The following is a 56,448-nucleotide window of genomic DNA, read 5'->3' as shown; positions in this document are numbered from 1 at the left end:
TCCAGGGCGACGACCCCTTCGCGAATGCTGTGGAGCATCGCCTCGCGCTCCGTCAGCAGCGCCGAGATGTCGGAGAACGCCAGGTCGTGGGTCTGCCGCTGGAGACGGCGGGAGATGAGATACGCGGCGAGCGCGCCGACCGCCAGCGCTCCGCCCGCATAGGCGAGCAGTCCGGGAATCGCCGCCAGCAGCCGGGCGCGGACACTGTCGTACGCGATGCCGACGGAGACCGCCCCCACGATCCGGTCCGAGGCGTCGTGGAGCGGCACCTTGCCCCGTGCGGAGCGGCCGAGCGTACCGCTGTCGATCTCCATGACGTCCCGGCCCGCGAGTGCCTCACTGGGGTCCGTGGAGACGACTCGGCCGATCTGCCTGCTGTCGGTGTGCGACCAGCGCACTCCGTGCCGGTCCATCACCACGACGTACTCCGCGCCGGTGGCCTTCCTGATCCGCTCGGCCGCGGTCTGCACGGGGCCGCCCGGCGTCGGCTCCGTGGTCAGCAGGGACGTCGTGATCCGCGGCTGGGCGGCGGTGCTCTGGGCTATGGCGAGGGCGCGCCGCATCGCCTGGTCGTCGAGCTGGGCGCTGAGAGGGGCCAGGAAGAGGCCGGTGACCAGCACCGTGACTCCGGTGATGATGGTCAGCTGGATCAGCAGGACCTGGGAGAAGACCCGTTTCGGCCAGCCGAGCCGGCGGGGTCCCCGGACGGTGTTCGGCGGGGCGTTCACCGTACGAAGGTAAAGGGCGGCCGGGTCCTTTCCGAAATCTCCCGACGGGGGACCGGCTACCCGGCGGGCCGCGGTGAGGGCAGGGGCTGTGGGGGACGGGGACCCTCGTACTGTCCGCTGGGCCGCATGCGCAGGGGGCGTTCCGCGTACTCCTCCAGGGCGTGGGCGATCCAGCCCGCCGTGCGGGACACCGCGAAGACCGCCTCTCCGGCCTCCGCGGGCATGCCGCACGCGACCGAGAGCACCGCGAGCGCCAGGTCGACGTTGGCGTGCAGCGGGGTGTGGCGGGCGGTGGTGGTGACCACGTCACGGGCCGCCGCCAGGACCGGGGCCGCCTGCGGTACGTCCGCGAGCAGGGCGAACAGCGCCGTCGCGCGGGGGTCCTCGCCCGTGTACAGGCGGTGGCCCAGGCCGGGTACCCGGCGGCCGGTTCGGAGGTGGTCGGCGACGACCGGGGACGCGCTGCCCCGTTCCACGACCTCGGCGAGCATGCGGTGGGCCAGGCCGCTCGCCGCGCCGTGCAGCGGTCCCTCCAGGACGCCGAGGCCCGCGGAGACCACGGCGTACGGATGGGCGTGGGCGGACGCGGCGACCCGGGCGGCCAGGGTGGACGCCGCCAGGTCGTGGTCGGCCAGCAGGGCGAGGGCGGTGTCCAGGACGGCGAGTGAGGCGGCGGAGGCCGGCTGTGCGGTGAGTTTCGGCCACAGCTGACGGGCGATTCCCATGGTGTCGCCCTCGGCGGGGAACTCCCGCCCGCCCGCCATCGGCAGGGCGCCGACCAGGGAGGGGATCAGGCCACGCGCACTGCTGAGGACGCCCCGCGGGCTGAGGTCGAAGCGCAGCGGATCGGTGGCGGCCGCCGCGACGAGGGCGACTCGCAGCCGGTCGGTCGAGCCGCTGTGCGCGGGCAGCGCGTCGACGGCCCGGCGCGCCGCCGCGAGTGATTCGGGCGGTGCGGTGAAGCGGATGCCGGGCTGGATCTCGCCGGTCCAGATCCACTCGGCGACCTCCTCGTAGCCGTGGTGGCGGGCCAGTTCCGTCGCGTCGACGCCCCGGAAGTAGTAGCGGTCGCTCTCGATGAGCGTGATGCCGGTACGGAAGACGAGGCCGCCGTCGGCGGGTCCGGGCTCCCTGCGTCCCGTTCGCCTGACCAGGGACTTCACCTCGGCGGCGTCGAACGTGCTGCCGCGTCCGCCGGGTGCGCGCCTGCTGCTCAGCTGGCCCCGGCTGACGTACGCGTACACGGTTTCGGGCTTCACGCCCAGCAGCTCCGCCGTCTCCCGTGTCGTGAGCCGTGGGCCCTCCACCGCGCCTCCCGCGTCTCCCGGGTCGGAGTGCTGCGCTGCTTGATCCGTCATGGTCCCACCGTATCCATCGCGCCCTGCATTGATTCAATCAATATTGACAGCATCCAAGTCAAGCATGGACAGTCGAATCAATACATGGAGACCCGATACATCACGGAACCCCGTGCATCACGGAAGAGAGTCCTGACATGACGACCATGGCCACTGACCCCGCACCGCTCGACGTACCCCGCGGCCTCGCCGGGGTTGTCGTCACCGATACCGCGCTCGGGGACGTCCGGGGGCGCGAGGGCTTCTACCACTACCGGCAGTACTCGGCGATCGAGCTGGCGCAGAGCCGCAGCTTCGAGGATGTCTGGTACCTGATGTTCCACGGCGAGCTGCCCGACCGGGCAGCCCGCGAAGGCTTCACGGCCCGGACCGCCGCGCTGCGCCACCTGCCCGCCGAGGTCACGGAAGCCCTGCCCGCCATCGCCCGGGCGGGCGCCGTGTCCGGCCCGCTCGCCGGGCTGCGGACGGCTCTCTCGCTGCTCGGAGCCTCCGCCGGATTCCGCCCGGTGTACGACATCGGCGCCGAGCGCCGCCGCGACGACGCCCTCGCGGCCTGCGCCGCCGTCCCGACCGTGCTCACCGCCCTGTACCGGCTCGGTCAGGGACTCGGACCCGTCGAACCGCGCGACGACCTGCCGTACGCCGCGAACTACCTGTACATGCTCACCGGCTCGGAGCCGGACGCCGCACGGGTCAGGGCCGTCGAGCAGTACCTCATCTCCACCATCGACCACGGCTTCAACGCCTCGACGTTCACCGGCCGGGTCGTCGCCTCCACCGGCGCCGACGTGGCCGCCTGTCTGGTCGCCTCGGTCGGCGCGCTCTCCGGGCCCCTGCACGGCGGCGCCCCCAGCCGCGCCCTGGACACACTGGACGCGATCGGTACGCCCGACCGCGTCGACGGCTGGATCCGGGAGCGGGTCCTCGCGGGCGAACGCATCATGGGCTTCGGGCACCCCGTCTACCGCACCGAGGACCCGCGTTCCCGGATGCTGCGCTCTCTCGCCCAGGGCTTCGGCGGCCCCCTCGTCGACTTCGCGGTCGAGGTCGAACGCCAGGTGGAGGCGATCCTCGCCGAACTCAAGCCGGGGCGCGAGCTGCACACGAACGTCGAGTTCTACGCGGGTGTCGTCATGGAGCTCTGCGGCCTGCCGCGCGAGATGTTCACCCCCACCTTCTGTGCGGCGCGTGTGATCGGCTGGAGCGCCAATATCCTGGAGCAGGCGGAGGACTCGAAGATCATCCGCCCGGCGGCCCGCTACATCGGCACGCCTCCGCCCCAGCCGGTCCCGGCACCCTGACCGTCCACGAGAAAGGCCCCCGTTGACTCCGCCCCGCACCCCGCAGATCCCGGTCATCGTCCTGGCGGGCTTCCTGGGCTCCGGAAAGACGACGCTGCTCAACCACCTTCTCCAGCACCGCGCGGGCAACCGGATCGGTGTGATCGTCAACGACTTCGGTTCCATCGAGATCGACGCCATGACCGTCGCGGGGCAGGTCGGCTCGACGGTCTCGCTGGGCAACGGCTGTCTGTGCTGTGCCGTCGACGCGAGCGAACTCGACACCTATCTGGACACCCTCACCAGGCCCGCTGCCCGCCTCGACGTGATCGTCATCGAGGCGAGCGGCCTGGCGGAGCCCCAGGAACTCGTACGCATGCTCCTGGCCAGTGACAACCCGCGCATCCGGTACGGGGGACTGGTCGAGGTCGTCGACGCCGCCGAATTCGAGAGCACCCGGGAGCGCCACCCGGAGATCGAGCGCCATCTCGCGGTGGCCGACCTCGTCGTACTGAACAAGACCGACCGGGTCGACGAACCCGAACACGCACGGCTGCGCGAGGCCGTCGCGGCGGCGGGCAGCCGTGCGGCCGTCGTATCCGCCGCGTACGGGCGGATCGACCCCGGACTGCTCTTCGACCCCGTCCTTCGGCCCGACGAGGACGAGCAGATCCGTCAGCTGACCTTCGAGGATCTCCTCCTGGAGGAGCGGGCGGCCCGGGCCGGTGAGGCGCACACGGGCCATCTCCACACCGCGTACGAGAGCGTGTCCTTCACCGCCGACGTCCCCCTGGACCCCCGCCGCTTCATGAGCTTCCTCGACACCAGGCCCGAAGGGCTCTACCGGATCAAGGGGTTCGCCGACTTCGGGGCGGGGGACCGGGACAACAGGTACGCCCTGCACGCGGTCGGCCGGTTCCTGCGCTTCGTCCCCCAGCCGTGGGGACGGGACGAGCCGCGGCTCACGCAGCTCGTGCTGATCGGTTCGGGCATCGACGCGGAGGCACTGCACAAGGAGCTCTCCGGCTGCCGCGAAAGCGCCGTGCCCGCACCGCGAAGCACGCAGGACGCCCCACACGATCCGGAGCGGAGCATGTGGGGCGTCCTGCGGTACGTACAACAGGCATCCGACGGCGACGCCCGCCCTTGGAGCCTGTCCGTGGACGCCCGCGTCTAGACGGGTCCGGCGATCACCGCGACCGGGCTCGTCAGCGGTGTGCCCGAACCGTCCCGGCGCGGATCGGGTTCCGGCAGCTGCGCCGGCGTCCCGTTCTTCTGCGCCGCCTGTGCGGGGACCGCGCCGGCCCAGGCGAAGACGAGGACGTCCTCGCCCTTGAGGAACCGCTGACAGCGCACACCGCCGGTGGCCCTGCCCTTGCGCGGGTACTGGTCGAACGGGGTGAGCTTCGACGTCAGCTCCGAATCGTCCAGCGTGCCGTGCGACCCCGCCACCGTGAACACCACCGCGTCCGCCGCCGGGTCCACCGCGGTGAACGAGAGCACCTCGGCTCCCGCCGCGAGTTTCACGCCCGCCATACCGCCCGCCGGGCGGCCCTGGGGCCGTACCTGGGCGGCCGGGTAGCGCAGCAGTTGGGCGTCGGACGTGATGAAGACCAGGTCCTCCTCACCCGTACGCAGCTCGGTCGCGCCGACGATCCGGTCACCGTCCTTGAGGGAGATGACCTCCAACTCGTCCTTGTTGGCCGGGTAGTCGGGCACCACGCGTTTCACCACGCCCTGCAGGGTGCCGATCGCCAGACCGGGTGACGCCTCGTCCAGCGTGGTGAGACAGATCAGCTCCTCGCCCGTCTCCAGCGAGAGGAACTCCGGGACCGGTGCCCCTCCCGACAGGTTGGGGGCGGCGTGCGTGTCCGGAAGCCGCGGCAGATCGATCACCGCGAGCCGCAGCAGCCGACCGGTCGAGGTGACCGCGCCGATGTCGCCGCGCGCCGTCGCGGGCACGGACGAGACGATCACGTCGTGCTTGGCGCGCTTGGCGTCCTCGCCGATGACGATCGGGTCCGCGTTGGCCGTGCGGGCGAGCAGGCCGGTGGAGGACAGGAGCACCCGGCACGGGTCGTCCGCCACCTCCAGCGGTACGGAGGCGACCTGCGAGCCCGCCGACTCCAGCAGCACCGTGCGGCGGTCCGTGCCGAACTTCTTGGCGACCGCGGCCAGTTCGGAGGAGACGAGCTTGCGCAGCTCCGCGTCCGAATCGAGGATGGCGGTCAGCTGGCCGATCTCGGCGTTGAGCCGGTCGCGCTCGCTCTCCAGCTCGATCCGGTCGAACCGGGTGAGCCTGCGCAGCGGAGTGTCCAGGATGTACTGCGTCTGGATCTCGCTCAGCGAGAAGCGCTCCATGAGCCGCTCCTTCGCCTGCGCCGAGTTGTCGCTGTCCCGGATGAGACGGATGACCTCGTCGATGTCGACCAGGGCGACGAGCAGCCCCTCGACCAGATGCAGCCGGTCGCGGCGCTTGGTGCGGCGGAACTCGCTGCGCCTGCGCACCACCTCGAAGCGGTGGTCGAGGTAGACCTCCAGGAGCTCCTTGAGCCCCAGGGTGAGCGGCTGGCCGTCGACCAGCGCCACGTTGTTGATGCCGAAGGACTCCTCCATCGGCGTGAGCTTGTAGAGCTGCTCCAGCACCGCCTCCGGTACGAAGCCGTTCTTGACCTCGATGACCAGACGCAGGCCGTGCGACCGGTCGGTGAGGTCCTTGACGTCCGCGATGCCCTGGAGCTTCTTCGCCGAGACGAGGTCCTTGATCTTGGCGATCACCTTCTCCGGGCCGACGGTGAAGGGCAGTTCGGTGACGACGAGGCCCTTGCGGCGGGCCGTGACGTCCTCCACGGCGACCGTGGCACGGATCTTGAACGTGCCGCGGCCTGCGGCGTACGCGTCCTTGATCCCGCCGAGGCCGACGATCCGGCCCCCGGTGGGCAGGTCCGGACCCGGGACGAACCGCATCAGGGTCTCCAGGTCCGCGCCCGGGTGCCTGATGAGGTGGCGGGCGGCGGCGATGACCTCGCCCAGGTTGTGCGGCGGCATGTTGGTCGCCATGCCGACCGCGATCCCGGTCGTGCCGTTGACCAGGAGGTTCGGGTAGGCCGCGGGGAGGACGACCGGCTCCCGCTCCTGGCCGTCGTAGTTCGACTGGTAGTCGACGGTGTCCTCGTCGATGGACTCCGTCATCAGCGACGTGGCGTCGGCCATACGGCACTCGGTGTACCGCATGGCGGCCGGCGGGTCGTCGTTGCCGAGCGAGCCGAAGTTGCCGTGTCCGTCGACGAGCGGGAGGCGCATCGAGAACGGCTGGGCCATGCGTACCAGCGCGTCGTAGATCGACGCGTCGCCGTGCGGGTGCAGCTTACCCATGACTTCGCCGACGACGCGGGCGCACTTCACGTAGCCGCGGTCGGGGCGGAGCCCCATCTCGTTCATCTGGGACACGATGCGGCGGTGCACCGGCTTCATGCCGTCGCGGGCGTCGGGCAGGGCCCTTGAGTAGATCACCGAGTAGGCGTACTCGAGGAAGGAGCCCTGCATTTCGTCGACGACGTCGATATCGAGGATTCTCTCCTCGAAGTCGTCCGGCGGCGGGGTCTTCGTGCTGCGGCGGGCCATCGCTGCTGCGACTCCTTCACGGATTCTGTTCGGGCAACCCAAGGTTCTGACGCGGACCATTGTGGACCGCCGCACTGACAACGCCGACCTCGACCCGTCCGAAGCGGTCCTGCGGGCCCCGCGGGAGGCACCGTTTACGGCAGCATCTACGACAACATCCACGGATCGGGAACTTCGCCAGGTGTCGGTGCGCTTGCTTAGAGTGGCAGGTCTGGCAGGAAAACCTGTATCGCGATCGAAGGGACGTACATGCCCATGGGTCACACGGCCACAGCTCAGGCCGGCTCCGGCGGCAGAACAGCGACCGAGCACCGCCTGGCCAACGGCCTGCGTGTGGTGCTCTCGGAGGACCATCTGACCCCGGTCGCCGCGGTCTGTCTCTGGTACGACGTCGGTTCACGCCACGAGGTCAAGGGGCGTACCGGCCTGGCTCACCTCTTCGAGCACCTGATGTTCCAGGGCTCGGGCCAGGTCAAGGGGAACGGGCACTTCGAGCTCGTACAGGGAGCCGGTGGTTCGCTGAACGGCACGACCAGCTTCGAGCGGACCAACTACTTCGAGGTCATGCCCACGCACCAGCTGGAGCTCGCGCTCTGGCTGGAGGCCGACCGCATGGGCTCGCTCCTCGCCGCGCTCGACGAGGAGTCCATGGAGAACCAGCGCGACGTCGTGAAGAACGAACGTCGCCAGCGCTACGACAACGTTCCGTACGGCACGGCCTTCGAGAAGCTGACGGCCCTCGCCTACCCGGAGGGCCACCCGTACCACCACACCCCGATCGGCTCGATGGCCGACCTGGACGCCGCGACCCTGGAGGACGCCCGTACGTTCTTCCGTACGTACTACGCGCCCAACAACGCGGTGCTCTCGGTGGTCGGTGACATCGACCCCGAGGAGACGCTCGCCTGGGTCCAGAAGTACTTCGGGTCCATCCCGGCGCACGACGGCAAGCAGCCGCCGCGTGACGGGACGCTGCCTGGCATCATCGGTGAGCAGCTGCGCGAAGTGGTTCACGCGGAGGTCCCGGCGCGCGCGCTGATGGCCGCCTACCGGCTGCCGCACGACGGCACCCGCGAGTGCGACGCCGCGGACCTGGCGCTGACCGTACTCGGCGGCGGCGAGTCCTCCCGGCTGCACAACCGGCTGGTCCGCCGCGACCGTACGGCGGTGGCCGCCGGGTTCGGGCTGCTGAGGCTGTCCGGGGCGCCCTCGCTCGGCTGGCTGGACGTCAAGACGTCCGGCGGCGTCGAGGTGCCGGAGATCGAGGCCGCGGTCGACGAGGAACTGGCCAGGTTCGCCGCCGAGGGCCCCACGCCCGAGGAAATGGAGCGGGCCCAGGCGCAGTTGGAGCGCGAGTGGCTGGACCGGCTCGGTACGGTCGAGGGCCGCGCTGACGAACTGTGCCGGTACGCCGTGCTGTTCGGCGACCCGCAGCTGGCCCTGACGGCCGTGGAGCGGGTTCTCGACGTCACCGCGGAGGAGGTCCAGGCGGCCGCCAAGGCATGCCTGCGCCCCGACAACCGCGCGGTCCTGGTCTACGAACCGATCGAAGCGCCGGCCGACGCCGAGGCCGACGACGCCACCGAAGCCGGTACCGGCACGCACGAAGGGGCGGAGCAGTGAGCGACGCCGCTGTGACTGGAGTAGCGATGGAGTACCACCCGCAGCCGACCGCGGGCGTGGCCAGGCCCTGGGCCTTCCCCGCGCCCGAGCGCGGCTCCCTGCCCAACGGCCTCACCGTGCTGCGCTGCCACCGCCCCGGGCAGCAGGTGGTCGCGGTGGAGATCTTCCTGGACGCGCCGCTGGACGCGGAGCCCGAGGGCCTCGACGGCGTGGCCACGATCATGGCGCGCGCCCTGTCCGAGGGCACGGACAAGCGCTCCGCCGAGGAGTTCGCCGCGGAGCTGGAACGCTGCGGTGCGACCCTCGACGCGCACGCCGACCACCCCGGTGTCCGGGTCTCCCTGGAGGTCCCGGTCTCCCGGCTGGCCAAGGCGCTCGGGCTGATCGCCGAAGCGCTGCGGGCGCCCGCCTTCTCAGAGAGCGAGATCGAGCGTCTCGTGGGCAACCGCCTCGACGAGATCCCGCACGAGCAGGCCAACCCCGGCCGCCGGGCGGCCAAGCAGCTCTCCAAGGAGCTGTTCCCCGCCACGGCGCGGATGTCGCGTCCGCGCCAGGGCACCGAGGAGACGGTGGGCCGGATCGACGCCACGGCCGTGCGTGCCTTCTACGACGCGCACATCCGTCCGTCCACCGCGACGCTGGTCATCGTCGGCGACCTCACCGGGGTCGACGTGGACGCGCTCCTCGCCGACACCGTCGGTGACTGGTCGGGCAACTCCGCCGAGCCCCGCCCGGTCCCGCCCATCACCGCCGACGACCGCGGCCGCGTGGTGATCGTGGACCGTCCCGGCGCTGTGCAGACGCAGCTGCTGATCGGCCGCATCGGCGCCGACCGGCACGACAGTGTCTGGCCGGCCCAGGTCCTCGGCACGTACTGCCTGGGTGGCACCCTCACCTCGCGGCTGGACCGCGTGCTGCGCGAGGAGAAGGGCTACACCTACGGCGTACGCGCCTTCGCGCAGGTAATGCGCTCCACGGCTCCCGGCTCCTCCTCCGGGCGCACCGGGGCGGCGATGCTCGCCATCAGCGGCTCGGTGGACACGGAGTCCACGGGACCGGCGCTGGACGATCTCTGGAAGGTGCTGCGGACCCTGGCGGCCGACGGGCTGACCGACGCCGAGCGCGAGACGGCCGTGCAGAACCTCGTGGGCGTCGCCCCGCTGAAGTTCGAGACGGCGGCCTCCGTGGCGGCCACCCTCGCCGACCAGGTCGAGCAGCACCTCCCGGACGACTTCCAGGCGCAGCTGTACGCGCGCCTGGCCGAGACGGGCACGGTCGAGGCGACGGCCGCCGTGGTCAACGCCTTCCCCGTGGACCGGCTGGTCACGGTGCTCGTCGGTGACGCCTCCCAGATCGCGGACCCCGTCCGCGCCCTGGGTATCGGCGAGGTGTCGGTCGTCAGCGGCTGACGGGCGGTCCGTTCTCCGACGGAGGCGCAAAGAGCACAAAAGGGACCCCGGTGGGCAACTCGCCACCGGGGTCCCTGCTTTTTGTCCGATTTTGATACAAGGGCTCCCCATCTGCCCTGTGGGATGTACGACAAATCAGGCTGTCCGTTTGGTGATTGAAAGTTGCCCCGTTTAGCGTCGGCTCCGCTGTCCGTCATGCGTATGCCGCGTCCGTGGCGCCGGGCAGCCATCGCCGAGTCCCCGTCAGGCGCGAGCCTGGGGAGCCGGGGACCCACGAAGTCCCTGGGGTGAATCGGACGTCTGCGCTCTCAGGGGCGGAGAAGTCCGTAGGAGACCTTCCTGCTCCGAACCCGTCAGCTAACCCGGTAGGCGAGAAGGAAGGAAAGGATCAGCCCCTCCATGGCGTTCACCCGTGCCACCGGGAAGCACCGTGCCCCGAGCCGTCTGACGCGCAAGAGCGCTCAGGTCGCCGGCATCGCGGCTCTGGCCACCACCGGCGTCATCGGCGGGATGGCCTCTCCGGCCCTCGCCGCGGACGAGGCCCGCACCGTCAGCGACACCGGCCTGACCCAGGTCGTCGCCATCGGCGGCACCCTCGCCGACCAGATCGCCGCCCAGGCGAAGGTCCAGGAGCAGCAGGCCGAGGCCGCCGCGAAGGCCAAGGCGAAGGCGGAAGCCAGGGCGAAGGCCAAGGCCGAGGCCGAGCGCGAGGCGAAGGCCCGTGCCGCGGAGGCCCGCGAGGCCGAGGCCCGCGCCGCCCGCGCGGCCGAGCGCGAGCGGCTGAACTCGTTCCACCTGCCGGTCGCCGGCTCCTACGTCACCACCGGCTACAAGTCCGGCGGCTCCCTCTGGTCCTCCGGCAGCCACTCGGGTGTCGACTTCCGCGCCGCTTCCGGCTCCTCCGTCGTCGCCGTCGGCGCCGGTACGGTCGTCGAGGCCGGCTGGGGCGGTGCCTACGGCAACAACATCGTGCTCCGGATGGCGGACGGCACGTACACCCAGTACGGCCACCTCTCCTCGATCGGCGTCTCCGTCGGCCAGGGCGTCACCTCCGGGCAGCAGATAGGCATCTCCGGCTCGACCGGCAACTCCACCGGGCCGCACCTCCACTTCGAGGCCCGGACCACCCCCGAGTACGGCTCCGACATGGACCCTGTCGCGTACCTGCGCGCGCACGGCGTGAACGTCTGACCCACGCGCCGCACCCCCGCACTTCCCGAAGGCCCCGGCTCCCGCCGGGGCCTTCGGCGTATCGCCCGGACGCTGTTCGCCGAAGCCTTCCGTGGCCAGAAGATATACCTGGATTCCACTCTGCCGTCGGAAATTCGGGCTCATTGCAATAGAGTCGCAGAACAGGCGTCGATCGGCCGCGTTTCGCGGGGATTAAGGCGGAGGTTCGGACATGCGCATTCCCGCGCATTCGGTATGCACGGCAATCCGTGACGACATCGTCTCCGGTGTCTTCGATCGCGGCAGCCGCCTCACCGAGGAGTTGCTCGCGCGTCGTTACGGGGTCTCGCGCGTCCCGGTGCGCGAGGCGCTGCGCACGCTGGAGTCCGAGGGCTTCGTCGTCACGCGCCGGCATGCCGGCGCGTGCGTGGCCGAGCCCACCGAGCAGGAGGCCGCCGACCTCCTGGAGGTCCGGATGCTCCTGGAGCCGCTCGGCGCGGCGCGCGCCGCTCAGCGGCGCACCGATGCGCACCTCAAGGTGCTGCGCGGCCTGGTCAGGCTGGGGCAGGAGCGGGTGCGGCGGGGCGAGGGCGAGGATCTGCGCGCACTGGGCGGCTGGTTCCACGAGACGCTCGCGCAGGCTTCGGGCAGCCCCGGGCTGATCGCGCTGCTCACCCAGCTACGGCACAAGATCGCCTGGATGTACGCGGTCGAGCAGCCCGCACGGCCCGCGGAGTCCTGGGCCGAGCACGGTGCGCTCGTGGACGCGGTCGCCCGTGGTGACGCGGACCGGGCCAGGGCGCTGGCCGTCCAGCACGCCGAGCGGGCGATCGCGGCCCATCGGCTGCGCCGCCCGGACCGGCCGGGGCGAAGCCCCCTGCCGCCCCGGGTGAGCACTTCGCAACATGTCGTAAACATCGCGGGCGTCCGACATTAACAATTGCGCCGTATACAAAGAAGGTAATTCAGCGGGGCTTTCTTTGTGCTGCTCGAATTCGAGCCCGCCGGTGCGTTTCCGGAAACGGAGAAGTCGCGGCATCCGCAGAGGGATGCCGCGACTTCGTCGCAGAATTGATTCCGGTCGGATTCGACTGGGATCAGACCGTCTCCGGAAGCTCCTCGAGCCCCTCGGCGACCAGCTTGGCCAGGCGGTCCAGAGCGGCTTCGGCGTTGTCCGCCTCGGACGCGAGCACGATCTCCTCGCCGCCGGTGGCGCCCAGGCCGAGAACCGCGAGCATCGACGCCGCGTTCACCGGGTTGCCGTCGGCCCTGGCGATCGTCACAGGGACGCCGGAGGCCGTGGCGGCACGGACGAAGATGGAAGCGGGGCGGGCGTGCAGGCCCTCGGCCCAACCGACGTTGACGCGGCGCTCAGCCATGGTTCTGCCCTTCACGAATCAATGGTTGTCTAGACCAGTCTCTCATGCAGTGCGCACTGCTGTGCCCGGTCCCGGGCCCAGTCGCTGCGGCCGGTCGAGCACCCTCAGACTGCCCCGGCCCCGATCCCTCCGCGACCGGTGCGTCAGCCGTAGGCTTTGCCCATGCAGCCCACGCCGGAGCAGAGTCCGCATCACGCGTACCCCGACCACTGGGAAGCGGACGTGGTGCTCCGCGACGGTGGCACCGCGCGCATCAGACCGATCACCACCGACGACGCCGAGCGGCTGGTCAGCTTCTACGAGCAGGTCTCCGACGAGTCGAAGTACTACCGCTTCTTCGCTCCCTATCCGCGTCTCTCCGCCAAGGACGTGCACCGCTTCACCCATCACGACTACGTCGACCGGGTCGGTCTCGCCGTCACGACCGGCGGCGAGTTCATCGCCACCGTGCGCTACGACCGCATCGACGAGCGGGGACGCCCCGCCACCGCCCCCGCCGACGAGGCCGAGGTCGCCTTCCTCGTCCAGGACGCCCACCAGGGCCGCGGGGTGGCCTCCGCGCTCCTCGAACACATCGCCGCGGTCGCCCGCGAGAGGGGCATCCGCCGCTTCGCCGCCGAGGTACTGCCCGCGAACAACAAGATGATCAAGGTGTTCCGGGATGCCGGCTACACCCAGCGGCGCAGCTTCGAGGACGGCTCCGTCCACCTCACGCTCGACCTCGAACCGACCGCCGAGTCCCTCGCGGTCCAGCGCGGCCGCGAGCAGCGCGCCGAGTCGCGGTCGGTGCAGCGGCTCCTCGCCCCCGGCTCCGTCGCCGTCGTCGGCACCGGCCGCACCCCCGGCGGGGTCGGCCGCACCGTGCTGCGCAACCTCCTCGGTTCCGGCTACACCGGACGTACGTACGCCGTGAACCGGGCCTTCGACGCAGGTACGACCGAGATCGACGGCGTTCCCACGCACCGGTCCGTCGGCGAGATCGACGAGCAGGTCGACCTCGCGGTCCTCGCCGTGCCCGCGGACCGGGTGCCCGAGGCCGTCGCCGACTGCGGTGAGCACGGCGTCCGGGGCCTCGTCGTCCTCTCCGCCGGGTACGCCGAACAGGGCGCCGAAGGGCGGGAGCGGCAGCGCGAACTCGTCCGCCAGGCACGCTCGTACGGCATGCGGATCATCGGCCCGAACGCCTTCGGCATCATCAACACCTCCGAAGCGGTCCGGCTGAACGCCTCCCTCGCCCCCGAGTCGCCCGCCCGCGGCCGCATCGGGCTCTTCACCCAGTCGGGCGCGATCGGCATCGCGCTGCTCGCCGGCCTCCACCGGCGCGGCGCCGGCCTGTCCACGTTCATCTCGGCGGGCAACCGGGCCGATGTCTCGGGGAACGACTTCCTCCAGTACTGGTACGAGGACCAGGACACCGATGTCGCCCTCCTCTACCTCGAATCGCTGGGCAACCCGCGCAAGTTCACCCGCCTCGCACGGCGGACCGCGGCCGTGAAGCCCGTCGTCGTGGTGAAGGGCGCCCGGCACAGCGGTACCAACCCGCCCGGCCACGCCGTGCCCGTGAGCCGCATTCCCGACGCCACGGTCTCCGCGCTGATGCGGCAGGCGGGCGTGATCCGCGTCGACACGGTGACGGAGATGGTCGACGCGGGTCTGCTCCTCGCCGGCCAGCCGCTCCCGGCCGGCCCCCGGGTCGCGATCCTCGGGAACTCGGAGTCGCTGGGCCTGCTCACGTACGACGCCTGCCTCGCTGAGGGACTGCGCCCGCGCCCTCCCCGGGACCTGACCACCGCGGCGAGCCCGCAGGACTTCCGGGACGCGCTGGCCGAGGCGCTCGGCGACCAGACCTGCGACGCCGTGATCGTGACCGCGATCCCCTGGGTGGGGGAGAACGGCGAGGCGGAGACGGGCGACGGCGAGGTCCTGGCCGCGGCTCTGCGCGAAGCGGCGGCCACCGGTCCCGCCAAGCCCGTCGCGGTGGTCCACGTGGAGATCGGCGGCCTCGCCGAGGCCCTGGCGGCGGCCGCCGGCACGGTCGCTCCCGCCCGCACAGGAGCCCGGACGGCGCCCCCCGTCCGGGATGCCGCGGTCACCCCGCCCCCCGGCGGGACCACGACGGAACCCGCCAAGGACGCCACCGGCGATACCGCGCCGGAACCCGCCACGAGCGCCCCCGTCCGCATCTGGCGCATCCCCGCCTACCCGGCCGCCGAACGGGCCGTCCGGGCGCTCGCCGAAGCCGTGAAGTACGCGCAGTGGCGCCGCCAGGCGGCCGTCCCGGGCAAGGTCCCCGACTTCGGCGACACCGTCGACGAGTCGCGGGCGGCCCGCCTGATCGGCACGCTGCTCGGCCCCGACCCCGACCCCCGGGGCCGTCCCCTCACGCATGACGAGGGCCGGGAGCTGCTCGGGTCCTACGGCATCACCGTCCGGCCCGCACTGCCGGCGCCGCACCCGGAGGCGGCGGTCGACGCCGCCGAGCGGCTCGGCTATCCCGTGGCGCTCAAGACGACCGCCCCCCACCTGCGCCACCGCGCCGACCTCGGAGGCGTCCGGCTCGACCTCGCCAACGAGAGCGAGCTGCGGCGGGCGTACGGGGAGCTGACCGAACTCCTCGGCAAGCCGGCCGAGCTCCAGCCGGTCGTGCAGGCCATGGCGCCGCGCGGTGTGGACACCGTCGTCCGCGCCTCGATCGACGCGGCAGCGGGAGCGGTGCTCTCGTTCGGCCTCGCGGGCGCCCCCTCCGAACTGCTCGGGGACACCGCCCACCGGCTGGTCCCGGCCACCGACCGGGACGCCGCCGAGCTGGTCAGGTCCATCAAGGCGGCCCCGGTGCTCTTCGGCTGGCGAGGTTCCGCGCCTGCCGACACCCCGGCGCTCGAAGAGCTGCTGCTGCGGGTGTCGCGGCTGGTCGACGACCACCCCGAGGTGGTCTCCGTCGCCCTCGAACCCGTGGTCGTCGCCACCCAGGGGCTGACCGTCCTCGGAGCGAGCGTCCGCCTCGCCCCGCCCCCCGCACGCGGCGACCTCGGCCCCCGCCGCCTCCCCAGCTACTGAGCGCCCCGGCCCGGGCCCGGCCGCTCACCCCGTGCGTCCCGCGCTCCGGTCACCGCACCTGCCGCACGGCGTGCCCGGCAGCCACCGGGCCCCCGTAGGATGGCCCCATGGCAAAGACCGGTACGACGACCCAGGGGCTGCGCGCGGCGATCGAGCGCAGCGGCTACTACCCGGCCCTCGTGGCCGAGGCGGTGGAGGCCGCCGTCGGCGGGGAGCCGGTCGCTTCGTACGTGGTGCACCAGGAGACCACCTTCGACTCCAACGAGGTGCGCCGCCACGTCACGGTGCTGGTCCTGACGGACAACCGCTTCATCGTCAGCCACACGGACGAGCAGACCGCCGACACGGATTCGCCGACGCCGTTCGCCACGACCTCCACCGAGTCGGTCAAGCTCGACCGGATCTCGTCCGTCGTGCTCAGCCGCGTCGTGGCCAACCCGGAGAAGTACGTGCCGGGGACCCTGCCCCGCGAGGTCGTCCTCACCATCGGCTGGGGCGCCGTCTCCCGTATCGACCTGGAGCCCGCCGCCTGCGGCGACCCCAACTGCGAGGCCGACCACGGCTACACCGGCAGCTCCACCGCCGACGACCTGAGTCTGCGGGTCAGCGAGGCCGGTGACGGCCCGGACACCGTGCGCGAGACGCTCGCGTTCGCGCAGGCTCTCTCCGAGGCGACGGCCGCGACCGCGGCGACCGGCCGCTGATGGTCCAGCCCGCCTGGGAGGACCCGGTTCTGCTTCCTCTCGACACCGCCCCCGTCCCTGAGTACGGGAGCGGTTCGCTCTCCGACCTGCTGCCGACGCTCGTCGCCGGCCAGGGCGTACCCGGATTCGAGGCCACGATCCCGGAGCTCGCCCCCGCCGACCGGAACTGCGTGTTCCTGATCGACGGGCTCGGCTGGGAGCAGATCAGGGCCCACCCCGACGAGGCTCCGTTCCTGTACTCCCTGCTGCCCTCCTCGCGCGGCGGCACGGGCCGCCCGCTCACGGCCGGCTTCCCGTCGACCACGGCGACCTCCCTCGCCTCGGTCGGGACGGGGCTGCCGCCCGGAGAACACGGCCTTCCCGGCTACACGGTCCGTAATCCGGAGACCGGCGAGCTGATGAACCAGCTCCGCTGGCGCCCCTGGACGGAGCCGAAGGTCTGGCAGCCGAACCCCACCGTCTTCAAACTCGCCGACGCCGCGGGCGTGCGCACCGCGCAGGTGTCCGCGCCCACCTTCGAGCACACCCCGCTCACCAAGGTCGCCCTCAGCGGCGGCTCCTTCCTCGGCCGGCTCTCCGGCGAGGACCGGATGGACATCGCCGCCGAACGGCTGGCCGCGGGTGACCGTTCCCTCGTCTACACGTACTACAGCGAGGTCGACGGCAAGGGGCACCGCTTCGGCGTCGACTCCGACGCCTGGCGCGGCCAGCTGATGTACGTCGACGGGCTCGCCCGACGCCTGGCGGAACAGCTCCCGCCCCGATCGGCGCTGTACATCACGGCCGACCACGGCATGATCGACATCCCCTTCGACGAGCAGTCCCGGATCGACTTCGACGAGGACTGGGAGCTGCGCGCGGGAGTCGCCCTGCTCGGCGGCGAGGGCAGGGCCCGTCACGTGTACGCGGTCCCCGGCGCCCAGGCCGATGTGCTGACCGTCTGGCAGGAAGTGCTCGGCGAGCAGTTCTGGGTGGCGAGCCGGGACGAGGCCATCGCGGCGGGCTGGTTCGGCCCCCGGATCGACGAGCGGGTCTACGGCAGGATCGGCGACGTGGTGGCGGCCGCCCACGACGACGTGGTGATCACCGCCTCCGTGCAGGAGCCGAACGAGTCGGCGATGGTCGGCATGCACGGCTCGATGACCCCCGTCGAACAGCTCGTCCCGCTCCTCGAAGTACGCTCGTAATCCCGTTCCTCCCCTCCGCCACGCCCGCCCGAAAGGTGCTCAACCCCTCATGCCCGAGCTTGTGTTCTTCTCCGGAACGATGGACTGCGGAAAGAGCACACTGGCGCTCCAGATCGCCCACAACCGCGATGCGCGGGGACTGCAGGGCGTGATCTTCACCCGCGACGACCGTGCGGGGGAGGGCAAGCTGTCCTCCCGGCTCGGGCTCGTGACGGAGGCGGTCGAGGCGCCGGAGGGCATGGACCTGTACGCGTACCTCGTCGCCCAGCTCTCCAAGGGGGGCAAGGCGGACTACGTGATCGTCGACGAGGCCCAGTTCCTCGCCCCCGAGCAGATCGACCAGCTCGCCCGGGTCGTCGACGACCTCGACATGGACGTGTTCGCGTTCGGGATCACCACGGACTTCCGTACCAAGCTCTTCCCGGGATCCCAGCGGCTGATCGAGCTGGCCGACCGGATAGAGGCCCTCCAGGTCGAGGCGCTGTGCTGGTGCGGGGCCCGAGCCACCCACAACGCCCGTACGGTGGGCGCGGAGATGGTCGTCGAAGGGGCCCAGGTGGTCGTCGGTGACGTCAACCGCCCGGCGGAGGAGATCGGTTACGAGGTCCTCTGCCGCCGCCACCACCGCCGTCGTATGACGAGCGGCTCTGTCCGCGCCGGCGCACTCTCGCCGGACGTCCTGCCGGTGACCTCCGACTGAGGGGTGTCGGCCGAACAGGCCGTGGTTTACCGTCCCGCGCGCTGGGGAGAGGCTACGAGCCGTCGGTGGCGCGGCTGTCAGGACGGACATGGCCCTCGCAACGCCCGGGAGACGGGCTTCGGGGAACCCACGCCGCCTCGGACGAAGTGAGCGAGTTGCGGTCCGGAACGCCTTAGCCTCGATCGTTCATGAGTCCTCGTCGGTTCGCTGAGGTTCGCTGAGGGGGTTCGTGCTTGTGAGGTGCGGTCCTTTCGGGGCGGGGCAGGCTGGCGGTCCGGCTGTCGCGTCGGGTGAGCGCCCGGTTCCACTTTCCCGGTGTGTCCAGGCACCAGGAGGCAGGCAGGGCCGGGCGGCCCGTTCGCGGATCGGTGAGCGATGAAGGCGCCCCTCCGCCGTCATCGCTCCTGTGGAGCCTGCATCTCCAGGGCCAGGAGGCCAGTCTCGCTCGGCTTGGTTGCCGGTGTGGATACATCGCCGACGGCGCGTTTGAAGTCGGGGCATTCAACGATCGGTTCGTAGTCGCAGACGGCCGCGTGGCGGAGGCTGTCGCGGAGCCGCGTGAGTCTGCTGACCTGCTCATCGAGATCACGTGCTCTGGTGGCCATCCGTACACGCAGGTCCGCGTCGGAGGGGCGCGCAGCCACGAACCGCCCGATCTCGGCGATCGAGAATCCCGCGCTCCGCGCACACGTGATCAGCGCCAGGCGCTCCAGTACCTCCGGCATGTAAGTGCGGCGTAGCCCATTGCGGCCTGCGGCGGCGATCAGCCCATTTTTCTCGTAGAAGCGGAGTGCCGAAGGCGCCAATCCGGACGCCTTGGCAACCTCAGCGATGTCCAGCAGCGATGTGTCCACTCAATCTCCTTGACTTGAAGCGCAGTTCAAGTAGCAGTCTAGTCAGCATGAGGATTCACCACTTGAACTGCGGATCGGTTCTGACGATCGAAGCCACCTACGACGGTCCGAGGCCCGCACCTGCCGTCAACCACTGTCTGCTGATAGAGACCGACACCGCCGGTCTCGTGCTGGTCGAAACCGGCCTCGGCCTGGGCGACGTCCGGGATCCGCGCGGCACCCTCGGTGCGGACTGGGTAGCGATGGCGCAGCCGGCGCTCGACGAGGAGGAGACAGCCGTCCGGCAGATAGCCCGGCTGGGCCACAAGCCGTCCGACGTGCGGCACGTCATCGTGACCCACCTGGATGTCGACCACAGCGGTGGTCTGCCCGACTTTCCGGGCGCCGATGTCCACGTCCTCGCGTCCGAACTCGATGCGGCCCGCTCTCAGGCCCCCAGCTTCCGCTATCGGCCTGCCCACTGGACACACGAGCCCCGCTGGATCACCTACGGCTCCGAGCCCGACTCCGGCGAACAGTGGTTCGGCTTCACTGCCCTGCAGCCGAAGGGGCTGCCACAAGAGATCAAACTCATTCCCCTGGGGGGCCACACCGCCGGCCACACCGGCATCGCTGTCCAGGACGGGGACCGATGGCTCCTGCATTGCGGCGATGCGTACTACTACCACCGCGAGATCGAGAATCCGAGGGAGGTCCACCCGCTACTCGACATCGTTCAGACCAGTTCGCAGGTCTCTCGTGACCTGCGGCTCGGGACGCAAGCACGCCTACGCGAACTGATCCACGACCACGGCGATCAGGTCGAGGTCTTTTCCGCCCACGACCCTTGGGAATTCGCCCGCTACGTGGTTGACGTCACCCAGGCTGGTCGGCTGGGGTGAGGTGGAAGCCAGGCCGCTTGCTACGCGCCTCTCGGTAGACTGTTCACCTTTCTCTGGGCCGAACTCACAACATGTCCAGGCCGGCTAACCTCGATCCTTCATGTGGGCCGCCGACGGAGTCGGTGGCCCATTTCGTCGCCGATGGCCCGGGGTTAGGGAGGGCCTCGAGTCGTGTCAGGGCGTCGGTGATCACGTCGATCCAGGGCCAGTGGCGTGCGAATCTCAGGTGCCGGCGGCGGGCCGTCGTGGCGATCTGGGCGACTGCGGAGAACAGGCGGAGTCGGAGACGGCGGGGCTCCCACCTGCGGGTTTCGCTGGTCAGAGCGAGCATGGGCATCCGGGCCAGCAGGTCGAGGGCGAGCCGGACGATCTCCAGCCAGATCTGGTTCTGTGCCGTCTTGTGCAGGGGCAGGTTGCGCAGGCCGGTCGCGCGGGCGGCCCGGATGCGGTCCTCGGCCCGCGCCCGCTGGCGGTGGGCGTCGGTGATGCTCATGCCGACCGAGTACGACAGCCATCTGCCCCGCTGGGCGAGCCAGGATGTGAACTGGTGTGTTCCGCCCGCGGAGTCGGTACGGATCAGTGTCTGGCGTCCACGCCGGTACTTCTTCGGCAGTTGGGCCAGGGCGAGATGGGCCGTGGTGATGTGGTCGGCGGCGGTGTTCCTGCGGCATCCGGGGCCGCGGTGTCGGCCATGTTCCATACGTGCTCTCGCACTTCGGCCCGCGCGGCCCGTATCGCGGAGAGGGCCTTCGGCCCAGCGGCAACGAGGCTGTCGATGAGGCGGGAGACGGTCGGGTCGGAGGCCACCGGCCCGAACACGGCCGGCTCGGCCCGCAGCATCCCGACATCCGCGAGGCAGTCTCCACCCAGCGCGACTGAGAGGGCCACGTCCAGCAGTATCTTGCCCGGATCATGCACGGCCCTGGGCGCCGCCATGGCGTCAGCGCCGCGGATAATCGCCCGGTCCAACCCGGCCTTGCGGACCGTCTCGACCAGCAGCACGGCTCCGGCCTGGGACACCACTCCGCGGCCACCGCCCTCAACGCGGACACGCGGTACGACCCGATGCTCTTCTTCACCTGAGAAGTGCCTCCGGCTGGAGCAGGAACAAGGACCTCGACAATCCTTATTCTTGCTGGTCAGAGGCACTTTTCGCTTACCTGGCCACCCGTCAGACAGCCCGCCGTCCCGACGTGATCAACTACGTCGGGCCGTGCGAGCGGCGATCGCGGGCACCGCCACGATCGTCCTGGCGCGTGGTGATGTGCGCTGTGATCAAGGCTGCGTGGCTTGCTCGGCCGAAGCGAGCGTGCGGATCGCGGGCAGGTCGGCGTACAGGTTGTTACCGGGGCACTCGGTGGGGTAGCCGTCGCGGTGGCCGGAGATCCGGTTCAGGGTGACCTTCTGGCCCTTGGTGTACTTGCCGTTGTCGGCGGCGGCGGTGAGTGCGACGGTCCCGGCGGCGTCGTATCCGTAAAGCCCGAGCTTCCAGGCGGCGACGGCGGCGACCGCCCCCCGTACGGAAGGCGTGGAGAGGGCGTCGTTGTAGTTGCCGAGGACCGCGATGCCGGCGGTGTCGGTGTTGAAGCCGTAGGTCTGCGCGCCGAGGACGGGCTTGTCGATGCCGCCCCCGCGGCCCTCGAACACGGTGCCGCACTTGTCGACGAGGAAGTGGTAGCCGATGTCGTTCCAACCCTGGCTCTGCACGTGGTACAGGAAGATCGCGCGGATGATGTCCGGGGACTTGTCGCAGGTGTAGTCGTTGGTGCCGGCGGTGTGGTGGGCGAAAACGACCTTGGTGTCGGTCGTGTATGTCGCCGGGTCCTTTACCAGCGACTCGTCGGCGCTCCAGCCGGAGCGCGGGATGACAGCGGGCTGCGGAGCGGTGTTCGCCACGGCGGACGAGGCCGCCGTGGCGGGGGCCCCGGCGACGGCCGGGTTCACCAGCTCCACGCGGAGCCCACCTGGCAGCTTCGACGGCGCGCCGTGCTGCCCGGTCACCCGCACCTGCACACCGTCGGACGGGCCCGTCCACAGCGGCTGGGTACCGGCGCGCACGCCTGCCGTGCCGCTGTCGGGCCCCAACTCGGGCGTACGCACGTCGAGGTCGAGCTCACGCCACCCCGACCAGGCGCCGGTGACGCTGGAGCGGGTGCGGACCTGAGCCGTACCGCCGAGCTGGGCACGCGGGTCGTCCCAGGTGACGCCCAGCATGCTGAACGGTTCGGTGGGGCGCGCGGACAACGCTCGCCGCGCGGGATCGGGCCCGTGCAACGCGATGCTCCGCACGCCGTTGGCGGTCGAGATCTCCGCGACGGCCTGGGCCGGGAAGGTGAGACCGAGGGACGCGAGGGCAACGGCGGTTGCCGCCGCGACCCTGGCCGTACGACGGAAGGGGAACTGCTCGGTCACGGGGCTCCTTCAGAGGCTGCGGATACTTCGGGTGCGGGAAGTTCACTGCTGCACGTGGTTCGGCCGAAGGCGCCGGTGGCGGTGGCACGTTGGACGTGCCTGCCGCGTACAGCGAGGGTGCAGCTGGCCGTGCCGCCCTTTTCGCCGAGGGTGACGTTGACGATCGAGGAAGCGCCGAGCGGGACGCTCACGGTCTTCTTCCACGGGAGACGGGCGTTCGTGACCACGGTCGCCTTGTCGCCACCCGGACCGCGGTAGGAGATGTCGGCGGCGCCCTCGCCGAGCACCTCGTACGTCACGCCGGCGACGGGCACGGCCTGCTGGGGCGCAGGCGCGTCTTTGGAGTCGAGGACTCCGTACGCCACGAACACGCCGCACGCGAGCAGCAACGCCGACGCGACGGCGATACCTCGGCGGTCGACGCCTCGGTCGTCCCGGGACGGGTAAGCCGTCGTGGTGTCCGGGATTTCCGACTCTGCCGGGCTTCCCGGCTCTTCTGTCGTGGGCATGGCCGCGCTTTCGGTCGAAGCAAATTCGCTTGGGTTATACACCATCAGTATCGAGGGATGCCAGGCAGCGGAAAATTCGGGCAGGACCCCTCAATTGTCATCGACCTGGTCCGCTAAACGCCCTGTATGCGTGCGTGATTGACGAACCATCACCTCAGTGCTGAAGAATCCCCCCGCCACGATCGGCTCACCCCTGGCAAGGCCACTTCCCCGTATGCGGAAGGTCTCGTTCTGCATGCCTTGAGGAGTTCCGGCCGAGGTCAGGTCCACCGTGACCGGTGACGGAGTGCCCGCGCCGGCGCGCGTCGGTGTGCCTGTCCCGCCTCGCGCGGGATGGGTGCCCATGAAGGGAATGGCGTGAAAGCAAGATACGGGCGGGCGATAGCCTGCCTCGTGGTCTCGGCGGTCGCCGGGACCATGCTGCCACAAGTCGCTTATGCGGCACCGGTTTCGGGTGATAGCCGCGAGGGCGTCGTCGATGCCCTCGCGGGCTGGTTCTCGGACGATGAGGGCGAGTCGGACGGGCCGAACGAGCCGTCGACCGGTGGGACTCCGGTGCTGCCGAGCCGGGAGAAGCTGCCGAAGGGCAAGGCGGCCGGGAAAGCGAAGCGCGTCGCGGAACTGACGGGCAGTCGTACGGCGAATGCCCGGTACTGGAAGCTCTCCGACGGCCGGGTGCAGGCCGAGGTGTCGGCGGTGCCGACGGGGTATCGGGCAGGGAGTCGTGGAAGGACATCGACCCGACGGTCACCGCGACCGGCGCCGAAAGCCTCGACTTCGGCAACACGACCAACGCCGCTCGTAGTTGGTTCGGGTCGGACCCTCGCAAGCTGCTGCGGTTCGAGGCCGGTGACGGGCATGCGGTGACCCTGGGTCTCGAGGGCGCGGACAAGCTCGCCCCCGTCGCCGAGGGTGACACCGTCACGTACAAGGACGCCGTGGCCGGTGCGGACCTGTCGTACCAGGTCGGTCCGGGCCGGGTGAAGGAGAACATAGTCCTGGACCGGAGGCCCACTGGCCCGGTCTCCTTCACCTTCACGCTGGACGCCGATGGGCTGACGCCGAAGCCGGGCAAGGACGGTTCGGTCTCCTTCTACGGCGAGGCCGCGAATCCCGTACTGGTGATCCCCGCGGCGTTCATGACGGACGCCAGGAAGGACGCCCGGTCGCCGTACGGGTTCGCGTACAGCAAGACGGTCAGCCAGAAGCTCACCAGGGCCGGCAAGGGCTGGAAGCTCACGGTCACGCCCGATGCGAAGTGGCTGGCCGCGCCGGAGCGGCAGTACCCGGTGACGGTCGATCCGACGATTTTGATCGCTCCGACGCCGACGACGGCGCAAGACGTGATGATCTCCTCGGACGGTCCGGGGACGAACTACGACGACAACTGGCGGCTGTCGGTCGGCAACACCAGCACCGGCTCCTCGCGTGCGCTGATGCGGTTCCCGCTGACCGGCGTACCGGCCGGCACGAAGCTCGACTCGGCCGATCTGAAGCTGTACTACGACCAGACCCACACCGCGGGTGACACCGAGGTCCAACTGGAGGCGCACCGCGCCACGCAGGCGTGGACCGAGGACCAGGCCACCTGGAACAGCGCCAACGCGATCACCGGTGAGCTGTCGGGCACGGCGGTCGTGGTGGACGACGGCGACGCCGGACGGACGGCCGCCGTCGGCGCCTGGCCCGCGTCGGGGAACACGGCGTACACGCAGTACGCGGTCAACCAGGACTACCTGTACAACAAGGACTCGGTCGCGGGTGGCACGTACACCTGGCAGCCGAGCCTTCCCGAGGACGGTACCTACCAGGTCGAGGCGCACAACGTTTTCCGAGGGCCGGAAGTGGAAGTTCGGCTACGGCACCTTCGGCAACCTCAGGGCAGTCACCGACCCCAAGGATACGGAGACCCTCATTCGGCGGTTCCAACAACCGTTCAGGTGGGAATGACCGTATACGGACCTCAGGGGAATATCACGGACACCTACTCGTGTACCGCGATCAACTCCTCGAGCGGCATCGGCTCGACGTGCTAGAAGGGGAAGGGGCCTAGTGGTGGCAACGCTTTCAGAGATCCAAGCCCTGTTGGGTGAACCTCGGTTCAACTGGTCCGATCCGGCACCATGGATCGAACTGGAGCGGGAACTCGGTATCGAATTCCCCTCGGACTTCCGCGAGATCGTGGACGCCTATGGTTCGATCTCGGTCAACGGGCAGTTGTATCTGAAGCATCCCGCCGGCCATCTCCTGCACAGCCTGGGAAAGAACGTCAGGGAGGATCTCGAGTTCTGGCGCGAGGAGGACATGGCAGAGTTCCTGCCAAGCCCGGTAGGGGCGAACCCCGGTGAGTTGATGCCAGTGGCGTCGGCCACGACGGGGGAATGGATATTCCTTCGCGTTCCTGACGAACCCTCTTCGCCCTGGCGCGTCCTGGTCCAGGAGTTGGACAGCCCGGCCCACACTCTCCACGAGATGACGTTCAGCGAATGGTTGCTGGCTTATCTCAGGGGTGAGGACGTGACGGTGTGTTCTCGCAACGTCGCGCCTGACCGTCCGTTCTTCGAATTCCTGCCGTGAAATGAATGCGGTGGTATCTCCTTTCCTGGTGACAGGGGGTGCCACCGCATGAAGATCTCCCCGTAACGATCAACGGAGCCCCACCATCAGATGGTGGGGCTCCGTTGATCGTTACGGGCATCCTCGGCGGAGTTGATCGGCGATCGTTCCGGCGTCCTCAGACAGCGTGCCTTTCATGCCCGGGTGGGGGCGACGGTGAAGTGCTTCGGGGTGGGCGGTGAGGTGAGGCCGTAGTGGATCGCAGTGCAGAGGTGATGCCGGACAACCGCATCATCCGGACCGGATCCGCCCGAACGCGTGACGCCCCGGGGCCGGCTCAGTCGGCGGCCGACCGTACGATCGTGAAGACCGCGCCCTCCGGGTCGGAGACGGTCGCCAGCCGGCCCGTCGTGCTGTCCCTCGGCGGCTGGAGGACGTGCCCGCCGAGCTCGACCACCCGGGTCGCGGCCTCGTCGGTGTCGGCGACCTCGAAGTGGGTCATCCAGTGCGGTCCCCGGTCGCGCGGCAGCGCGTGACCCACGCCGTGCATCGAGGCGACGGGGCGGCCGTCCACGTGCAGCGTCTGGTAGTCGAAGTCGGCGGAGACGACCGCCTCGGCATCGAATCCGAAGACCGACTGGTAGAACTTGCCGACCGTCGCGGTCTCCCGGGTCACCAACTCGTTCCAGACCGGTGTCCCCGGGGTGCCCGCCAGGGCCGTCCCGGTGTGGGCGGCGGCCTGCCAGAGGCCGAAGACCGCCCCGCTCGGGTCGGAGGCGATGGCCAGCCGGCCGGCCTCGCCCGCGTCGATGGGTCCGACCGCGACCGTGCCCCCGCAGGAGCGGATCGTCTCCGCGGTGAGGTCGGCGTCGTCGGTGGCGAGATAGGTCGTCCAGGCGATCGGCAGGTGCCGGTCGGGGGGCAGCTGTCCGAGCCCCGCGACCTCCTTGCCGTCGAGCAGTGCACGGACGTAGGGCCCGAGTTGATCGGGCCCCGGCCGGAACTCCCAGCCGAACAGGGCTGCGTAGAACTCCTGGGTGGCCGTCAGGCCGTGCACCATCAGACTTACCCAGCACGGCGTTCCGGGTGTGCGCCGCTCGGCAGCCTCGGTCATCGTCTTCTCTCTCCTCGGACCGTTGTGGTGGCCGTACGAAAGGACAGGACCGGTACACCGGCCCGGGATGGTGGAGGTGATGTGCTCCCGTGCAGATGCTTGCACCACCTGACGCCTGACGCGCCCCGGCCGCGCCGCCTTTCGACGGCTTCTCGACACAGAGGGTCCGATTTGGGAGGGAATATCCGCATCGGAATCGCTACAGGTTGGCTGACTCCTGCGCGAGGATGGCACTCATGAAGCCCATCATCACCGCATCCGAATATGCCGGCGAGTCGGCGGGGCCACGTCCGCCGGTGCTCCTGGACGTCCGTTGGCGACTGGGCGGTCCGCACGGCCGCCCGGACTACGAGGCCGGGCACCTGCCCGGTGCGGTCTTCGTCGATCTCGACGCGGAGCTGGCGGGCCCGGCGGGCAAGGGCGGCCGGCATCCCCTGCCCGACCCGGAGGAGTTCGGGGCGGTGATGCGCCGCGCCGGGGTCTCCCGCGACACTCCCGTGGTGGTGTACGACGGCGGTCAGGGATGGGCGGCGGCGCGCGCCTGGTGGCTGCTGCGCTGGACCGGGCACCGCGACGTCAGGGTGCTGGACGGCGGTCTCGCGGCCTGGACCGGTGAGCTGTCGACCGAGACGCCGGCGCCCGCCGAGGGCGACTTCCGGCCCGCGCCGGGGGCGCTGGCGCTGCTGGACGCGGACGGGGCGGCCGCACTGGCCCGTTCCGGGCTGCTGCTCGACGCGCGGGCCGCCGAGCGCTACCGGGGCGACGTGGAACCGATCGACCGGGTCGGCGGCCACATCCCGGGCGCCGTCTCGGCGCCTACCGCGGAGAACGTCGGCGAGGACGGGCGGTTCCTGGCGGCCGACGTGCTGGCCTCCCGGTTCAGCGGGCTGGGAGCCGACGGGGACGCACGTGCGGTCGGCGTCTACTGCGGCTCGGGCGTCTCCGGCGCCCATGAGGTGCTGGCTCTGGAGCTCGCCGGATACCGGGCGGCTCTGTACGCGGGGTCCTGGTCCGAGTGGTCCTCCGACGCCTCCCGGCCGGTAGCGACGGGCCCGGACCCCCAGTAACACCCCGCGCGGGGCCGGTTCCCGCCCCAGGACAGGGCGAGGGCCCGTACGCCGTCGCGTACGGGCCCTCGTCACGCCGTGATCACCGGCGTCAGTCCTGCTTCTTCCGGCGCGTACCGAACACGATCTCGTCCCAGCTGGGTACCGCTGCCCGGCGGCCCGGACGGACGCCGTCCGCCTCGGCCTGCCGGTCCGTCGTCCCGGTGAGCCGGTCGCGATGGCCGGCCACCGCACGGGGCATCAGTACGTCCGCGTACGCCGACCCCGCCCCCGCGGAAGCCGCCGCCGCGGGCGGCTCGTCCGCTTCGGGCTCCTGGACCGCGGGCTCGATGGCGGGCGGCTCCGGCGGCGAGGGCCGTTCCGGTACGACCATGTCGCCACGGAAGCTCGGCACAGCCTCCAGCAGGCTGGTCAGCGAGTCGCGCTCCACGGCCGACACCCCGCCGATGTGTTCCTCGGGCTCGGGGGGCGGTGGCGGAGAAGGCCGCTCCATCTGGCGGTCCAGGGCACGGTCCAGCGGCCGGTCGCGCGGCAGCCGCGCGATCCGGGGTACGAAGGGGAAGCTGGGTTCCGGCGCGGCGACGTCGTCGGTCTCGCCGATCAGCGAGCGTGCTTCGTCGTCCACGGCCTGGACGAGCCGCCGGGGCGGGTCGTACGTCCAGCTCGCCGAGTGGGGCTCGCCCGCGACCCGGTAGACCAGGAGGACTTCCCAGGTGCCGTCGTCGCGGCGCCACGAGTCCCACTGGACCGTTTCCTTGTCGGCGCCGCGCATCAGGAGGCGCTCCTGGACCGCCTCGCCGAGCTGGGGGCCGGTGTTCTCGCCGGGACGGCGTACGGGCGTCTTCCGGGCCCGCTCGGCCATGAAGGCACGCTCCGCGAGCACGGGGCCCTCGAAGCGGCGTACGCGGTCCACGGGGATGCCGGCGAACTGAGCGACCTCCTCCGCGGAGGCACCGGCGCGTATCCGGGCCTGGATGTCGCGGGGACGGAGGTGACTCTCCACCTCGATCTCGATCTGGCCGAGCCGGGCGCGGTCGTTGCGCACGGCGGCGCGCAGCCGCTCATCGATCGGAAGCGTGTACTCCGTGCTGTCCGCAGCCTTGAGCACCAGTCGTGTGCCGTCGTTTGAGACGGCCACGACACGCAGTTCGGGCATGGGAACCTCCCGGGTGGTGCCTGCCGACGTCACGTGCGTCGCTGCTTCCGCTAGTCGAGTGTGGCCTGCCCGGGTGCAGCCTGCCACAACCTTGCCAAGTTACCCGGCGTGTCGGGCCTTGGCCCTTGAGCGCCGTGGTGGCACGGTTACCTTTGTGCGACGCACAGTGACCGATAGTCACTCCGTGTCGCAGGCGCCGTGCGATGCCGCGGCGCCGCCGGTTCGAGTGCCGTCTTCGGCCCCCTCCCGTAAAGCTCGGAAACCCATGCGGGAGTCCAGCCCCAGGGCTCGCAACAGTACTCCATTCGGGCCACGCGAGTGGAGCGGCGCGCCGCCGAAGTTCTCGCGGGGGGCGGGAGTTGACTCTCACGCCGACCGGTCATATGTGCGCAATGCGTGTTCTGCTTCACAGAATCGCCAGAATCGGAACTATTCACTTCGCCCAAAGGTCCGTTCTTGGTGCATGGTGGGAGCGATGTCAAGCAGGGGCAGGTAATGGTCGGTAAGCCGGAAAGTGACATAGAACCCAAGGAAAGGCGCATAGATCTGAGTCTGCCGCAGGTTGCCGGCAGTGCTGTGGCAGCGGTCGCCGCAGCCGTCATGGCCTCGCAACTGGGCGTGTACGGAACGATCCTCGGCGCGGGGGTGATGAGTGTCGTCGCCACCTGTGGAGGCTCCGTCTTCCAGCACTTCTTCCGCCGTACGGGCGAGCAGATCCGCGAGGTCACGGTCCACGTGAAGCACCCGGCGGGCCGCCAGGTGACCGTACGGACGAGGGAGACGACTCCGGCGGGGTACGGACAGCAGGCACGGCAGCAGCCGGCGGACGACGCGACGACCGTGCTGCGGACGGTGCGGACCGACCTCGACCGCACGCAGATGCTCGACCTCGACCGCACCCGGCTCCTGAAGCCCGGCACGGACCGTACGCAGCCGCTGGACCCCGATCCGGACCGTACGCGGCTGCTGAAGCCCGATCCCGAACGCACCCAGCTGCTCGGGCAGGTGAACCACCGGACCGGGACGGCGGCGGCAGGCGGGCCGGACGACGCGTTCTCCGGCGCCACCACGCACGGCACGCGCGTGCGGGGCTGGAAGAAGTCGGCGCTCGCGGCTGTCGCGGTCTTCGCGCTGACGATGATCGGGATCACCGCGTTCGAGCTCGTCTCCGGCAACGACCTGAGCGGCGGCCGGGGAACGACGTTCGGCTCCGTCGTACGGGGCGGGGACCAGGGCTCGGGGCCGGCCGGACCCGCGCCCTCCAGCAGCACCGACCAGGAGCAGGGCACGGACCAGGACCCGTCCTCCGACAGCAGCACGGCACCGGGAACGGATCAGGGCGACGGCGCGAGCACGAACCCTGACCGGGAAGGTGACGGCACGACAGCGGAGCCGACGCCCACGCCCTCCGGCTCCGACGTGACCACCCCGTCGCCCACGCCCACCCCGACGGCGCCGGAGGACGGCGCCACGGCCACCCCGGACCCGACCGGCACGGGCGAGGCTCCGGTGCAGCAGGACGAGGCGACCCCCGGCACCGGAACCGCCGGCGGCTGACGACGGACGGCACGCGAGCACCCGGCACCGGGCCCGAAACGGCCCGGTGCCGTCGCGTCAGTCGCCCAGTACGCGGCGCAGGTAGTCGTTGCCGAACAGCCGGTCCGGGTCGAGCCGGTCGCGCACGGCGGTGAACTCGCCGAACCGGGGGTAGACCCCGGCCAGGTACGCGGCGTCCCGGGTGTGGATCTTGCCCCAGTGTGGACGTCCGCCGTGGGCGGTCATGATCCGCTCCACCGCGGTGAAGTACGCCTGGTAGGGCGTGCCCCGGTACAGATGCACGGCGATGTACGCGCTCTCGCGGCCCGAAGCCGTCGAGAGCGCGATGTCGTCGGCGGGTGCGGTCCTGACCTCCACCGGGAAGCTGATCCGCAGGGGCGAGCGGTCGATCATGGCCTTGACCTCGCGCAGTGCCTCGACGGCGCTCTCCCGCGGCAGCGCGTACTCCATCTCCATGAAGCGCACCCGGCGCGGGCTGGTGAAGACCTTGTACGGGATGTCGGTGTACGTACGGGCGGACAGGGCCCTGCTGGAGAGCCTGGCGATCGACGGGATGGTCGCGGGGACCGCCCGGCCGAGCGAGCAGGCGACCTGGAAGATGCCGTTCGACAGCAGCTCGTCGTCCACCCAGGCGCCGATCCTGCCGGGCGGGGCGGCGGGGCCCGCGCTGCGGTTGTTGCGCTTGGTGTTGCAGTTGCCGGTGTGCGGGAACCAGTAGAACTCGAAGTGCTCGTTCTCGGTGAAGAGCCGGTCGAAGTCGGCCGTGACCCGGTCGAAGGTCATCGGCTCCTCACGTGCCGTCAGCAGGAAGACGGGCTCCACGGCGAAGGTGATCGCGGTGATCACGCCGAGTGCGCCGAGCCCCAGGCGGGCGACGGCGAAGACGTCCGGATTCTCCGCCTCCGAGCAGCGCAGCACCGTGCCGTCCGCCGTGACCAGTTCGAGGGCACGGATCTGCGCGGATATGGACGCCGAGTCGCGGCCGGTGCCGTGCGTGCCTGTCGAGGTGGCCCCGGCGACCGTCTGCTCCATGATGTCGCCCATGTTGGTGAGGGAGAGCCCCTCACGGGCGAGCGCCAGATTGAGCCGCTTCAGCGGGGTGCCGGCCTCGACCGTCACGGTCATCGCCGTACGGTCGATGTCCCGGATACCGGTGAGCAGATCGGGGCGTATCAGGACGCCGTCGGTGGCCGCGGTCGCCGTGAACGAGTGGCCCGTGCCGACCGGCTTCACCTTCAGACCGTCCTCGGACGCCCTGCGCAGTACCTCCGCGAGTTCGTCCACGGAGGCGGGCGTCACGGCCCGTGCGGGCCGGACGGTGACGTTCCCCGCCCAGTTACGCCACGCGCTCGTCGTCGTCCGTGCGTAGGTGTCGGTCATCTTCCCCGCGCCCTCCCGTAGGAACCGGCTTGGCCAGCCGGCGATACCCCAGGAACGCCACCGCGGCCGCGAGCGCTCCCGCCACGGTGGGCACCGCGTACCCCGCCTCCGCTCCGGACGCGTCGACCACCCAGCCTGCGGCCGAGGAGCCGAGCGCCACTCCGACCGCGAGCCCGGTACCGGTCCAGCTCATGCCCTCGGTCAGTTCGGCGCGCGGTACGTGCTGCTCGACGAGGGCCATGGTGGTCACCATCGTCGGTGCGATGGCAAGGCCCGCGACAAAGAGCGCCACGGCCAGAAACGGCAGGTTCCCGGCCAGTTGGAGGGGGATCATACTCACGGCCATCGCGCAGACTCCCACCAGCCACCTGGTGGACGGCTTGCCCTTGAGGTGCATCAGCCCGAACACGGCTCCGGCGAGGCAGGACCCGAGGGCGTAGACCGCCAGGACGAGACTGGCCGCCGCCTTGTGGCCCTGCTCCTCGGCGAACGCCACGGTGACCACGTCCACCGCCCCGAAGATCGTTCCGGTCGCCACGAAGGTGACCACCAGGACCTGGAGCCCGGGGGAGCGGAGCGCCGAGCCGCCGGACTGCTGCGACCTGGGGTGGGGCACCGGCTCGGTGGCGCGCTGTGCGGTCAGCCAGAAGACACCGACCGCCAGGAACACCCCGGCCAGCAGTGGACCGGCCTCCGGGAACCAGGCGGTGGAGAGCCCGATCGAGATGATCGGCCCGAAGATGAAGCACACCTCGTCGACGATCGACTCCCACGCGTACGCGGTGTGCAGTTCACGGGGCGAGCCGCGGTAGATCTCCGCCCAGCGGGCCCGGGTCATCGACCCGACACTGGGTACGCAGCCGACGCCCGCGGCGAAGACGAACAGGGTCCAGTCCGGCCACCGTTGCTGGGCGCAGACGAGCAGTCCGGTGACCGCCGCCACGGAGACCAGCGTGGCCGGGCGCAGCACCCGGCGCTGTCCGTACCGGTCGACCAGCCGGGAGATCTGCGGGCCGAAGACGGCCGCCGCCATGGCCAGCGTGGCCGACAGCGCGCCGGCCAGCCCGTACCGGCCGGTGATCTGGGAGATCATGGTCACGACGCCGATGCCCATCATGGACAACGGCATCCTGCCGAGGAATCCGGCCGTCGAGAACCCCTTGGAGCCGGGGGCGGCGAAGATGGCGCGGTAGGGGCTGGGCAAGGGGCACTCCGGTCGAGCCTGTCACGCGTGAAGATGGCCGATACAGCTTACGGGCGGAACCGGGTGTCCGATACCTGGAGGGATGTCGGTTGCGGCCCTGTCGGACCCGGGTGGCAGGATCGGGTGCATGTCCGATCTGCGCGATCCCGCTCTCTACGACGCCCTGCTGCTGCTCTCCTTCGGCGGCCCCGAAGGCCCGGACGACGTGGTCCCGTTCCTGGCGAACGTGACCCGCGGCCGGGGCATCCCAGAGGAGCGGCTGAAGGAAGTCGGCAAGCACTACTTCCTCTTCGGCGGCGTCAGCCCCATCAACGGGCAGAACAGGGCCCTGCTCGACGCCCTGCGCAAGGACTTCGCGGACCACGGCCCGGACCTGCCGGTGTACTGGGGCAACCGCAACTGGGCGCCGTACCTCACCGACACCCTGCGCGAGATGGTCACAGCCGGACACCGCCGTATCGCCGTGCTCGCCACCAGTGCCTACGCCTCGTACTCCGGCTGCCGTCAGTACCGCGAGAATCTCGCGGAGTCGCTCGCGGTCCTGGAGGCCGAGGGGCTGCCCGTGCCGCGCGTGGACAAGCTGCGGCACTACTTCAACCACCCCGGTTTCGTGGAGCCCATGACGGAGGGCGTGCTGGCCGCGCTGGCCGGCCTGCCCGAGGACATCGCGGCGGGCGCGCACCTCGCCTTCACGACGCACTCCATCCCCACCGCCGCCGCCGACACCTCCGGCCCCGAGGAGGCGCACGGCGACGGCGGGGCCTACGTCGCCCAGCACCTCGACGTCGCCCGTGTGATCGTCGACGCGGTGCGTGAGCGGACCGGCATCGAGTACCCGTGGCAGCTCGTCTACCAGTCGCGCAGCGGCGCCCCGCACATCCCGTGGCTGGAGCCCGACATCTGTGACCACCTGGAGGCTGTCCACGGCGCGGGGGCCCCGGCGGTCGTGATGGTCCCCATCGGCTTCGTCTCGGACCACATGGAAGTCCTGTACGACCTCGACACCGAGGCCACCGCCAAGGCCGCCGAGCTCGGTCTGCCCGTACGGAGGTCCCCGACCGTCGGCGCCGACCCCCGGTTCGCCGCGGCCGTCCGCGAGCTGGTCATGGAACGCACGGCGACCGAGCGGGGACGTGCGGTGGAGCGGTGCGCCCTCGGCGCGCTCGGCCCCGGCCACGACCTCTGCCCGGTCGGCTGCTGCCCGGCCCGCACCCCGAAGCCCGCCGCCGCGGGCGCGGACAGCCCGTTCGCGTAGGGCCCGCGCACTGACCGCAATCCTCCTGGGAGCACTGTGACCGACCCCTTCCTGACCGAACTCCTCGACCTGGCCCTGGAAGCGGCCCGCCGCGCCGGCGCCCTGCTGCGCGACGGCCGCCCGGCGGACCTGGGGGTGGCCGCGACCAAGTCCAGCCCCATCGACGTCGTCACCGAGATGGACATCGCCGCCGAGAAGCTGATCACCGGCTTCCTCTCCGAGCGCCGCCCCGGCGACGGATTCCTCGGGGAGGAGGGCGCCAGCTCCGAGAGCAGCACCGGCATCCGCTGGGTCATCGACCCGCTCGACGGCACGGTGAACTACCTCTACGGACTGCCCACCTGGGCGGTGTCCATCGCGGCGGAACGCGACGGCGAGCGGATCGTGGGCGTGGTCGAGGCCCCGATGCGCCGTGAGACGTACCACGCCGTGCTCGGTGGCGGCGCGTACGCGAACGGCGCCGCCCTGCGCAGCCGTCCCGCGCCCCCGCTCGACCAGGCGCTCGTGTCGACGGGCTTCAACTACGTCACCGACGTCCGCACCCACCAGGCGGCCGTGGCCGCCCAGCTCATCCCGCGGCTGCGTGACATCCGGCGCAGCGGCTCGGCCGCCGTCGACCTGTGCGATGTGGCGGCGGGCCGTCTCGACGGCTACTACGAGCGCGGACTGCACCCCTGGGACCTCGCGGCCGGCGATCTCATCGCCCGGGAGGCGGGCGCACTCACCGGCGGACGTCCCGGACGGCCCGCGGACGGCGGACTGACGGTGGCCGCCACCCCCGGCGTCTTCGAGCCCCTCCAGGCACTCCTGGAAGAGCTCGGCGCCTGGCACGACTGACCGAGGGCCCGCAGGCCCCCTGACGGCCCCCTGCGGGCGTACGGGCAAAGAAAGGGCCCCGGCTGCCGTGACCGGCGGCCGGGGCCCTCTCGTAGCGGCTCAGACGCTTGTGGTGCTGACTTCGACGCCGTGTTCGGCCGCGAGGCGGCGCAGGTCGTCCAGCTCTCCCTGCTCGACATCCGCGAGGAAGTCGTCACCTGTCTCGCGAGCCCTCGTGAGGTCGGACTCGGTGCTCTTGATGCGTTGCAGCAGACCTGCGGTGAAAGCGTCCATGGAGCGCCCCCTCATCGTGGGTCGGTGGCACGGGGGTGTGCCCGGGGTTCCTCCGGCCGGGGACCGGAGGGCGGGTGATCACGCCTTCCCCCAAGGGGGCGGAATGGGCAGTGGCATGCCACGTGCAGGGTGTGATCTCGGGTGTGAAGTCGTACTCCCCAGCCCTGCTCCGCCAGAAACCTCAACTGGCCCGCAAATCCGCCGCCTTCTCCTGGGCCGCAGCCGGCCCCGCGTCGCCTTACCGCCGGTTTATGCGCGTTGCGGGCAGGATGGACGCGCACAGTCACTCTGCTGACGGTGCGGCCGTGCGGCCCGGACCAGGGCCGTTCGCCGTTTCGATCTACCGAAGTACCTAAGGAAGGACAGCGCCGTGCGCGTACTCGTCGTCGAGGACGAGCAGCTGCTCGCCGATGCGGTGGCCACCGGACTGCGCCGGGAGGCCATGGCCGTCGACGTCGTCTACGACGGTGCCGCGGCCCTGGAGCGCGTAGGGGTCAATGACTACGACGTGGTGGTGCTGGACCGGGACCTCCCGCTGGTCCACGGCGACGACGTCTGCCGCAGGATCGTCGAGCTCGGCATGCCCACCCGGGTGCTCATGCTCACCGCGTCCGGTGACGTCAGCGACCGGGTGGAGGGGCTGGAGCTCGGCGCGGACGACTACCTCCCCAAGCCCTTCGCCTTCAGCGAGCTGACCGCGCGGGTGCGGGCCCTGGGGCGCCGCACGACGGTCGCGCTGCCGCCGGTCCTGGAGCGCGCCGGGATCAAGCTCGACCCCAACCGCCGCGAGGTCTTCCGGGACGAGCAGGAGATCCAGCTCGCGCCGAAGGAGTTCGCCGTGCTCGAGGTCCTGATGCGCAGCGAGGGCGCGGTCGTCTCGGCCGAGCAGCTTCTGGAGAAGGCGTGGGACGAGAACACCGACCCGTTCACCAACGTGGTGCGCGTGACGGTGATGACCCTGCGCCGCAAGCTCGGCGAACCGCCCGTCATCGTCACGGTGCCCGGTTCCGGATACCGGATCTGAGGACGCCGTGCCAGCCGCCCCGGCGCCCGTGACAGCGCCTCCGAAGCCGACCTGGGAGCCCAAACAGCAGGAGCCCCCGTATCCCTGGCTGCGCCCGACCATCCGCATACGCCTCACGCTGCTGTACGGGGGCATGTTCCTGATCGCGGGCATCCTGCTGCTCTCGATCATCTACATGCTGGCCGCCCAGGCCCTGCACGTGGGCAGCGAGCTGCCGTTCCAGATCGTGAACGGCCAGGTCACGAGCGAGGTGTGCGACCTTCCCAAGAAGGCCACACCCGATGCCTTCAACGCGGCCATGAACGCCTGCGTCAACCACCAGCGCAAGCAGGCACTCGACACTCTGCTGAACCGGTCGCTGCTGGCCCTGGTGGGCCTCAGCATCATCGCGTTCGCCTTCGGGTACGCGATGGCGGGCCGGGTGCTGTCCCCGCTGGGCCGGATCACCCGCACAGCCCGCAGGGTGGCCGGAACCGATCTGTCGCGCCGGATCGAGCTGGACGGCCCGGACGACGAGCTGAAGGAGCTCGCAGACACCTTCGACGACATGCTGGACCGCCTGGAGCGGGCCTTCACGGCGCAGCAGCGCTTCGTCGGGAACGCCTCGCACGAGCTGCGCACCCCGCTCGCCATCAACCGCACGCTGCTGGAGGTCCACCTCTCCGACCCGGAGGCCCCACCGGAGCTCCAGCAGCTCGGCAAGACCCTGCTGGCCACCAACGAGCGCAGTGAGCAGCTGGTCGAAGGGCTCCTGCTGCTCGCCCGCAGCGACAACCAGATCGTCGAACGCAAGCCCGTGGATCTGGCCGAGGTCGCGGACCGGGCCATCGACCAGGTCCACGCGGAGGCCGTGGCGAAGGGGGTGCGGATCCGTGGCGAGCGGGCACCCGCCGTCGTCCAGGGCAACGGTGTCCTGCTGGAGCGGATCGCGCTGAACCTCGTACAGAACGCCGTCCGCTACAACGTGGCCGAAAACGGCTGGGTGGAGATCACCACCGAGCTCCAGCCCGGGCAGGCGCTCCTCGTCGTCTCGAATACGGGCCCTGTGGTGCCCGCGTACGAGATCGACAACCTCTTCGAGCCCTTCAGGCGGCTGCGTACGGAGCGGACGGGCAGCGACAAGGGGGTCGGACTCGGCCTGTCGATCGCGCGGTCCGTCGCGAGGGCCCACGGAGGCCGTATCATCGCGGAGCCCCGCGAGGGCGGTGGTCTTGTGATGCGCGTCACCCTGCCGGTCTGAGAGGGTTCGTGGTGCGAGGCCGCAAACGATCGCACTGTTCGCTTTAGGCGGAATTTTCGGGACCCGTTCCCGGCGAGTCCGTGTGTGATCGATCACAGGTGCGAAATCAGGCTCCTCCACCCTCCGTGATCGCACCTCCGTCGGAAAGCCGGGAAACGTCCGGGTTTTCGAGGGTCGATATCACGGGAAGTACACGGGGTGGCGCCTGTGAACTGCAGTATCAGGACCGTGTACGGTCCCCATCGCCACCCAAGCCGACCTCTCCCGAGGGGCCCGGTTGGGTGTCGATTCAGTAACAGACCTTGATGTGAGGCAAAATCTCCGCCTCAGGTCGGGCACAAGTCCGGCCTCTCACGCGTTACGTGCGCTGGAGACACCGCAGAAACCCATGAGGGGGAGAGCGACATGGCAACGGATTACGACACCCCGCGCAAGACCGACGACGACGTGGACCAGGACAGCCTCGAAGAGCTCAAGGCTCGTCGGAGCGACAAGGCGGCATCCGCCGTCGACGTCGATGAATTCGACGCGGCCGAGGGACTGGAGCTGCCCGGCGCAGACCTGTCCAACGAGGAACTGGCCGTACGGGTCCTGCCCAAGCAGGCCGACGAGTTCACCTGCATGAGCTGCTTCCTCGTGCACCACAGGAGCCAGCTGGCCCGCGAGAAGAACGGCCAGCCGATCTGCCGCGACTGCGACTAGGTCGGGACGGCCGTGGCAGGCGACACACCGTTCCGGAAGCGGCGCTTGTGGCACAGGAAAGCCACGGAGGCGCATCAGGGCGGCACAGGCCCGGCAGCAGGCGCAAGCCCGTCTGCCGAGCGTTCCGCCGCCCTGCCGCCCTCCGTGGGCGCACCTGGCGACGAGCGAGGCCGACCGGCCTCGCTCGAAGCGGTCCGGACGGAAGGCACGGCAGGCACAACGGAAAAGGCCACAGAGGCCGACAGGGCTGAGCCCGCGCCCGGGGCAGGCCGTCTGCACACACTGAAACGGGGCGTACGCAAGGGCGGGGAGAGCGCCAGAGCCGTAGTCGGTCAGTTGGCCGACCGGATCATCGACACGGCTCCCCGCGTCCCCGTGCGCGATCTCGCCACCCTGCGCAGGCAGTTCCCGGGGCTCGGCCCCGAAGAGCTCGCCGACAAGCTCATCACGGGCGCGAGCAAGGCCACCGCCGCCGTCGGCGCGGGAATCGGGGCGGCGGCCATGATGCCCGTACCGCCCGCGATGCTCGCCGAGCTGGCCGCGGAGATCACCGGCGTCGCAGCGATCGAGCTGAAGCTCGTCGCCGAGCTGCACGAGGTCTACGGCCGGCGCCCGCCCGGCAACATCAGCCAGCGCAGCACCGCGTATCTGACGTCCTGGACGGAGGAGCGCGGTATCGACGTCTCACGGCCCACCACGCTGAACGCGGCGCTCGGCGGCCAGATGAAACGCGAACTGCGCCAGCAGATCATGAAGCGCATGGTGCGCGACCTGCCTAATCTGATCCCGTTCATGATCGGCGCCGCGGTCGGCGCGATGATGAACCGGCGGGACACCAAGAAGCTCGCCGAACGGGTCAGGAACGACCTGCGCAAGGATCAGGTGCCCTGGGACCGGCTCCCCGACCTGCCCGCGCTGGACCAGCCCGAGAATCCCGAGCAGCTGCCCGGGGAGCCGAAGGGCTAGGGCTCCCCGTCCGGTCAGGCAGCTCGTACCGCCGTCAGGGCCGCCACCAGGGCCTGCGGCTCGCGGGTCGACAGGAAGACGTACGGGGTCGGGTCGGCCGGGTCCGTGACCTCGACCCGCACCGCCGTCGGGATGTAGCTGCGCAGCAGCATGAACGCGCGCATGTCGGCCTTGTGCGAGCGCCAGGCGCGCGCCGTGTCCGCGTCCAGCACCTCGGCCTCGCCGAGCGCCGACAGCGGAATACGCGCGTCGCCCGCGACGAGGGCACCCGCCACCACGCGGATGCGCGCGGAGCCGTACGAACTCACGACGACAGCCGAGGCCGCCGTGCCGCCGACCAGACCGGCGAGCAGGGGCAGGGTGCCCAGCGGCAGGAGCATCAGGGCACAGGCGATGCCGACCCCGAAGGCGATGACCCACCACGAACGGGGAGCGGTGAGTCGTTCGTCGAAGGGCGTTGCGGAAGGCTGCATGAAACCAAGCTTGGCACGGCGCGGCCCGCGGTCGGCCGCGCGGGTAAGGTCTGCGCCTGTGAGTGGAACATCTAAGGGCCTGACGCCCCCGGCCGACGCGGTGGCGCCGGTCCGGCACCCCGAAGCCCCGGCACCGGGAGAACTCCTCGGCGCGCACTACGAACACTGTTTCGGCTGCGGTGGGGGACAGCCGCACGGGCTGCACCTCCAGGCCCGCGCGGGCGAGGGCGTGCGCGTCACCGCCGAGTTCACGGTGAAGGCCGCCCACCAGGGCGCCCCGGGCCTCGCGCACGGCGGCGTCCTGGCCACGGCGCTGGACGAGACGCTCGGCTCGCTGAACTGGCTGCTGCGGGTGATCGCGGTGACCGGACGGCTGGAGACCGACTTCGTCCGGCCGGTACCGGTGGACACCGTCCTCTTCCTGGACGCCGAGATCACCGCGGTCCACGGCCGCAAGATCTACTCGACGGCCACCGGCCGGACCGGCGGCCCCGACGGGCCCGTCGCGGTCCGCGCCGACGCCCTCTTCATAGAGGTCAAGGTCGACCACTTCATCGAGAACGGCCGTCCGGCCGAGATCCAGGCGGCCATGGCCGATCCCGACCAGGTCAAGCGAGCCCGCGCCTTCGAGGTGAACCCCTGATGCACCCTCCTCTCGACGTACTGATCCGCCGGCTCGACCCCGAGGTGCCCATCCCCTCGTACGGTCATCCGGGCGACGCCGGGGCCGACCTGGTGACCACGGAGGCCGCCGAACTCGCGCCCGGGGAACGGGCGGTGCTGCCCACCGGGGTCTCGATCGCGCTGCCCGACGGGTACGCCGCGTTCGTGCACCCGCGTTCCGGCCTCGCGTCCCGCTGCGGAGTGGCCCTCGTGAATGCCCCAGGGACGGTTGATGCCGGGTACCGTGGGGAGATCAAGGTGATCGTGGTCAACCTCGATCCGCGCGAGACCGTGCGGTTCGAACGTTTCGACCGGATTGCTCAGATGGTCGTCCAGCAGGTCGAGAAGGTGCGCTTCCACGAGGTGGCGGAACTTCCCGGTTCGGCGCGGGCCGAGGGTGGCTTCGGGTCCACCGGCGGTCATGCCGCGGTGGACGGCGTCACGGGCGGGATCACCCAGGGTGGGAACAGCTACGCTTCGGTCGTATCCGACCGGGAAGGACAGTGACGTGTTCGGACGTCGCAAGAAGAGTGGTTCCGCCGAGGACGCGGCGGACGAAGCGCGCGAGGCCGAGCAGGTCGCCGACGAGCTCACCGACGGCGCCGCGAACGGTTCGCGCCGGATGAACCTTCCGCCGGCCCCGCGGCCGGACGGGCCGTGGGACTTCGACGAGGTCAGCCAGCCCGGCGAGGGCCGGGTCGACCTGGGCGGCATCTTCGTGCCCGGAGTCGAGGGCATGGAGCTGCGGGTCGAGGTCGCGGGTGACGCGATCGTCGCCGCCACCGTGGTCCTGCGGGACAGCGCGGTTCAGCTCCAGGCATTCGCAGCCCCCAAGAAGGAGGGCATCTGGGGCGAGGTCCGCGAGGAGATCGCCTCGGGCATCACCCAGCAGGGCGGCATCATCGACGAGGTCGAGGGTCCGCTGGGCTGGGAGCTGCGCGCCCAGGTCCCCGTACAGCTTCCGGACGGGACGAACGGCGTACAGCTCGTGCGTTTCGTCGGAGTCGACGGGCCGCGCTGGTTCCTGCGCGGAGTCATCTCCGGCCAGGGTGCCGTGCAGCCGGAGGCCGCGGGACTGCTGGAGACGATCTTCCGGGACACCGTGGTCGTCCGTGGCGAGGGTCCGATGGCGCCGCGCGACCCCATCGTCCTGAAGCTCCCCAACGACGCCCAGATGGTGCCGGAGGGTGTGCAGCAGGAGGAGCAGGAGGGCTCGAAGTTCTCCGGTGGAATGGGCCAGCTCCAGCGTGGACCCGAGATCACCGAGGTGCGCTGAGGCGCCCCCCGCAGCATCGGCCGGTGGGCCGTACCCGCACGTCCGGGGTACGGCCCACCGGCTTTTCCGTATCCGTGCGTCTGTCCGTGCGCCGTGCGCCGCGCGGGGCCGATCTCCCGCACCTGGCCATTGCCCGGTCGTGTGCCTCATGCACATACTGGCCGCGGCGGGGAAGCGTACGTACGGGGAGAGACATGACCGAGAGCATCAGCGCGCAGGGCGGCACTGCGGTGGCCGAGGAGCCGGGGCGCGGGCCCATGGTGCGGGTCGAGGACCTGCGCCGCTCCTACGGGACCGGCGCCGCGGCCGTCCACGCGCTGCGCGGTGTCTCCTTCGAGATCCCCCGCGGTGAGCTCGTCGCGCTCAAGGGGCGGTCCGGATCGGGCAAGACGACACTGCTCAACCTGGTCGGCGGCCTGGACTCGCCGGACAGCGGCCGGATCATCGTCGACGGCACGGACCTCTCCGAGCTCGGCGAGAACGGGCTCCTGGAACTGCGCCGCGACCGTATCGGCTTCATCTTCCAGTCGTTCGGCCTGCTCCCGATCCTGACCGCCGCGGAGAACGTCGGCGTACCGATGCGGCTGCGCAAGGCCGACCCGCGGGAGCGCGAGGAGCGCGTGGCGCTGATGCTCTCGCTTGTCGGGCTCGGTGACCACGCCCAGCAGCGCCCCGGCGAGCTCTCCGGCGGCCAGCAGCAGCGGGTCGCCATCGCCCGCGCACTCGCCAACCGGCCCGCCCTGCTGATCGCCGACGAGCCCACCGGACAGCTCGACGCGGAGACCGGCCTCGCCGTCATGGAGCTGCTGCGCGCGGTGGTCCGCAGCGAGGGCGTCACCGCCCTCGTCGCCACCCACGACGCCCAGCTCCTGGGCCTCGCGGACCGGGTCCTGGAGCTCGGCGACGGGCACATCGTGGAGCACACGAAGGCGGTCTGAGGCCCGCGGGAGAGCCTCCTCGGCGACCCTGCCGGGCATCAGAATCCCGTCAATACGCACCCCTGAGCCACCCCCGGTCCGATATGCCCGAAATCCTCGGAGTAGTTTCGGAATCGGCTGCCGCATCGGCCGCAGCCGATTCTGAAAGACAATGGGGCCATGGGACGCGGCAAGCTTCGGATCTACCTGGGTGCGGCACCGGGCGTCGGCAAGACGTACGCGATGCTCTCCGAGGCACACCGTCGGGTGGAGCGGGGCACCGACTGCGTCGTCGCCTTCGTCGAGCACCACGACAGGCCGCGCACCGAGGTGATGCTGCACGGCCTGGAACAGGTCCGGCGCCGTGACATCGAGTACCGCTCGGCCGTCTTCACCGAGATGGACGTCGACGCGGTCCGCGACCGCGCACCCGCCGTCGCGCTGGTGGACGAGCTGGCCCACACCAACGTGCCCGGCTCCCGCAACGCCAAGCGGTGGCAGGACGTCGAGGAACTCCTCGCGGCCGGCATCGACGTCATCTCGACCGTCAACATCCAGCACCTGGAGTCGCTCGGCGACGTCGTCGAGTCGATCACCGGAGTACGGCAGCGCGAGACCGTCCCCGACGAAGTCGTACGCCGTGCCGACCAGATCGAACTGGTCGACATGTCGCCCCAGGCGCTGCGCCGCCGCATGGCCCACGGCAACATCTACAAGCCCGACAGGCTCGACGCGGCCCTGTCCAACTACTTCCGCCCCGGCAACCTCACCGCACTGCGCGAGCTGGCCCTGCTCTGGGTCGCCGACCGGGTCGACGAATACCTCCAGCAGTACCGCGGCGAGCACAACATCCGCACCACGTGGCAGGCCCGCGAACGCATCGTCGTCGGGCTGACCGGCGGCCCCGAGGGCCGCACCCTCATCCGCCGCGCCTCCCGGATGGCCGCCAAGGGCTCGGGCAGCGAGATCCTCGCCGTGTACATCGCCCGGAGCGACGGGCTCACCGCCGCCTCGCCCAAGGAACTCGCCGTACAGCGCACCCTCGTCGAGGACCTGGGCGGCACCTTCCACCACGTCATCGGCGACGACATACCCTCGGCGCTCCTCGAATTCGCCCGCGGGGTCAACGCCACCCAGATCGTCCTCGGCTCCAGCCGCCGCAAGGCGTGGCAGTACATCTACGGCCCCGGCGTCGGCGCCACGGTGGCCCGCGATTCCGGCCCCGACCTCGACGTCCACATCGTCACGCACGAAGAGGTCGCCAAGGGCCGAGGACTGCCCCTCGCACGCGGCAACCGGCTCGGCCGGGCACGCATCCTCTGGGGCTGGGCCGTCGGCGTCGGGGGCCCGGCGGCCCTCTCACTGTTCCTCAGAAGCCTGGAGGACGGCCCAGGGCTCGCCAACGACGTGCTGCTCTTCCTCTTCCTGACCGTCGGTGCCGCTCTGCTCGGGGGGCTGCGCCCGGCCCTCGCGTCGGCCGCCGTCGGCTCCCTGCTGCTCAACTACTTCTTCACCCCGCCCACCCACACCCTGACCGTGCAGGACCCGGAGAACCTCGTCGCCATAGTGATCTTCTTCGCGGTGGCGGTCGCGGTCGCCTCCGTGGTGGATCTGGCGGCGCGCCGCACCCACCAGGCCGCCAGGCTGCGCGCCGAATCCGAGATCCTCTCCTTCCTGGCCGGCAGCGTCCTGCGCGGCGAAACCGCCCTGGACGCCCTGCTGGAGCGGGTCCGCGAGACCTTCGCCATGGAGTCCGTCGCCCTCCTGGAGCGGCGGAGCGACGTCGATCCGTGGACCTGCGCCGGGTCCGTCGGCCCGACTCCGGTCGTCCGCCCGGAGGACGCCGATGTCGACATGCCCGTCGGCGACCACATGGCGCTGGCGCTCTCCGGCCGGGTGCTGCCCGCCGAGGACCGGCGGGTGCTCGGCGCCTTCGCCGCCCAGGCCGCCGTCGTACTGGACCGGCAGCGCCTGGTGGGGGAGGCCGAGGAGGCCAGGCGGCTCGCCGAGGGCAACCGGATCAGGACCGCGCTCCTCGCCGCCGTCAGTCATGATCTGCGTACCCCGCTGGCCGCCATCAAGGCCGCCGTCAGCTCCCTGCGCTCCGACGACGTCTCCTGGTCCGAGGAGGACGAGGCGGAGCTCCTCGAAGGGATCGAGAACGGGGCCGACCGGCTCGATCACCTCGTCGGCAACCTCCTGGACATGTCCCGCCTCCAGACCGGCACCGTCACCCCGCTGATCCGCGAGATCGATCTCGACGAAGTCGTCCCCATGGCACTCGGGGGCGTACCCGAGGGCAGTGTCGACCTCGACATCCCGGAGACCCTTCCGATGGTCGCCGTCGACCCCGGGCTGCTGGAGCGGTCCGTCGCCAACATCGTCGAGAACGCCGTGAAGTACCGCCCCGAGGGAACGCGCGTCGTCGTCGCCGCAAGCTCGCTGGGCGAACGCGTCGAGCTACGCGTCGCCGACCGTGGCCCCGGTGTCCCGGACGAGGGCAAGGAACGCATCTTCGAGCCCTTCCAGCGCTACGGCGACGCCCCGCGCGGCGCCGGGGTCGGCCTCGGCCTCGCGGTGGCCCGCGGCTTCGTGGAGGCCATGGGCGGGACACTCGACGCGGAGGACACCCCCGGCGGCGGGATGACCATGGTTCTCACCCTCAAGGCGGCGGCGGGATACGTTCCGGTCAGCACCGGCCTGTCCGCCCAGGTCACCTCGTGACGCTCCCGTACCTCCTACGTGTTCCGTGCAGCAGACATCTTCCGTGCAGCAGAAAGGCAGGTCCACGATGACCAGGGTGCTTGTGGTCGACGACGAGCCGCAGATCGTACGCGCCCTCGTGATCAACCTGAAGGCGCGCAAGTACGAGGTGGACGCGGCGCCCGACGGTGCGACAGCTCTCCAGCTGGCCGCCGCCCGGCACCCCGACGTCGTCGTCCTCGACCTCGGGCTGCCCGACATGGACGGTGTCGAGGTGATCCGGGGACTGCGCGGCTGGACGCGGGTGCCGATCCTCGTGCTCTCCGCCCGCCACACCTCGGACGAGAAGGTCGAGGCTCTGGACGCCGGCGCCGACGACTACGTCACCAAGCCCTTCGGCATGGACGAACTGCTGGCCCGGCTGCGCGCGGCGGTACGCCGGGCCGAGCCCGTCGGCGCGGACGGCGCGGACGGCGTCGTGATCGTCGAGACCGAGGGGTTCACCGTCGACCTGGCGGCCAAGAAGGTCAACCGCGGGGGCCGCGACGTACGCCTCACCCCCACCGAGTGGCACCTGCTGGAGGTCCTCGTCCGCAACAGCGGCCGCCTCGTCAGCCAGAAGCAGCTTCTCCAGGAGGTCTGGGGCCCCTCGTACGGCACCGAGACCAACTACCTCCGGGTCTACATGGCCCAACTGCGGCGCAAGCTGGAGGCCGACCCCTCGCACCCCCGGCACTTCGTCACCGAGCCGGGCATGGGCTACCGCTTCGAGCGCGGCTGACCGCCGGAAACGGGGTACGGGAAGGTCATACCGGGACGACTGAGGTGACCCGTCCGAGTGACGCCACCGGGCACCCGCCGACACCTCCGGACACCGGTACCCTTCGGGTATGAGTGCTGTTCCCCGATTCGAGAAGGCCGGCAAGGCGGATAAGCCGTCCGGCCGCTTCCGCCGGATGCTCGACCGCCTGTCCAGCTCCCAGCAGGACCTGGAGTCCGAGGAGCTGCGGGAGGACGCGCAGGCGTCGGGGTGCACCCGCATCGCCGAGTGCTCCGACCGCCAGATCGTCAAGGTGACTGGTACGTTGCGGACTGTCACCCTGCGTCCGCGAGCCGGAGTGCCCGCCCTGGAGGCGGAGCTCTTCGACGGCAGCGCGCCGCTCGACGTGGTCTGGCTCGGCCGTCGCTCCATCGTCGGCATCGAGCCGGGCCGTAAGCTCATCGCCTCGGGCCGTATCTCCATGAGTCACGGACGCCGAGTGCTGTTCAACCCCAAATACGAACTCCGACCGCTCGGCAAGGAGTAGCCGGTGACGTCTCTCGACAAGCCGACGTCCGATACGGACAAGTCCCACCCCACCGCCCGGGAGGAGGCCGCCGCGAAGGCGGTCACGGAGGCCGCGCTCTCCGAGGCGTTCGGCGGAGTCCGCGGGATGGTGGAGACAGTCCTTCCCGGGCTGCTCTTCGTCACGATGTTCACCATCAACAAGGACCTGCACACCGCGGCCATCGCGGCCCTGGTCGTGTCGCTGGTCATGGTCGGGGTCCGGCTGATCCGCAAGGACACCGTCAAGCACGCCTTCAGCGGCGTCTTCGGCGTGGCCTTCGGCGTGGTCTTCGCGATGATGACGGGCAACGCCAAGGACTTCTACCTGCCGGGCATGATCTACACGCTCGGACTGGCCCTCGCGTACATCGTCACGACGATCGCGGGTGTGCCGCTGATCGGCCTGATCCTGGGCCCGGTCTTCAAGGAGAACCTCTCCTGGCGCACCAGGAACCCCGGCCGCAAGGCGGCCTACGCCAAGGCCAGTTGGGCCTGGGGGCTGATCCTGCTCGCCAAGTGCGCGATCCTCTTCCCGCTCTACTGGTGGGCCGACACCACCCAGCTCGGCTGGGTCCTGGTCTCGCTGAAGATCCCGCCGTTCCTGCTCGCCGTCTACCTGACCTGGCTCTTCCTCGCCAAGGCGCCGCCGCCGATCGACGTCTTCGCCGAGATGGAGGCGGAGGAGCAGGCCGAGAAGGAGCGTAAGGCGCGGGCCGCGCAGGCCGGCGGCCAGGACAGCTGACGGCGGCCACGTCAGCCGGCACCCACGCGAACGAGTGGGCCCCGCACCGTTTCCCACGGTGCGGGGCCCTTTCGTTCTCCTGCCCGTACGGGTGTACGGGCCCGGATCAGTCCTCGGTGAGCTCGCGGCGCACCGACAGCAGATCCTCCAACTGTTCCTCGCGCGCCTGGGCCGCCACGAACAGCAGCTCGTCACCGGCTTCCAGCGACTCCTCGACGCTCGGCGTGAGGACGCGCGTACCGCGGATGATCGTGACCAGCGAGGTGTCCTCCGGCCATGCCACATCGCCGACCCGGGTACCGGCGAGCGCCGACTCCGGGGGCAGGGTGAGCTCGACGAGGTTGGCGTCGCCGTGGCTGAAGCGCAGCAGCCGGACCAGATCGCCGACGCTCACCGCCTCCTCGACCAGGGCCGACATCAGGCGCGGTGTGGAGACGGCGACGTCGACGCCCCAGGACTCGTTGAACAGCCACTCGTTCTTCGGGTTGTTCACCCGGGCGACGACCCGCGGCACGCCGTACTCGGTCTTGGCGAGCAGGGAGACGACCAGGTTGACCTTGTCGTCACCCGTCGCCGCGATCACGACGTTGCACCGCTGAAGGGCGGCCTCGTCCAGCGAGGTGATCTCGCAGGCGTCCGCGAGCAGCCACTCGGCCATCGGGACCCGCTCCACCGAGATGGCGGTCGGCGCCTTGTCGATCAGGAGCACCTCGTGCCCGTTCTCCAGCAGCTCGGCCGCGATGGAGCGGCCCACCGCGCCCGCCCCGGCAATCGACACGCGCATCAGTGACCGCCTTCTTCCGGGCCCTCGGCGAAGGCCGCCTCGACCTTCGCGACCTCGTCCGTACGCATCATCACGTGGACCAGGTCGCTCTCCTGCAGGACCGTCTGCGACGTCGGCAGGATCGCTTCACCCAATCGGGTGAGGAACGCCACGCGGACGCCTGTCTGCTCCTGGAGCGTGCTGATCTTGTGGCCGATCCACGAGGGCGTGGTGTGCACCTCGGCGAGCTGCACCCCGCCGCTCGGGTCGCGCCACAGCGGCTCGGCGCCGGACGGCAGCAGCCGCCGCAGCATCTGGTCCGCGGTCCAGCGGACGGTGGCCACCGTGGGGATGCCGAGGCGCTGGTAGACCTCGGCACGGCGGGGGTCGTAGATCCGGGCGGCGACGTTCTCGATGGAGAACATCTCGCGGGCCACCCGGGCCGCGATGATGTTCGAGTTGTCGCCGCTGCTCACCGCGGCGAACGCGCCGGCCTCTTCGATCCCGGCCTCGCGGAGGGTGTCCTGGTCGAAACCGACCCCGGTGACCCGGCGCCCGCCGAACCCGGAACCCAGGCGACGGAACGCGGTGGGGTCGCGGTCGATCACGGCGACCGTGTGTCCCTGCTTCTCCAGGGTCTGCGCGAGAGCGGCTCCGACTCGCCCGCAGCCCATGATGACGATGTGCACCTTGCGCCTACCTCGCCGTCCTGGTCATCCCGCTGACCTGCGAAAACACCCTGGTCACACTTCTTTCTCAGCTTGCCGGGCAAACAACGGGGCAACGACCTTCGGCGTTGCCCGGGATTGAGCTTATGCCGCAACGCACCGGCCTCCTCATCCGAGTGTGCCCCGCGTCCTCGCCCGCTGCCCGCACTCTTGAGTACGGCAGCACAGACATCTAACATGTCAGTTCATGGAGACCCTCCGGCCCGTCCGTCGCACACTGCTGCGGGACACCGCGTACGAAGCGATTCGTGACGCCATCGTCCGCGGCGACATCCCACCCGGCGCGTCCGTCCGCGACGGCGAACTCGCCGATCGGCTCGGGCTCTCCAGGGCGCCCGTCCGCGACGCCCTGTCCCGGCTCGCCGGCGAGGGGCTCGTGGAGAGCAAGCCACAGAGCTACACCCGCGTCACCAGGCTCGTCCCGCGTGACGTCAGGGACGCGGCCGCCGTCGTGCGCGCGATGCAGGAACTGGCCGCCCGCAGCGCGGTCCCGCACCTCACGGATGCGGACATCGCGGCGATGCGGGCGGCGAACGAACGGTTCCGGGCGGCCGCGGCCGAGGGTGACGTGGCCGCAGCGCTGCGCGCCGACGACGCACTGCACGACGTGCTCGTCACCGCCTGCGGCAACCGCGCCGTCGCCGCCACGGTCGAGCGCTACACCCCACTGATCCGCCGCCTGGAGTGGCGGCAGTTCGGCACGGCGAGCGCGGCGCACGGCTCGGCGGCACTGCATGACCGGCTCATCGACGCCTGCGCCGGGGGAGACGCGGAGGCCGCCTCCCGGATCACGGCGGAGATCTGGCGCGCGCTGGAGGAGCTGGCGGACGAGCCACCGGCCCTCTGACCGTTCCGCCGGCCTCCGATCGTTCCACCGGGGCCCCGCCCGTTCCCTGCCGTATCCCATCCCGAGATCCCCCGAGATCCCCCGAGATCCCCCGAGATCCAAGGAGCTCCCGTGCCGACCTTCCCGGCCGACATCACCTCGTACGAGCGCTACCCCCTTCTCTTCGGGCCCTCGCCCGTGCACCGGCTGGACCGGCTCACCGAGCACCTGGGTGGCGCCGCACTCTGGGCCAAGCGCGAGGACTGCAACTCCGGCATCGCCTACGGCGGCAACAAGACCCGCAAGCTCGAATACCTCCTCGCCGACGCACTGGCCAAGGGCTGCGACACCCTCGTGTCGATCGGCGGCGTCCAGTCCAACCACACCCGTCAGGTGGCGGCGGTGGCGGCCCGCGCCGGTCTGAAGTGCGTCCTCATCCAGGAGAGCTGGGTGGAATGGCCCGACGCCGTCTACGACAAGGTCGGCAACATCCTCATCAGCCGGCTGGCCGGAGCCGACATCCGTCTCGTGCGCGCCGGCTTCGGGATCGGTGTCAAGGAGAGCTGGGAGCAGGCGCTGCGCGAGGTCGAGGACCGGGGCGGACGCCCGTACGCGATTCCGGCCGGCGCCTCCGACCATCCGCTCGGCGGCCTCGGTTTCGCGAACTGGGCCTACGAGGTCGCCGAGCAGGAGGCCGCGCTCGGCGTCTTCTTCGACACCGTCGTCGTCTGCTCGGTCACCGGCTCCACCCAGGCGGGCATGGTCGCCGGCTTCGCCGCCCTGGAGGAGGCGGGCGGCCGGCCCCGGCGCGTGCTGGGCATCGACGCCTCCGCCGAACCGGCCAGGACCCGGGAGCAGGTGGCACGGATCGCCCGCGCCACCGCCTCGCTGATCGGGGTGCGGCGCGAGCTCACCGTGGCGGACATCGAGCTCGACGAGCGCTACCACGGGGGTACGTACGGCATCCCCGACGAGGCCACGCTCGACGCGATGCGGCTGGCCGCGCGGACCGAGGGCATGGTCACCGACCCGGTGTACGAGGGGAAGTCGATGGCGGGCATGGCCGACCTGGTCGCGCGCGGCGAGATCTCCCGCGATGCCACCGTCCTCTACGCCCATCTCGGCGGTCAGCCCGCACTCAACGGATACAGCGCGCTCTTCGCGGAAGCATGAGCGCAAGGAAGACGTTAAAGATTGAGCGAAGTTCTTTGCCCAAAGCCGTAAATTAGAGGAGATTGTCCGACTTTGATGGGGTGGGGGCTCATCGGCATCCATACGGAACGCATACGATCCTCTGCGTGTCCAAACTGACCGACGTGCCCAAACGGATCCTGATCGGCCGGGCGCTGCGCAGCGACAACCTGGGAGAAACGCTCCTCCCGAAACGTATCGCGCTCCCCGTCTTCGCATCCGACCCGCTGTCCTCGGTGGCGTACGCACCCGGAGAAGTCCTCCTCGTGCTGTCCATCGCGGGTGTGTCGGCGTATCACTTCAGCCCGTGGATCGCGGTCGCCGTCGTGGTGCTCATGTTCACGGTCGTCGCCTCCTACCGGCAGAACGTGCGTGCGTACCCGAGCGGCGGCGGCGACTACGAGGTGGCCAACACCAACCTCGGGCCCAAGGCCGGACTCACGGTCGCCAGTGCCCTGCTGGTCGACTACGTCCTGACCGTCGCCGTGTCGATCTCCTCCGGTGTGGAGAACCTCGGTTCGGCCATCCCGTTCGTCGTGGAGCACAAGGTTCCGGTCGCCGTCGGCGCGATCGTGCTGCTGACGCTGATGAACCTGCGGGGCGTCAAGGAATCCGGCAAGCTCTTCGCCATTCCGACGTACCTCTTCGTCGTCGGCGTCTTCCTGATGATCCTCTGGGGCGCGTTCCGGGGGCTCGTCCTCGGTGAATCCATGCACGCCCCGACCTCGGAGCTGGAGATCAAGCCCGAACACCAGGGGCTGGCCGGTTTCGCACTGGTCTTCCTGCTCCTGCGCGCCTTCTCCTCCGGCTGTGCCGCACTCACGGGCGTCGAGGCGATCAGCAACGGAGTTCCCGCCTTCCGCAAGCCCAAGAGCAAGAACGCCGCGACCACCCTCGCGATGATGGGTCTGCTGGCCGTCACCATGTTCTGCGGCATCATCGGGCTGGCCATGGCCACCGACGTGAAGATGGCCGAGAACCCGGCGGAGGACCTGCTGCGCGACGGCGCCGCGGTCGGAGAGAGCTTCGTCCAGGACCCCGTGATCTCCCAGGTCGCGGCCGCGGTCTTCGGCGACGGGACCTTCCTCTTCGTGGTCCTCGCCGCGGCCACCGCGCTCGTCCTCTTCCTCGCCGCCAACACCGCGTACAACGGCTTCCCGCTGCTCGGCTCGATCCTCGCCCAGGACCGCTACCTGCCGCGCCAGCTGCACACCCGCGGTGACCGGCTCGCCTTCTCCAACGGCATCGTGCTGCTGGCCGGTGCGGCGGTGCTGCTGGTCTGGATCTACGGCGCCGACTCGACGAAGCTGATCCAGCTGTACATCGTCGGCGTCTTCGTGTCCTTCACGCTCAGCCAGACCGGCATGGTGCGGCACTGGAACCGCCATCTGCGCACCGAGAAGGACCCCGCCGCGCGCCGCCACATGGTCCGCTCGCGTGCGATCAACACCTTCGGTGCCTTCTTCACCGGCCTCGTGCTCGTGGTCGTCCTCGCCACCAAGTTCACCCACGGCGCCTGGGTCGCCCTGCTCGGCATGGTGATCTTCTACGGGACGATGACCGCGATCCGTAAGCACTACGACCGCGTGGCCGAGGAGATCGCCGCCGACGAGACCCCGTCCGACGAGACCGTCCGCCCTTCGCGGGTCCACTCGATCGTCCTGGTCTCCAAGCTCCACCGGCCCACGCTGCGCGCCCTGGCGTACGCGAAGCTCATCCGCTCCGACCGGCTGGAGGCGCTCTCCATCAGCGTCGACCCGGAGGAGACGAAGGTGCTCAGGGACGAGTGGGAGCGGCGCGGCATCAACGTGCCGCTGAAGATCCTCGACTCGCCCTACCGCGAGGTGACCCGCCCGGTCATCGACTACGTGAAGGGCCTGCGCAGGGAGAGCCCGCGCGACGTGGTCAGCGTCTACATCCCGGAGTACGTCGTCGGGCACTGGTACGAGCACCTGCTGCACAACCAGAGCGCCCTGCGCCTGAAGGGCCGGCTGCTGTTCACCCCGGGTGTCATGGTGACGTCCGTGCCGTACCAGCTGGAGTCGTCCGAGGCCGCGAAGAAGCGCGCCAGGAAGCGGGCCGAGTGGAACGCTCCGGGATCGGTGCGCCGAGGCCCCGTGGAACGGAAACACAAAGAGCCCACCAGGAAGGGCTGACTCGCGGAGCCTGCTTGTGGTAAGCGGTCGGGCGGCGCCCACGTAGACTGGTGGGTCGTTGTCCGGCCGCTTTTCCCTTGATCTCTGGAGCCACCCCCTCATGCAGAACGAATCCACTCCGTCGCAGGCCGGGGACTCACTGAGCGGGGACTCGCTGATCGGGCAGGAGTACGAGGTCGAGGTCGGCCCCGTCGCGCACGGCGGCCACTGCATCGCCCGTACCGCGGAGGGGCAGGTCCTCTTCGTGCGGCACACCCTCCCCGGCGAGAAGATCGTCGCCCGGGTCACCGACGGCGAGACCGGCTCCCGCTTCCTGCGTGCCGACGCCGTCCGGATCATCGAAGCCTCCAAGGACCGCGTCGAGGCCCCCTGCAAGTACGCCGGCCCCGGCATGTGCGGCGGCTGCGACTGGCAGCACGCCAAGCCCGGCGCCCAGCGCCGGCTCAAGGGCGAGGTCATCGCCGAGCAGCTGAAGCGCCTCGCGGGCCTCACCCCGGAGGAGGCCGGCTGGGACGGCACGGTCATGCCGGCCGAGGGCGACAAGCTCCCGCAGGGCCAGGTGCCCGCGTGGCGCACCCGCGTCCAGTACGCGATCGACGACGAGGGCCGGGCCGGGCTGCGCAAGCACCGCTCGCACGAGGTCCAGCCGATCGACCACTGCATGATCGCCGCCCCCGGGGTCAGCGAGCTGGGCATCGAGAAGCGCGAGTGGCCGCAGATGGCCGCGGTGGAGGCCATCTCCGCCACCGGTTCCCACGACCGTCAGGTCATCCTGACCCCGAAGGCCGGCGGCCGCCTGCCCCTCGTCGAGCTGGACAAGCCGGTCTCCGTACTCCGCGTCGAGGAGCACGACGGTGGCGTCCACCGCGTCCACGGCCGCGCCTTCGTCCGCGAGCGCGCCGACGACCGCACGTACCGCGTGGGCTCCGGCGGCTTCTGGCAGGTCCACCCGCAGGCCGCCGACACCCTCGTCCGCGCGGTCATGCAGGGCCTGCTGCCCCGCAAGAACGACACGGCTCTCGACCTGTACTGCGGCGTCGGCCTGTTCGCCGGCGCCATCGGCCAGCGTATCGGCGAGAAGGGCGCGGTGCTCGGCATCGAGTCCGGCAAGCGCGCCGTCGAGGACGCCCGCCACAACCTGAAGGACCTGGAGCGGGTCCGGATCGAGCACGGCAAGGTGGACCAGGTCCTGCCGCGCACGGGCATCACGGAGGCCGACCTCATCGTCCTCGACCCGCCGCGCGCGGGCGCGGGCAAGCAGACGGTGAAGCAGCTGACCGCGCTGGGCGCCCGCCGCATCGCATACGTGGCCTGCGACCCGGCGGCCCTGGCCCGGGACCTGGGCTACTTCCGCGAGGGCGGCTACAAGGTGCGGACGCTGCGGGCGTTCGACCTGTTCCCGATGACGTCGCATGTTGAGTGTGTAGCGATCCTCGAGCCTGCAACGAAGGGCCTTTGACCTGCTGGTTTCCCAACTTTCGGGAAACCAGCAGGTCGCGTCGACATGCTTTCATGGGCGCATCATGTGGAGTGCGTGATGCTCCTTGAGCCTCTCGAAAAGGCCGCTGACCTGCAGGTTCAGAGGGTGAGTGTGGCGTGTGCCACTCCCGATCCGGGCGACGACATGGTGCTGACAGGGCATCTTGACGCTCACCTGACGCTCCTTCTGGTGGGGCGTCAGGTGAACTGCTGGCTGTCAGGTGTCCAGGGGAACTGTCACAACTGCCGGGTGGGGCGGCTTGGCTCGCCGCCGATGTCGACAACCTGTCAGCGCCGACGGCCACGCGATACAGCGTTCCGGCGTCGTCTCCTCAGAGTCGACCGAGGAAGCGCGAACCTGCTCACCTCGGGGTTCTGTCTGCCCAGCCTCGACATGCCCTGCACCAGCCCGAACCGATCGCACCACACTCAAGCCGGTGGATCCGCGCTGAACTGAGCCAGAACAAGGAACGGCCTCCGGGGCCGATCGGCCCCGGAGGTTCTGTTGCCAGCGGCCTTGACGCTGGCGGCATACGTCGACCTGCGGCCGGGGATCCGAACCCCGCATTTCTCCTTACGGAGCGAAAGGGGTATAGGACAAGGCGGTGTCCACAACCTCTTCTGCCGTCAAGCCGTCCGTAAAACCTTCCATGTCGGGATGGTAGATGAGATTGAGTACACGAGGATGAGGAACGCTCGCTTCGAGAATCTCCACGAGCCTATCGACTTCCTCCTCCGTCCCGTGGTCCGCCATAATTTTGCGAACGAGCTCGACGAGCTGATCGCGGGTAAGGTCAGGCGCGCCCATCACACCTCACTGGTGGTAGTTGGGGTCCAGTACCTCGGCATGATACCGAGGCGTTACAACCACCAGGTTGTCCAGATCGTAGACGCCGCCGCCATGTTGAATCGGTTTTACGTGGTGGAGGACGTACTTGTTATTCCTTCCCACGGCTTACTGGTTCGCCACAAATGGCGCCCTGCCGGCAGCCATACGTGTCCTGTTTGATTTACTGAAGCCTGCTGCCAACCCTGAGTCACTGGCAACAGCTTTCCAGAAAGCCTCGCGAAAATCCCCGAATGTTTTGAAGGATTTCCCCTGCAGCTGTCGGCCGATCTGTCCCGGGATTTTCCCCGTACTTCCATGGGTTCCCTTCAGCCACCCACCAGATATATCGGACAGACGCCCGCCACCTGTTACAGCGCCTGGAGAGTTCCTTAGCTCTGTGGCCGTCCTGGCCCCCGTAATGGCGGGGCGACTACTTAGCCTCGAAGTTTCATGACGGTCCGCCGACGGAGTCGGTGGACCGTTTCGTGCCGTGGGCTGAGAGTGGGCAGGTTGAGGGCCCGAGTGTCGTCTCGGGGAGGCGCCGGGTTCCACTGCTCCGGTGTTGGGCTACTGTCGTGGGGACGGGAAAGTTGCTGGTCAGCCGGGGTTCGGCAGGAGTGCGAGCTGGTCGAGTGCGGCGGTGATGTGGCTGGTCCAGGGCCAGTGCCGGGCCAGGCGGAGGATCTGGCGGCGGCCGGTGGTGACGAGCTGTCCTGCCGTGGTGAACAGGCGGAGCCGCAGGCGTCGGGGTTCCCAGAGGCGGGCCTTGCCGGTCAGGGCGAGCATCGGCATCCAGGCCAGCAGGTCGAGAGCGATCTGCACGATCTCCAGCCAGATCCGGTTCTGGGCCGTGCGGTGCAGGGGCAGGTTGCGCAGTCCGGTGGCCCGGGCGGCGCGGATGCGGTCCTCGGCCCGGGCTCGCAGCCGGTGACGGAGTTCGAGTTCGGCGATCGGCCGGCCCGAGGTGTTGGTGGCGAAGCACGTCAGCCGCATGCCGTCCGCATCGGTGAGCCGCAGCTGGGCCCCAGGGTGCGGTCGTTCCTTCCTGACGATCAGCCGCATGCCCTTGGGCCGGCCGTCCACGACATCGCCGGTGAGTTCGGCGACCCAGGCGCCGTCGCGGATCTCCCCGTCCGTCTCGACGGCCGGAGTCCAGGCCGGTGCCGGAA

General features: G+C 70.4%; 51 protein-coding genes, 2 pseudogenes and 1 riboswitch (1 of these 54 only partly in view). Of the genes and pseudogenes, 33 read left to right on the top strand and 20 right to left on the bottom strand.

The features are described 5' to 3' along the window. Together ACFWSK_RS25005 and ACFWSK_RS25000 are read right to left on the bottom strand one after the other, a co-directional pair. Window positions 1-728 carry the 5' end (the start) of an ATP-binding protein gene (locus tag ACFWSK_RS25005; protein ID WP_383790226.1) on the bottom strand. It extends 949 nt beyond the left edge of the window, so only the first 728 of its 1,677 coding nucleotides appear in the window; it begins with the start codon at window positions 726-728; the stop codon falls past the left edge of the window. A gap of 56 nt (window positions 729-784) precedes the next feature. Then, a complete protein-coding gene (locus tag ACFWSK_RS25000; RefSeq protein WP_383790223.1) occupies window positions 785-2,086 on the bottom strand; it encodes a citrate/2-methylcitrate synthase in 1,302 nt (433 codons plus the stop codon). Between the two features lie 146 nt (window positions 2,087-2,232). Between ACFWSK_RS25000 and ACFWSK_RS24995 the strand changes: the two genes are divergently transcribed. Then, window positions 2,233-3,387 (top strand): citrate/2-methylcitrate synthase, encoded by a 1,155-nt coding sequence (locus tag ACFWSK_RS24995; protein ID WP_383790293.1) that lies wholly within the window; start codon window positions 2,233-2,235, stop codon window positions 3,385-3,387. Between the two features lie 22 nt (window positions 3,388-3,409). After that, a complete protein-coding gene (locus ACFWSK_RS24990; protein WP_383790220.1) occupies window positions 3,410-4,543 on the top strand; it encodes a CobW family GTP-binding protein in 1,134 nt (377 codons plus the stop codon). On the opposite strand, the gene ACFWSK_RS24985 is transcribed toward ACFWSK_RS24990, so the two are convergent. Further along, window positions 4,540-6,990 (bottom strand): DNA topoisomerase (ATP-hydrolyzing) subunit A, encoded by a 2,451-nt coding sequence (locus ACFWSK_RS24985; RefSeq protein WP_383790217.1) that lies wholly within the window; start codon window positions 6,988-6,990, stop codon window positions 4,540-4,542. The two genes, ACFWSK_RS24990 and ACFWSK_RS24985, sit on opposite strands and share 4 nt — an antisense overlap. A 249-nt stretch (window positions 6,991-7,239) precedes the next feature. Here ACFWSK_RS24985 and ACFWSK_RS24980 point away from each other — a divergent pair, with 249 nt between their 5' ends. From ACFWSK_RS24980 to ACFWSK_RS24965, 4 genes are all read left to right on the top strand, one after another. Further along, window positions 7,240-8,613 (top strand): M16 family metallopeptidase, encoded by a 1,374-nt coding sequence (locus ACFWSK_RS24980; protein WP_383790214.1) that lies wholly within the window; start codon window positions 7,240-7,242, stop codon window positions 8,611-8,613. Window positions 8,614-8,639: 26 nt separating this feature from the next. Continuing rightward, window positions 8,640-10,022 carry a M16 family metallopeptidase gene (locus ACFWSK_RS24975; RefSeq protein WP_383790290.1) on the top strand — a complete coding sequence of 461 codons (1,383 nt, stop codon included), beginning with the start codon at window positions 8,640-8,642 and terminating at the stop codon, window positions 10,020-10,022. 220 nt (window positions 10,023-10,242) lie between these two features. Beyond that, window positions 10,243-10,409, top strand: a riboswitch (cyclic di-AMP (ydaO/yuaA leader). A gap of 12 nt (window positions 10,410-10,421) precedes the next feature. Beyond that, a complete protein-coding gene (locus tag ACFWSK_RS24970) occupies window positions 10,422-11,213 on the top strand; it encodes a M23 family metallopeptidase (RefSeq protein WP_383790211.1) in 792 nt (263 codons plus the stop codon). A 211-nt stretch (window positions 11,214-11,424) separates the two neighbouring features. After that, a complete protein-coding gene (locus tag ACFWSK_RS24965) occupies window positions 11,425-12,129 on the top strand; it encodes a GntR family transcriptional regulator (RefSeq protein ID WP_383790208.1) in 705 nt (234 codons plus the stop codon). Window positions 12,130-12,289: 160 nt separating this feature from the next. Here ACFWSK_RS24965 and ACFWSK_RS24960 read toward each other — a convergent pair whose 3' ends face one another. Beyond that, complete coding sequence (locus tag ACFWSK_RS24960; RefSeq protein WP_383790206.1) at window positions 12,290-12,571, bottom strand: HPr family phosphocarrier protein; 282 nt, start codon at window positions 12,569-12,571, stop codon at window positions 12,290-12,292. A gap of 162 nt (window positions 12,572-12,733) precedes the next feature. Here ACFWSK_RS24960 and ACFWSK_RS24955 point away from each other — a divergent pair, with 162 nt between their 5' ends. From ACFWSK_RS24955 to ACFWSK_RS24940, 4 genes are all read left to right on the top strand, one after another. After that, on the top strand, window positions 12,734-15,628 hold the full coding sequence (locus ACFWSK_RS24955) for a GNAT family N-acetyltransferase (protein ID WP_383790204.1): 2,895 nt from the start codon (window positions 12,734-12,736) through the stop codon (window positions 15,626-15,628). A gap of 107 nt (window positions 15,629-15,735) precedes the next feature. After that, window positions 15,736-16,332, top strand: a complete 597-nt coding sequence (locus tag ACFWSK_RS24950) for a DUF5998 family protein (RefSeq protein ID WP_383790201.1) — start codon at window positions 15,736-15,738, stop codon at window positions 16,330-16,332. Continuing rightward, window positions 16,332-17,519, top strand: coding sequence for an alkaline phosphatase family protein (locus ACFWSK_RS24945; protein ID WP_383790198.1), 1,188 nt, complete (start codon window positions 16,332-16,334; stop codon window positions 17,517-17,519). Before ACFWSK_RS24950 ends, ACFWSK_RS24945 begins: the two co-directional genes overlap by 1 nt. Before the next feature lie 49 nt (window positions 17,520-17,568). After that, entirely contained in the window at window positions 17,569-18,219 is a 651-nt protein-coding gene (locus ACFWSK_RS24940) for a thymidine kinase (RefSeq protein WP_383790195.1), read from the top strand. A gap of 395 nt (window positions 18,220-18,614) precedes the next feature. Here the strand turns inward: ACFWSK_RS24940 and ACFWSK_RS24935 are convergent, their stop codons facing one another. Further along, the gene (locus ACFWSK_RS24935) at window positions 18,615-19,073 is read right to left on the bottom strand and encodes a MerR family transcriptional regulator (RefSeq protein ID WP_383790192.1); all 459 of its coding nucleotides are present in this window, start codon (window positions 19,071-19,073) and stop codon (window positions 18,615-18,617) included. 47 nt (window positions 19,074-19,120) lie between these two features. Here ACFWSK_RS24935 and ACFWSK_RS24930 point away from each other — a divergent pair, with 47 nt between their 5' ends. Next, complete coding sequence (locus tag ACFWSK_RS24930; RefSeq protein WP_383790190.1) at window positions 19,121-19,954, top strand: MBL fold metallo-hydrolase; 834 nt, start codon at window positions 19,121-19,123, stop codon at window positions 19,952-19,954. A gap of 64 nt (window positions 19,955-20,018) precedes the next feature. On the opposite strand, the gene ACFWSK_RS24925 is transcribed toward ACFWSK_RS24930, so the two are convergent. From ACFWSK_RS24925 to ACFWSK_RS24910, 4 genes and pseudogenes are all read right to left on the bottom strand, one after another. Continuing rightward, window positions 20,019-20,654 carry a transposase gene (locus ACFWSK_RS24925; RefSeq protein WP_383790187.1) on the bottom strand — a complete coding sequence of 212 codons (636 nt, stop codon included), beginning with the start codon at window positions 20,652-20,654 and terminating at the stop codon, window positions 20,019-20,021. A gap of 68 nt (window positions 20,655-20,722) precedes the next feature. Continuing rightward, window positions 20,723-20,956 (bottom strand): annotated as a pseudogene (locus tag ACFWSK_RS24920) (transposase); the annotation flags it as partial. Between the two features lie 273 nt (window positions 20,957-21,229). Continuing rightward, window positions 21,230-22,366 (bottom strand): N-acetylmuramoyl-L-alanine amidase, encoded by a 1,137-nt coding sequence (locus tag ACFWSK_RS24915; protein ID WP_383790184.1) that lies wholly within the window; start codon window positions 22,364-22,366, stop codon window positions 21,230-21,232. Further along, the gene (locus tag ACFWSK_RS24910; protein ID WP_383790181.1) at window positions 22,363-22,875 is read right to left on the bottom strand and encodes an MmpS family transport accessory protein; all 513 of its coding nucleotides are present in this window, start codon (window positions 22,873-22,875) and stop codon (window positions 22,363-22,365) included. The genes ACFWSK_RS24915 and ACFWSK_RS24910 overlap by 4 nt, the downstream gene beginning before the upstream one ends. A gap of 863 nt (window positions 22,876-23,738) precedes the next feature. Here ACFWSK_RS24910 and ACFWSK_RS24905 point away from each other — a divergent pair. Next, the gene (locus ACFWSK_RS24905; protein WP_383790178.1) at window positions 23,739-24,911 is read left to right on the top strand and encodes a DNRLRE domain-containing protein; all 1,173 of its coding nucleotides are present in this window, start codon (window positions 23,739-23,741) and stop codon (window positions 24,909-24,911) included. 19 nt (window positions 24,912-24,930) lie between these two features. Beyond that, complete coding sequence (locus ACFWSK_RS24900; protein ID WP_383790175.1) at window positions 24,931-25,452, top strand: SMI1/KNR4 family protein; 522 nt, start codon at window positions 24,931-24,933, stop codon at window positions 25,450-25,452. A 316-nt stretch (window positions 25,453-25,768) separates the two neighbouring features. On the opposite strand, the gene ACFWSK_RS24895 is transcribed toward ACFWSK_RS24900, so the two are convergent. Beyond that, entirely contained in the window at window positions 25,769-26,545 is a 777-nt protein-coding gene (locus tag ACFWSK_RS24895) for a VOC family protein (protein ID WP_383790172.1), read from the bottom strand. A 236-nt stretch (window positions 26,546-26,781) separates the two neighbouring features. On the opposite strand from ACFWSK_RS24895, the gene ACFWSK_RS24890 reads away from it, so the two are divergent. After that, window positions 26,782-27,612 carry a sulfurtransferase gene (locus ACFWSK_RS24890; protein WP_383790170.1) on the top strand — a complete coding sequence of 277 codons (831 nt, stop codon included), beginning with the start codon at window positions 26,782-26,784 and terminating at the stop codon, window positions 27,610-27,612. Between the two features lie 91 nt (window positions 27,613-27,703). Here ACFWSK_RS24890 and sepH read toward each other — a convergent pair whose 3' ends face one another. Next, entirely contained in the window at window positions 27,704-28,768 is a 1,065-nt protein-coding gene (gene sepH / locus ACFWSK_RS24885; protein WP_383790167.1) for a septation protein SepH, read from the bottom strand. Window positions 28,769-29,263: 495 nt separating this feature from the next. On the opposite strand from sepH, the gene ACFWSK_RS24880 reads away from it, so the two are divergent. Next, on the top strand, window positions 29,264-30,325 hold the full coding sequence (locus ACFWSK_RS24880; RefSeq protein ID WP_383790165.1) for a hypothetical protein: 1,062 nt from the start codon (window positions 29,264-29,266) through the stop codon (window positions 30,323-30,325). A 57-nt stretch (window positions 30,326-30,382) separates the two neighbouring features. On the opposite strand, the gene ACFWSK_RS24875 is transcribed toward ACFWSK_RS24880, so the two are convergent. Together ACFWSK_RS24875 and ACFWSK_RS24870 are read right to left on the bottom strand one after the other, a co-directional pair. Beyond that, the gene (locus ACFWSK_RS24875; protein WP_383790163.1) at window positions 30,383-31,705 is read right to left on the bottom strand and encodes a D-arabinono-1,4-lactone oxidase; all 1,323 of its coding nucleotides are present in this window, start codon (window positions 31,703-31,705) and stop codon (window positions 30,383-30,385) included. Next, window positions 31,662-32,909, bottom strand: coding sequence for an MFS transporter (locus tag ACFWSK_RS24870; RefSeq protein ID WP_383790161.1), 1,248 nt, complete (start codon window positions 32,907-32,909; stop codon window positions 31,662-31,664). Before ACFWSK_RS24870 ends, ACFWSK_RS24875 begins: the two co-directional genes overlap by 44 nt. A 127-nt stretch (window positions 32,910-33,036) precedes the next feature. Here ACFWSK_RS24870 and ACFWSK_RS24865 point away from each other — a divergent pair, with 127 nt between their 5' ends. Both ACFWSK_RS24865 and ACFWSK_RS24860 read left to right on the top strand, forming a co-directional pair. Continuing rightward, window positions 33,037-34,164, top strand: coding sequence for a ferrochelatase (locus tag ACFWSK_RS24865; RefSeq protein ID WP_383790159.1), 1,128 nt, complete (start codon window positions 33,037-33,039; stop codon window positions 34,162-34,164). Between the two features lie 36 nt (window positions 34,165-34,200). Continuing rightward, a complete protein-coding gene (locus tag ACFWSK_RS24860; RefSeq protein ID WP_383790157.1) occupies window positions 34,201-35,001 on the top strand; it encodes an inositol monophosphatase family protein in 801 nt (266 codons plus the stop codon). A 99-nt stretch (window positions 35,002-35,100) separates the two neighbouring features. Here the strand turns inward: ACFWSK_RS24860 and ACFWSK_RS24855 are convergent, their stop codons facing one another. Continuing rightward, entirely contained in the window at window positions 35,101-35,274 is a 174-nt protein-coding gene (locus ACFWSK_RS24855) for a hypothetical protein (protein WP_328906288.1), read from the bottom strand. A gap of 370 nt (window positions 35,275-35,644) precedes the next feature. Here ACFWSK_RS24855 and ACFWSK_RS24850 point away from each other — a divergent pair, with 370 nt between their 5' ends. The 4 genes from ACFWSK_RS24850 (at window position 35,645) to ACFWSK_RS24835 (ending at window position 39,206) form a co-directional block, all read left to right on the top strand. Beyond that, entirely contained in the window at window positions 35,645-36,298 is a 654-nt protein-coding gene (locus ACFWSK_RS24850) for a response regulator transcription factor (RefSeq protein ID WP_073721987.1), read from the top strand. Window positions 36,299-36,305: 7 nt separating this feature from the next. After that, the gene (locus ACFWSK_RS24845; RefSeq protein ID WP_383790153.1) at window positions 36,306-37,538 is read left to right on the top strand and encodes a sensor histidine kinase; all 1,233 of its coding nucleotides are present in this window, start codon (window positions 36,306-36,308) and stop codon (window positions 37,536-37,538) included. Between the two features lie 405 nt (window positions 37,539-37,943). After that, window positions 37,944-38,240: a DUF4193 domain-containing protein gene (locus ACFWSK_RS24840; protein ID WP_030577297.1), complete on the top strand. Its 297-nt coding sequence runs from the start codon at window positions 37,944-37,946 to the stop codon at window positions 38,238-38,240. Window positions 38,241-38,252: 12 nt separating this feature from the next. Further along, window positions 38,253-39,206: a hypothetical protein gene (locus ACFWSK_RS24835; protein WP_383790151.1), complete on the top strand. Its 954-nt coding sequence runs from the start codon at window positions 38,253-38,255 to the stop codon at window positions 39,204-39,206. Window positions 39,207-39,220: 14 nt separating this feature from the next. Here the strand turns inward: ACFWSK_RS24835 and ACFWSK_RS24830 are convergent, their stop codons facing one another. Further along, window positions 39,221-39,679, bottom strand: coding sequence for a DUF3093 domain-containing protein (locus ACFWSK_RS24830; RefSeq protein ID WP_383790148.1), 459 nt, complete (start codon window positions 39,677-39,679; stop codon window positions 39,221-39,223). 58 nt (window positions 39,680-39,737) lie between these two features. Between ACFWSK_RS24830 and ACFWSK_RS24825 the strand changes: the two genes are divergently transcribed. The 8 genes from ACFWSK_RS24825 (at window position 39,738) to ACFWSK_RS24790 (ending at window position 47,307) form a co-directional block, all read left to right on the top strand. Continuing rightward, window positions 39,738-40,322, top strand: a complete 585-nt coding sequence (locus tag ACFWSK_RS24825) for a PaaI family thioesterase (RefSeq protein WP_383790146.1) — start codon at window positions 39,738-39,740, stop codon at window positions 40,320-40,322. Then, a complete protein-coding gene (dut, locus tag ACFWSK_RS24820; protein ID WP_383790144.1) occupies window positions 40,322-40,849 on the top strand; it encodes a dUTP diphosphatase in 528 nt (175 codons plus the stop codon). Before ACFWSK_RS24825 ends, dut begins: the two co-directional genes overlap by 1 nt. Before the next feature lies 1 nt (window position 40,850). Further along, window positions 40,851-41,618 carry a DUF3710 domain-containing protein gene (locus ACFWSK_RS24815; protein ID WP_383790142.1) on the top strand — a complete coding sequence of 256 codons (768 nt, stop codon included), beginning with the start codon at window positions 40,851-40,853 and terminating at the stop codon, window positions 41,616-41,618. A 194-nt stretch (window positions 41,619-41,812) separates the two neighbouring features. Next, a complete protein-coding gene (locus ACFWSK_RS24810; protein ID WP_383790140.1) occupies window positions 41,813-42,556 on the top strand; it encodes an ABC transporter ATP-binding protein in 744 nt (247 codons plus the stop codon). A 159-nt stretch (window positions 42,557-42,715) separates the two neighbouring features. Beyond that, a complete protein-coding gene (locus ACFWSK_RS24805; protein WP_383790137.1) occupies window positions 42,716-45,259 on the top strand; it encodes a DUF4118 domain-containing protein in 2,544 nt (847 codons plus the stop codon). A 67-nt stretch (window positions 45,260-45,326) separates the two neighbouring features. After that, window positions 45,327-46,019: a response regulator gene (locus ACFWSK_RS24800; RefSeq protein WP_383790134.1), complete on the top strand. Its 693-nt coding sequence runs from the start codon at window positions 45,327-45,329 to the stop codon at window positions 46,017-46,019. A gap of 109 nt (window positions 46,020-46,128) precedes the next feature. Then, window positions 46,129-46,545 (top strand): OB-fold nucleic acid binding domain-containing protein, encoded by a 417-nt coding sequence (locus tag ACFWSK_RS24795; RefSeq protein ID WP_382737445.1) that lies wholly within the window; start codon window positions 46,129-46,131, stop codon window positions 46,543-46,545. A 3-nt stretch (window positions 46,546-46,548) separates the two neighbouring features. Beyond that, on the top strand, window positions 46,549-47,307 hold the full coding sequence (locus ACFWSK_RS24790) for a DUF3159 domain-containing protein (RefSeq protein WP_383790132.1): 759 nt from the start codon (window positions 46,549-46,551) through the stop codon (window positions 47,305-47,307). Window positions 47,308-47,413: 106 nt separating this feature from the next. Here the strand turns inward: ACFWSK_RS24790 and ACFWSK_RS24785 are convergent, their stop codons facing one another. Together ACFWSK_RS24785 and ACFWSK_RS24780 are read right to left on the bottom strand one after the other, a co-directional pair. Continuing rightward, the gene (locus ACFWSK_RS24785; protein ID WP_173316303.1) at window positions 47,414-48,091 is read right to left on the bottom strand and encodes a TrkA family potassium uptake protein; all 678 of its coding nucleotides are present in this window, start codon (window positions 48,089-48,091) and stop codon (window positions 47,414-47,416) included. Further along, window positions 48,091-48,759, bottom strand: coding sequence for a potassium channel family protein (locus ACFWSK_RS24780; RefSeq protein ID WP_383790129.1), 669 nt, complete (start codon window positions 48,757-48,759; stop codon window positions 48,091-48,093). The genes ACFWSK_RS24785 and ACFWSK_RS24780 overlap by 1 nt, the downstream gene beginning before the upstream one ends. A 226-nt stretch (window positions 48,760-48,985) precedes the next feature. Here ACFWSK_RS24780 and ACFWSK_RS24775 point away from each other — a divergent pair, with 226 nt between their 5' ends. The 4 genes from ACFWSK_RS24775 to ACFWSK_RS24760 all read left to right on the top strand — a co-directional run bounded on the left by ACFWSK_RS24775 (window position 48,986) and on the right by ACFWSK_RS24760 (window position 54,430). Then, window positions 48,986-49,645 carry a GntR family transcriptional regulator gene (locus ACFWSK_RS24775; RefSeq protein WP_383790126.1) on the top strand — a complete coding sequence of 220 codons (660 nt, stop codon included), beginning with the start codon at window positions 48,986-48,988 and terminating at the stop codon, window positions 49,643-49,645. 111 nt (window positions 49,646-49,756) lie between these two features. After that, window positions 49,757-50,797 carry a 1-aminocyclopropane-1-carboxylate deaminase gene (locus ACFWSK_RS24770; protein WP_383790124.1) on the top strand — a complete coding sequence of 347 codons (1,041 nt, stop codon included), beginning with the start codon at window positions 49,757-49,759 and terminating at the stop codon, window positions 50,795-50,797. Window positions 50,798-50,922: 125 nt separating this feature from the next. Continuing rightward, window positions 50,923-52,971, top strand: a complete 2,049-nt coding sequence (locus tag ACFWSK_RS24765; protein WP_383790121.1) for an APC family permease — start codon at window positions 50,923-50,925, stop codon at window positions 52,969-52,971. A gap of 100 nt (window positions 52,972-53,071) precedes the next feature. Further along, on the top strand, window positions 53,072-54,430 hold the full coding sequence (locus ACFWSK_RS24760) for a class I SAM-dependent RNA methyltransferase (RefSeq protein WP_383790118.1): 1,359 nt from the start codon (window positions 53,072-53,074) through the stop codon (window positions 54,428-54,430). Window positions 54,431-55,024: 594 nt separating this feature from the next. On the opposite strand, the gene ACFWSK_RS24755 is transcribed toward ACFWSK_RS24760, so the two are convergent. The 3 genes and pseudogenes from ACFWSK_RS24755 to ACFWSK_RS24745 all read right to left on the bottom strand — a co-directional run. Beyond that, window positions 55,025-55,204, bottom strand: coding sequence for a hypothetical protein (locus ACFWSK_RS24755; RefSeq protein ID WP_383790287.1), 180 nt, complete (start codon window positions 55,202-55,204; stop codon window positions 55,025-55,027). A 60-nt stretch (window positions 55,205-55,264) separates the two neighbouring features. Beyond that, window positions 55,265-55,831, bottom strand: a pseudogene (locus tag ACFWSK_RS24750) (HNH endonuclease signature motif containing protein). Window positions 55,832-55,876: 45 nt separating this feature from the next. Beyond that, the coding region (locus tag ACFWSK_RS24745) for a transposase (protein WP_383790116.1) at window positions 55,877-56,448 on the bottom strand (572 nt) is incomplete at its 5' end.

Origin of the sequence: Streptomyces sp. NPDC058620 (assembly GCF_042717135.1) — a bacterium.
In the GTDB taxonomy this organism is placed as follows: Bacteria; Actinomycetota; Actinomycetes; order Streptomycetales; family Streptomycetaceae; genus Streptomyces.
The sequence above is the reverse complement of the archived record's forward strand: the minus strand, read 5'-3'. Positions and strand labels throughout refer to the sequence as shown.

Excerpts from the sequence above, each read along its gene's own strand:
- ACFWSK_RS24795 (WP_382737445.1), top strand. The coding sequence starts at position 46,129 with ATGAGTGCTGTTCCCCGATTCGAGAAGGCCGGCAAGGCGGATAAGCCG.
- ACFWSK_RS24840 (WP_030577297.1), top strand. The coding sequence starts at position 37,944 with ATGGCAACGGATTACGACACCCCGCGCAAGACCGACGACGACGTGGAC.
- ACFWSK_RS24950 (WP_383790201.1), top strand. The coding sequence starts at position 15,736 with ATGGCAAAGACCGGTACGACGACCCAGGGGCTGCGCGCGGCGATCGAG.
- ACFWSK_RS24805 (WP_383790137.1), top strand. The coding sequence starts at position 42,716 with ATGGGACGCGGCAAGCTTCGGATCTACCTGGGTGCGGCACCGGGCGTC.
- ACFWSK_RS24940 (WP_383790195.1), top strand. The coding sequence starts at position 17,569 with ATGCCCGAGCTTGTGTTCTTCTCCGGAACGATGGACTGCGGAAAGAGC.
- ACFWSK_RS24960 (WP_383790206.1), bottom strand. The coding sequence starts at position 12,571 with ATGGCTGAGCGCCGCGTCAACGTCGGTTGGGCCGAGGGCCTGCACGCC.
- ACFWSK_RS24965 (WP_383790208.1), top strand. The coding sequence starts at position 11,425 with ATGCGCATTCCCGCGCATTCGGTATGCACGGCAATCCGTGACGACATC.
- ACFWSK_RS24755 (WP_383790287.1), bottom strand. The coding sequence starts at position 55,204 with ATGGCGGACCACGGGACGGAGGAGGAAGTCGATAGGCTCGTGGAGATT.
- ACFWSK_RS24895 (WP_383790172.1), bottom strand. The coding sequence starts at position 26,545 with ATGACCGAGGCTGCCGAGCGGCGCACACCCGGAACGCCGTGCTGGGTA.
- ACFWSK_RS24985 (WP_383790217.1), bottom strand. The coding sequence starts at position 6,990 with ATGGCCCGCCGCAGCACGAAGACCCCGCCGCCGGACGACTTCGAGGAG.
- ACFWSK_RS24865 (WP_383790159.1), top strand. The coding sequence starts at position 33,037 with ATGTCCGATCTGCGCGATCCCGCTCTCTACGACGCCCTGCTGCTGCTC.
- ACFWSK_RS24945 (WP_383790198.1), top strand. The coding sequence starts at position 16,332 with ATGGTCCAGCCCGCCTGGGAGGACCCGGTTCTGCTTCCTCTCGACACC.
- ACFWSK_RS24980 (WP_383790214.1), top strand. The coding sequence starts at position 7,240 with ATGCCCATGGGTCACACGGCCACAGCTCAGGCCGGCTCCGGCGGCAGA.
- ACFWSK_RS24930 (WP_383790190.1), top strand. The coding sequence starts at position 19,121 with ATGAGGATTCACCACTTGAACTGCGGATCGGTTCTGACGATCGAAGCC.
- ACFWSK_RS24975 (WP_383790290.1), top strand. The coding sequence starts at position 8,640 with ATGGAGTACCACCCGCAGCCGACCGCGGGCGTGGCCAGGCCCTGGGCC.
- ACFWSK_RS24890 (WP_383790170.1), top strand. The coding sequence starts at position 26,782 with ATGAAGCCCATCATCACCGCATCCGAATATGCCGGCGAGTCGGCGGGG.
- ACFWSK_RS24775 (WP_383790126.1), top strand. The coding sequence starts at position 48,986 with ATGGAGACCCTCCGGCCCGTCCGTCGCACACTGCTGCGGGACACCGCG.
- sepH (WP_383790167.1), bottom strand. The coding sequence starts at position 28,768 with ATGCCCGAACTGCGTGTCGTGGCCGTCTCAAACGACGGCACACGACTG.
- ACFWSK_RS24830 (WP_383790148.1), bottom strand. The coding sequence starts at position 39,679 with ATGCAGCCTTCCGCAACGCCCTTCGACGAACGACTCACCGCTCCCCGT.
- dut (WP_383790144.1), top strand. The coding sequence starts at position 40,322 with ATGCACCCTCCTCTCGACGTACTGATCCGCCGGCTCGACCCCGAGGTG.
- ACFWSK_RS24925 (WP_383790187.1), bottom strand. The coding sequence starts at position 20,654 with ATGGAACATGGCCGACACCGCGGCCCCGGATGCCGCAGGAACACCGCC.
- ACFWSK_RS24910 (WP_383790181.1), bottom strand. The coding sequence starts at position 22,875 with ATGCCCACGACAGAAGAGCCGGGAAGCCCGGCAGAGTCGGAAATCCCG.
- ACFWSK_RS24955 (WP_383790204.1), top strand. The coding sequence starts at position 12,734 with ATGCAGCCCACGCCGGAGCAGAGTCCGCATCACGCGTACCCCGACCAC.
- ACFWSK_RS24855 (WP_328906288.1), bottom strand. The coding sequence starts at position 35,274 with ATGGACGCTTTCACCGCAGGTCTGCTGCAACGCATCAAGAGCACCGAG.
- ACFWSK_RS24810 (WP_383790140.1), top strand. The coding sequence starts at position 41,813 with ATGACCGAGAGCATCAGCGCGCAGGGCGGCACTGCGGTGGCCGAGGAG.
- ACFWSK_RS25000 (WP_383790223.1), bottom strand. The coding sequence starts at position 2,086 with ATGACGGATCAAGCAGCGCAGCACTCCGACCCGGGAGACGCGGGAGGC.
- ACFWSK_RS24995 (WP_383790293.1), top strand. The coding sequence starts at position 2,233 with ATGGCCACTGACCCCGCACCGCTCGACGTACCCCGCGGCCTCGCCGGG.
- ACFWSK_RS24970 (WP_383790211.1), top strand. The coding sequence starts at position 10,422 with ATGGCGTTCACCCGTGCCACCGGGAAGCACCGTGCCCCGAGCCGTCTG.
- ACFWSK_RS24875 (WP_383790163.1), bottom strand. The coding sequence starts at position 31,705 with ATGACCGACACCTACGCACGGACGACGACGAGCGCGTGGCGTAACTGG.
- ACFWSK_RS24800 (WP_383790134.1), top strand. The coding sequence starts at position 45,327 with ATGACCAGGGTGCTTGTGGTCGACGACGAGCCGCAGATCGTACGCGCC.
- ACFWSK_RS24880 (WP_383790165.1), top strand. The coding sequence starts at position 29,264 with ATGGTCGGTAAGCCGGAAAGTGACATAGAACCCAAGGAAAGGCGCATA.
- ACFWSK_RS24785 (WP_173316303.1), bottom strand. The coding sequence starts at position 48,091 with ATGCGCGTGTCGATTGCCGGGGCGGGCGCGGTGGGCCGCTCCATCGCG.
- ACFWSK_RS24760 (WP_383790118.1), top strand. The coding sequence starts at position 53,072 with ATGCAGAACGAATCCACTCCGTCGCAGGCCGGGGACTCACTGAGCGGG.